Genomic DNA, 57,671 nt, shown 5'->3' on the forward strand with positions numbered 1-57,671 from the left:
CATTCTTTCTTTGGTAACAGAATCGTCAGAGGCAAGAATGCGGCCTAGGTTCAGTCGTGAACACACCTCCTGCCCGCTCGCCAGAGAACCATTGACACCTCACCTTTCCCTCCCTATCTTTGGATGTGAAGACGTCCATACGAATCGCCGCCATCACACTGATACTCTGTTCCGCCGCCTCGGCACAGTTTTACTTCGGCCGCAATAAGATCCAGTACCACCCCTTCGACTGGCACGTCCTTACCACACCCCATTTCGAGATCTACTACTATAAGGAAGAAGAGGAACTGGCATCTGCCGGCGCCTTCTTCGCCGAGGAAGCGTTCAGCGAAATGGAGAAGAAATTCAATTTTACCCTCATCAAAAAGGTACCCCTCATCTTTTACAGCTCGCACCTCCACTTCCAGCAGACTAATACTCTTCCGTATCTGATTCCCGAAGGGGTCGGCGGATTCTTCGAATTCATCAAGGGGCGTGTGGTGATCCCCTATATGGGGTCAACCTTCCAATTTAAACGGGTCATTCGTCACGAGCTGGTGCACGTATTTATGCATAACAAGATCGGCCAGATTCTCAGGATGCATAACATCCAGACCTACCGCGTACCCCCCCTCTGGTTCACCGAAGGGTTAGCCGAGTTCTGGGCCAACCAGTGGGATTCTAAGACAGAGATGGTCATCAGGGACGCCTTCATCAACGATTACCTTGTCCCCCTCGACCGGCTCGACTTATCCAGTTCCGGTTTCCTCCTCTACAAGGAAGGTCAGTCATTCTTGCGTTTTATCGACGAATCTTACGGCCCCGAAAAGATCCTTCATATCATGGAGAACATCTGGCGCGACGGCAATTTCTACACGGTCATGGAATCGGTACTTGAAAAGGACTTTCAGGAAATCAGCGATGAGTGGCGCTATTTCTACAAGAAAGAGATCTATCCTCTGCTTGAATCGAGCGACACGCCGGGGAAGCAGTCGCAGCAGATTACTGATGTCGGCATCAATTCCGCACCCGTTTACTACCACGGCGAGAGCGATAGGGTACTCTACCTCTCTAACCGCACCGGCTATTCGGAAATTGTGCTTCAGTCGCTCTATCCCCACGAATCAGACGCCGATGCAGAAGTGTTGATAGAAGGCGAACGGACAGCCGGTCTGGAATCCCTCCATCTGCTGCAGACCGATATGGATGTAAGCGGCATGGGTATCCTGATCTTCTCGTCCAAATCCGGAGCAACCGATGTGCTCAATTTCTTCCATATCGATTCCGCGAAGACTGTCGCCACCTTCCGCCACCCGGATCTCATTTCAATCATTTCACCCAAATGGTCACAGGATGAATCGAAGGTAGTCTTTACTGGTGTCGACTGGCGCGGTTACGAGGATCTTTACCTTCTCGACCGACAGACCATGGAGCTCACCCGCCTGACGGACGATTTCTACGGAGACCGGACGCCCTCTTTTTCGCCTGACGGCCGCACAGTCGCTTTTAGTTCAGATCGTGGACAACACGGCGCCGATGGGTTCTTCAACATATTTGCCTACGATCTGGAGAAAGGCAGCATCATCCGCCTCACCGACGGCCCGTACAACGATCTCTCTCCCGACTGGTCCCGCGCCGACCGCCCAAGCATCCTCTTCTCATCAGACCGTGACGGCGTTTACAATCTATGGCTTCTGCGAGACACCGGTACGGCGGAAAGCCCCTTTCCTCTTCAGCAATCGACTCTCGTTCCGCTGACACATTTCACCACCGGCGCCTTCGATCCGCGCTGGGCCGGCGAGAATGACCAGGATGTCGTCTTCAGCGCCTTCGAAAAATTCAGGTTCCAGATTCAGCTGCTGCAAAACGCCACTACCCTGGCTGAAGACGGGCAGGAGGCCGCTGCCATCCAGACACCGGTTTCGCCCCCCTGGCACAGAGAACAACTAACCGCCGAAACTAAACGGAGCGCGCTACCCTACAGGAAAAGATTCACCTTCGACATCGCCCAGACAGCTATTGCCTACGATCCCATTTTCGGTTTCATCGGCGGCGCCCAGGTGACTGTCTCCGATCTCCTCGGCAACGACTACTACCACTTCCTCCTCTTCAATTCCGCCCAGTCGTCCTCCGAGTTTTCCAACCGGTTTAACCTAGCCGTCACAAAAGTCGATATCTCGCGCCGGATCAACATCAGCTACGGACTGTTTCATTTCGCCAACGACTACTTCACCTATTCCAGCGGATTCTTTTTTGAACAGCGCTACGGGGGCCAGTTTGCCCTCAGCTATCCCTTCTCAGTCTTCAAGCGGATGGAGGTCACATCGAGCCTGTGGCAAACTTCACGTGACTACTACGGCGCCTCCGATACATTTGATGCACTCCTCGTCTCCAACTCAGCCTCATACGTTTTCGATAACTCCATCTGGGGACCGGTCGGCCCTATAGACGGCACCAGCCTTCGCTTCACCGTCGGTCAGACTATCGATTTCTCCCGCTCCCGCATCTACTACACCGGTCTCCTGGCAGACTACAGAAAATACTTCCGGACATCACTGCAGACGCTCTACGCCTTGCGCGTCATGACATGGCTCAACGAAGGAGAAGACCTGTTCCGCTTTTTCATCGGCGGCAGTTGGGGCATCCGGGGGTACGAGCGGACGGCGGTTTCTGGCAAGAGCTTTCTTATGATCAATAATGAATTCCGTTTTCCGTTTGCCAGTCAGTTGGTGCTCCGTTTCCCATCCGTCGATTTCGGTCTGGCGCCACTGCGAGGAGCCCTCTTCTTCGATCTGGGTAACGCCTGGAACGACAGCTTTGACGGTCTGCTGGGCAGCTTCGGCATCGGCCTTAGAGGCAACTTCCTACGCGTCATGGTGCTGCGTCTCGACGTCGGCAAGACAACCGATTTTCATTCCGTCTCAAAGGGACTCTTTACTCAATTCTTTTTCGGCTGGAACTACTGATGAAGACGTCGCACGGTCATATCCTGTCGAACATCGCTATTCTTTCTGTTACAGCGGCAGTCATCTCATGCGCCGGGCGGATTTCACTTGACACTGAGGCCAGCGAAGCAGTCGATTGGATGACAGAAGGAAAGGATTTCTCCCGTCTCTATCATGTTCCCGGTGCCAATCTCACACCGCCCCTCACTCTGGTCTGGAAGGAGAAGTTCATAGCGGGCATATCCAGCTCGCCTCTCCTGGCGGGCGACCGTCTCTTCCTGCCACTCCTGAACGGAGAGTTAGTGGTCCTCAGCGTGAAAACAGGCAAGAAGGTGGCTCGCAAGAAACTGTCCCGCGGCCCCATCTTCGGCCTCACCCTGGCGGACTCCACCATATACTTCGGCGTCGGTCAAAGGAAGACGACGTTCAAGGCATACGACATCCGCAAGGGGCACTACGACTGGCAGCTGGAATTGGGTCCTATCGAATCGGCACCAGTAGTGAACGGCCGGCATCTCTATGTCGTCAGCCGGTCGCGCCAGCTCTACTGTCTTAACCGAAAGGATGGATCTGTTCTGTGGCAGAGCACAGATGGATCCACCGTCCGCGATGCACCAATTGCCATAAGCGGTAACCTCGTATATCTCGATCAGGATGGTAATCTCATTGCGAGCCGGATGGAGACGGGTGCACTGAACTGGACTGTCACCCTGCCGCCCGATGGGCGCGGCTCGCCCCAGAAGAGTGACACCTCCCCAGCCGCCACAGCGAAGCAGATCTTTGTCACTACCCTTTCCGGACAGCTACTGGCTTACGACGCCGGCGGCGGTGCTCTCCAGTGGCGCTACGACTGCGGTTCACCCATTTATACACCACCTTCTTGTGACGGTTCACTGGTGTTCGCGGCGGCGTCATCAGGAACGGTCTTCTGCTTGAATGCTGAAACAGGCACACTGGTTTGGAGCTACGACGTGGGCAGTGTTATCAGCACCGCTCCGGTCATCGCCGGGACTCGCCTCGTAGTCACCGCCAACAGGGGTGATATCATTCTGCTGAACAGTCGCTCAGGCGTAGAGCTGTGGTCAGACAGACTCCAGGGACGCATTGCCGCGGCACCGGTCATCGGCGGATCTCACATGGTGGTGGCTGACGATAAGAAGACAATCTATCTCTATACCGCCACCGGCGAAGAAAGTAACCAATGAGTAAGAGAAAACATCTGACCCTGGTCACTCTCGCTTCGATATGTTGTTTACTGTGGCCGGCATCATTGACCGCATCTCAACCTGAACAATCAAATGGTAAAGCGTCTCTCAATGCCGCTCAACAGGATTCAGTTAGTGAGGCGGATGCCAGGCAACACAGATTGAGGGTCGTATCAGGAATTTCATTGGCGGTTGCCGTGGCAGCCAACCTTGCCGGGCAGGATTTTATTCAGCAGTCCGATAGTCAATATGAACGCTACCTCAATGCGGGAAACCCGGCCGATATGAATCGCTATTTCAATCGCAGTACCGCACTGGACAAAAACGCCGGCTACAGCTTCGTCCTCTTTGAAGCAGCTCTTACGACATCTATCTTCACCTTCTTCTTCTCCCTTGCCCAGCCGTGAGATCGTCACCACTTCTTCTGGTAGTTTCTTCGCTGCTTATCACCTCCTGCTCGGAAAGGGAACGCCTTAATCCCCTCGATCCGCTCAATCCGGCGACGGAAGGTAAACCTCCCGCCATCACACTGTCGTCCGATGAGCATTCCATTTTCCTCAGCTGGAGCGGCATCGATCTTGACGGAATTAAGCAGTTCAATATTTGGCGCAAAGACGGTTCTGATCCCACTGACTCCGTCTTGATTAAGGTGGCGCCGAAAATGGCGGAGTTTATCGACACAGCACCAGACTACGATGTTGAATTGAACTACCGCCTATCTGTGGAAACGGACGGTTGGGAGAGTCCCCTCTCTGATCCAGAGTCCATCACGCCCGGCCCCTTCAACTACTGGATCTCCGATTACTGGGGTACTTCTGTCACCCGCCTCTCTTATGATGGCGGCCACCAGCTATACCAGAGCTTCGACTACTTTCCCGTGGCGCTGCAGTACGACCCAGTCCGTTCCCGTGTCTGGGTGGCCAGTCACTATCCTCACCGCTTGGTAAGGCTCAATGACACAGGCGAGGCAGAGTTTGAAATCGAACTAGATGCGCCACCGCTGGATATGACAATCAACTCGACCACAGGTGATATTTATCTGATCCTGGCCAACACGTCCGCACTTCAACATTTCGAATCCAATGGAACCGCAAACGAACCTGTAATTATTCCTTTCGTACTCGGTAACGGAGCACAGATCGCTATGATCAGGCAGACAGGAACCCTCTGGATCACTGAACCCGATTCTTCCGCTGTGCTGAAAATCGATGTAACCGATCCCGACAATTTTACGCTGTTCAACGATCTTCAGAATCCTCGTGTGATTGCAGCCCTGCAGGAAAAACGGACGGTATGGATAGCAACGGATTCCGGCCTTATTTCAGTTGTTGATGATGACACTTTCATGACGTACCTCTCTGGCTACTATATCGTTGACCTGGATATCAATGAAGCTGAGGAGTCGGTCTGGGTAGTGGCGTACCATTCAGACTCTCACAGTTGGACGGTAATCAAGATGTACGAAAGTACAGGTGAATGGAAATCAGAGACCGTCACAACGCCGTTCACTGACTACATTTCAAAGATAGCGGTCAATCCTGGGCTGGAGCACCCAGGTCTTTTGCTCTATGACGAATTGAATCGGGAAGTTGTGAGGGTTAGTCCCGCAGGCGACGAGCTTGGCCGCTACGGCAGTTTCACATTCCGGCTCAATATAGCTGTAGAACAGTGATTATTGGTACCACGGCAGTCACCGTTAATTATCAACATTATTTCCACATTTAAAGAACCAATCATTAGTACGCTTGAACTCTGAAACCGTTAAACTAATTTATCAAACACTGTAAAGTGGTTTACAGAGTTACTTTAAAACATCTAAACTTATACTTTAATTAACTACCGTATTCTCAATTTTTCTTCTGTGATTGATGGTTCTAAAAGTATAACTTAAGGCATGAAAAGATTATACATTAAATAACTTGACACGTATTTAATTAAAGCAGTATTTTAAGGAGAGGCCCTAAAAAGCCTCTCCCGCGAGGTAGGGGTAGATCTTCAAAATGCTCCGAGGTCATTTACGAAGTCTACCCCTATTTTATTTACCGATCCCAAGTACACTGTCACTCAACAGATACCGCGCCATTTCCTTAGCCTCCATCTCAGGGCTGTTGGAAAGCGTCTCACTCTCCATTGCCGTCTTGAGTGATGTCAGATAGTCTATGGTAACGCTGGAAACGAGGTGTTCATCTTCCTCGTCGTGCGCCAGATTGTTCACCGCTTTTCTTATCAGATAGTTCGCGCTGCCCGGCTGATTTGCCTTCAGCTTGAGCAAGGCACCTGTCAGTTGAATAAATCCTCTGACCCATTCCCTGTTTCTGCCTCTCCCTTTTTTCCAGATGTCTTCCCAGGCCGTGTGCGCCTTCAGTAATTCCCCCTTCCTGAGAAATTTGACCCCTTTTCTGAACTTCTTCAGCTCCGTTGACGTCATGGTGTTCTGGGGTGTTTGTAAACCCCATCCTTGCGGTAGTAATCGAATAGCTCACCATCGAACGGCTCAAAGCGCAAATGTTGCCTCCCCTCAACAGGAAAAGCTGCCTTAAAAGATTCCTTTTCGTTTTTCTTCAGAAAGAAAATAATCGAAATTTCGCGCCTCTTACCGGGCCCATCCTCAGCCTCATAAACGGTCTCAGACCACTCCCATAAGAAATGATCCTCATGAGCCCATTCTAGAATAAGGTTGATCAATACGGTTTGACTCTCCCATAGTGTAATTTTGGCCGCGAAGGTATATCCGCGTCTGGCCAGTTCTGTTCCTGTTACTGATCGCAAAATCATACTTTCCAGCAATAAAAAAGGGGATCGTGAAATCCCCCTCCCATCAAACTCAGCGCATCGACCGCGAATCTTAGTCTTTTTCCTTCTTCTTAGGCACCCGCTCATTAAGATCAGCGACATCGGTCTCAGCTGTTGTCAGCCTCTGATCTATATCACCGATCTGTCTGTTTGCGAGTCGCTTAAATGAGTTAAACTTATTTTCTACTTCCTCAATGTTTTTATCTACTTCTGTGAATTTACCTTCAGTGTCACGGCTGAAATTTTCCAAGTTTAGTTGAACTGTCTCAATTTTGCGCGACAGCGAATCGGTAACATGGTGAATAAGCTGAGTGTTGGCGATAATGTCTTTCTGTGCTTTTCTCAGGTGCTTCCCACGCCCGATGAATTGTAAATTGAGAGTCTTCAAGTCTTCGCGGAATTCCTGATTGACTTCATCCACATGCTTCAGTTGTTGCTGTCCCATCTCATCCATTCGGGCGAACATGGAATCAGAGGTAGTCTTGAAATAGACCCCTGCCGCTATCCACGCAATGATTATCAGAATCAGTAACTTATCTCTGTTTTCCATCTGTACTCCCTCTATTTTTTCTCCATTTCTTCCAGACGCTTTTCCCATGCACTCATCTCATGCTGATCCTCATCCTTGGCCTCGCTGACTTCCTCTTCTTCTTTTTCTTCTTCATCTTCGCCCGATTTTATCTTCTCCAACAACTCCTCCCGCTTTACTCCGATCTCTTTGAGCTGCTCCATCAATGAATTAACCTCATCATTGAATTCATTGACTGTCGCCTCAAGGCGCGAAATCAACTCTTCCATAAGAGTTACACCATAAGATTCGTTAATTCCATCGAGAAGATCATCAAGCTTCTCAGCGAGGTAGTTCTTCCTTTTGTCTGAATCAGTCAGGTCGACTGCCATATCTTTGTCCTTAATTGATTCTTTGCTTTAGAATATCTCGTGTCTGATTCTTTAGTAAAGACGAGCATTAATTTAATCTGCTTGCACTATTTTCAGAAATAAAATGCATTCTCTTGTTCAACGCTAAATTATACGTATAGGTTAGGGACATACAGTTACAAGATCAACCCTAAACTTACTCCATCCGATTCTGAGAAGATGACGGATCTGAAAAGAGAGTATCGCGCATCAATTCTTCATGAATAACAGGAAATTGATCTGTCATCTGGACAAACCTCGGCCGGGTTAAGGATATCATGATATTATGCCTGTTACCCTTGAAGGTTACCTCGCGTGTCAGGTGTACATAATTCTCTTGCCGTGCTGATGGAGGAAAAAACCACAGACGAACCTGATTTTCCATCGTCCTCTGCAATTCATCTTCCGGGGTGTTGAACGAAGTAGTTAGATATACTCGTGAATCTATGACGCGACCCGTGGGCGCCACAATCCAATCCATGCGTCCCTCTGCCCTGTAATCCTGGTACCTCTCCATAACATCAAGAATTGCACGTTCCATCAACTCGTCTTGCGCCAGCACAACTTTACTCATCTCGATTAGCGACCAGTCACGTACATCCCTGTCCCTGTAAAACACCACTTGGTGTTCAGCATCAAGGACAGCATCGTGCCGGGCATCATCCCGCTCCAGACTGTAGTCAGTCAGCAACTCTCGTCGCTCCTTTTTTTCTCCGGTCACCCTCTTCTTTCTGATAGATGCTAACCGCTTCAGCCTTTTCTCTTCATAGGCCCGGATCTCATTGTCATCGGCCGGATTCTGTCGGGCAGGATTCCACAGCTTGATACCTCCGCGGGCGAACTCGCTGCTGATGGGATTGAAAATGGCACGCTGAAAACGGAGACTCAGATCATTACTGGCATCCTGAGCAACCAGCTCTCCGGCGCTGAGACCCATCTGTGACGCGCGGCGAAAAGTCCGCACTTCCGAATAAACAATCACATCGATTCGGTCTTCAATGGTGACAAAAACGACGTACTCTATCGGCTGGAAAAGACGCTTTATGGTTCTCACTTTTGTCAGAAAATGACCATCTACCGGATCAATATTATCTATTTCGTAGCCAAGACCGGTGATGGCTCGCTGGCACTGGGTTAGCGCCTCCTCACGGGGGATATCGTAGTTGTAGGTTCTCACCATGGCCGGAGGGCGATAACATGCAGAAATCCGCAAACTGTTGGCGAGAATAAGAACTACACAGGAGAATCGTACCGAGGAGGATTGACTGAGTTTCTTGTCAGTACTCCTCAAGTAGATTCTCTTCAGGGATTTCTGGCGTTTCGGGTTCAACTGTCCCATAAAAAGTTGGGTGATAATAGTAGAGTCTCAGTACGGACGGGACATCATCGAAAACAGGAACATCCTCAGGATCGTATGGCGCCACCGCATCCAGAAGCAGCTCGATGTGAACGGTATCGACTTTCCAAGATGTTCGAAAATAGGCACGCGAAATTTTTGGAAAATCTGAGAAGAGATACTCCTGTCCGATCCCCATATCGTTCTGACTTGTCCTTTTTGGATGACCATAACGCTTTGTTAATAAACCTTCCACACGATGAAAATCTTCAATGTAATCATCTGTCAATTTCGCTTCTGTGTCATAGTCAATCCGGACTTTCCAGAATCCCTTGTCTGAAAATGAATAGACATAGGTCACAGTATCCTGCCCGAGAGTTCCCGAAACTGTAACAGAGTTGTCGTCGCTGGTAGCAGCGGTGTCGCCGTCGGTACTCCCCTCAAACTGATCTTTGGCCATACCCCATAGGTAGTTCTTGTATCCGGCGGTAAGAGCCGTTTCTGATTCGACAGGTACGGCGGCTTCTGGCGCTAAAGTGTCTTCATCAGCTTCTTCAAATTCCAGGTCTTCTTCCGTCTCTTCTTCCGCCAGTGTGTCAGCTTCCACCGCTTCATCAGGTTCACCGACTGTTTGATCTACATCCGCTTCCTGCGCCAGAACGGCACCGCAAAACAGTAAAATGAAAAGTATCACTGACTGTTTCATGATAAAAACTCCTTTTTCATTTAATAGAAGAGATTGTACTGGAACATGTTAATTGTCTCAAAACTATATTCATTTTACCGAGACTTCTTCTTCATCGCCGCCGCCCATAAGCGTCGGAAGATAATTCATCAGATAATAGACAACCGCTGTCACGATTACGGCCTGAAGTAACATCCCTGCACCGACACACATGCCGATGACCGCTACCATCCATACAGGCGCTAGCGACTGGAGAAGATCATTCCAGTTTCCAACTTTCTGAAACTGACTGTATGATATCATGGCAATTGCCACAAAAAGGGAGCCTACAATCAGACCGGAATCAAGTTTATCGGAAATAATGGTCATGGTAGCTGCAATAATCGATATCAGGGAGTAGATGCCGATTCTCTCTTTGGCAACGACCGACTTTGGGCCGAAGAACAGCAGCACGACGATGGCCGCCGCGATGAGGATTTTTATGGCGAAACCGATTGCGCTAAACACGTGAAACAGATACCTCGGCTATTGTGGGTGATAACTTCCTTTAATCCCGAAAATAATACACATTGCCTGATGGATTGTCAATGGAATTCTCTCTGCACTGTATTTTAGAGAAAAACGGCGATTCAGCGTATGATTGTACCGACACGGCTGAATCTGGGACCCCCTCCTTTGAAGTCCCAGGACATATAGACGAAGAGAGCTTCCCCAAGAATCAGATCATGCGGGACGAATCCCCAATAGCGGGAATCGGCACTGTCGTCGCGGTTATCTCCCATCATCCAGTAGTAGTTCTGCTTCACGGTGTAGCTGCCGAGCTCACTCAGCGGTCTACCGTCGATAGTAAGATACTTGCTAGCTTCATTAGTAAAGTGAAAGTTCCACACATTGAGGAATTCCCCATTCTGATTGACATTTGAATAGTATCTTCCGTAAAGCCGTTCCACCTTACGTGATCCGTACGGTTTGCGCGAAAACATGCTGAAAATCTTGCTACCCAATCCGGACATGTAGCGTCGTGCCACATCGTTAGGATCGCGCATCGTAAACCTGTAGCGCCTGTCCAGACCTTCACCCTCAACCGTCACTTCGTGTCCATCCATGATCATAATAGGCAGGAGATAGTCCCAGTTGGTCTCTTCATCAATGTTTATTATGTCGCCACCTTTCGGCATAGTGATGGGACCGAGATTGTCCCGGTTTGATTCACCGCGCATAAAGATCCCCGGCTGTCTGAAATCTGGTGACAGAACATTTCTATCTACAAACTTGCCGTTTTGCGGAAGTTCAAATTCTTCTCCATCAATCCAGACACTCTTCTCACGTACCTCGATAGTCTGTCCCGGCTCGGCAATGCACCGCTTGACGTATTTCTGGAAATCGTCACGGGGATACTTGAAAATGACAACATCACCTCGCCTCGGCTGTCTGAACTCCGGGAACCGTGTCCACGGCACATAAGCACCAATTTCTGTGTAAGGAATTCCGATCCAGTCCGGCGTCCTCATACCGTAGACAAATTTATTGCCGATAAGGAAATCACCCGTCATGATGGTATTCTCCATAGAGCCGGTAGGAACGATATAGGCTTCGATGACGGTGGCTCGCAGAGAAAGGGCAATCAGAATAATTATGAAGAGAGACTTGATCTCCCTCACTATCTTTGTAACCGTTGATTCCTTCATTATCATTTTAACAATTTAAGGGTATCGCTGCTAAGGCGCCAAGAAGCAAAGCGGAAGATTATCCTCGTTTGAAATGGCAGGGGCAGATACTCTAGCGGTCCCTCTATTCCGGCAGAAACCTTCCGCCTAAGCAACAGCACAGGCAGGCGACTTCATCACTTGAGACTCAACAGAACAGATTGCTTCGCTCCCCTCCCCGGCGATTTCTCATCACATCTAGTTGAGACAATCCTCATAATGCCGCACGGATGGACGCCCCTTGCCGAATCGTACGGTCATCATATCAAAACGGCTCTCTTCAATGTTATCATTTTCAGAGATGAATACCTCCATGGCGTTGGCCAGTTTCTCAATCTTGGTTTCATCTACCTGATCTTCGGGTCGGCCCAGCTTCTCCTGAGATGCTGTCTTCACTTCTACGAATACAATCATTTCTCTGTTCCGGGCAACGATATCGATTTCTCCATGCGGTGCTGCGTTAAAATTCATCTCAATAATGTCATACCCCTTGCGCACCAGATGCTGGGCAGCCAAACGCTCTCCCCACTGACCCAGTCTGCGATTCTTCTTCAAATCACTCAACCTCGGCATGTGATCCTTCACGGGGCGGAACGATTTTCTGTGAACTGAACACGCGAGGTACTCTCTCAATTGCTGCAGATGTTGTCTGGTGCCGTACCCTTTGTGCTGGGCAAAGCCATACTCGGGAAAGATGATATCATAGTTCCGCATCATTCGGTCTCTCGTCACCTTCGCGATAATGGATGCCGCACTTATAATATGAACTTTTTCATCCCCATCAATGATCCCCCGATTCTTCACCACTTGATCCGGAAGAGCATAGCCGTCGATGAGTGCTTCATGAGGCGCTGGCGAAAGTTGTCCCAAAGCGATGCGCATGGCCCGTCGTGTTGAATCCAGTATATTCTCACGGTCAATCTCATCCTCATGGATGATCCCGATACCGACGGCAACAGACTTATCCATTATTTCATTGTGTAGCCTTTCCCTCTTCTTCTCGGCGACCTTCTTGGAATCCCGTACGCCATCGATGGTGAGTCCATTTGGAAGGATGACCGCTGCCGCCACCACGGGGCCGGCGAGAGGCCCGCGACCGGCTTCGTCAACACCTGCTATCAATTTGGATCCAATCACGTCAGCTCAATTAAATTGAGGCGCTTCTATAAAGTTACGAATCTGGCAGATTTGGTAGAATCTGTCAGGTCTGAACCGGGGGAATATTAATTGCAGCAGCAATCATCTACGATCGTGATCGATTCGGCCGTCAGGCCGGAGGCAACCTCCCACCGCATACAGGCGTCAACCTCGATGCCTTCAACTGTGGCAAAACTGGCAAAGTCCTCCTCGGTTACCAGCCGAAAATAGTATTTCAGTTTGCTGCCGCAGTCCGCACACTCAGCATCTTCATCGCAACCGAGAATAAAGAAACCGAGGACGAGACAAATCACACTTACTGTCTTATGAAACTTCTTCATATCTCAACCCTGCTCCTCTTTTTGTTTTTTGGGGTAGTGTCAGTTTAATTCCGTGATGAATGAAAATCAATGAAAACGGCGATTATAGGTATTCAGGTTTTCAGAGGTACAATTTGCAACGGCCCAAATAGAGGTTAGAAGGAAATCTGGAAGGCGCTCTCAAGAAGAACTAAAACGCCATCTCCAGTGAGAACAACTGCACAAAACCGAGCCTGTCGTTATCAACCAGGGCAAAGTCAAGGTTAAGGCGCCGCTTATCCACATTGAAGGCAACTCCCAGTCCATAGGAGAGTTTTGGTGCATCGTATTTGTTGAAATAGCCGAGCCGGGCTGAGAGGATATTATTCCACTCATATTCCATGCCAAAATTACTTTGCGCTCCCACATCGTTGAACTCATTGTACTGTCCTAGCACCGTAAGACGATGTGTTTCGTGCTGTGCGATCTGGCTGGTACCTCCTATCACATCCACAGCCACGCCCACCTGGAAGCGCCACGGAAGGGGCCAAGGTTCCGTCTTCAATTCAGCTCCCCGTTCAATAGTGAAAGCTTCTGTTTCCAGCGGAAATTTCAGATCGTCACCTCCCAGTTTCATATCTGTACCGAAGTTCGAAATACTCATACCGAGTTTCATTCCCAGTACACCCGTTTCCAGAACGGACCCGATATCGAACGCTACCGCCTGTGCACTTTCATTCCAGACATCTTCCCGCACATACTTGATCGTTCCGCCCAGCATAAGCCATCCTGTCATGTAGCGTGCAAAGCTGAAACCGAATGCATAGTTGCGCACGTGGAACAGGGCACCCGTCCCTTCAGGCTGAGAGACGGTAGTCTGTTCAATCTCGCCCGAATCGAGTATGATGGCACTTACCCCTACAGCACCATTCCGCGGCAGCGGCATGACTATACCAAAAAAGGAATGTCTGATCCCGAAATAAAGGTCAGAATAAGTCAGCGCCATGGAAGTCTGTTTCAGAGCGGCGATGCCGGCGGGATTCCAGTGTAGTGAAGCAACATCACCATAGAGACCGGCGTGACTGCCCGCGAGGGCCGCGGTGCGGGCGTCAACCGGAAACTTGAGGAACTGGGCGGCAGATGTTCCCGCTTTGGAAAACTCCTGTCCCCACATAACAGTACCCAGCATTAGGATCATTACTGTTATTCTCTTAAGTATGTTCCGAATTGTCATATGGCTACGGCGGTGTGATAGTGAACTTCCTCTGAGTAACGATTCTGCCGAAATAGGCGGAATCGACAACAGCCACCATGTTCAGTGTGATTGGATCGCCTCCGGCCGGAAAAAGGTCCGTATAGTAATAATCGGTCGCTTCGCCGTCAGAGTCGGTAACCAGATATGCGTGTGATTCGGCGGTGGGTTCAGGCCCCGTTTTGAAAGTACCGGCAAGTCCCCCACCAATAGGCGGTTCGCCGTTGCTCAGATCGACATTGATACCCGCAAGGGGCTGTTGATTTTTATCATAAACCCGTGCCCTTACCAGCGTACTGTCCGGGTGCGTTCCGTGATCACCTGACGACAACGTGTCGCCTGTCTTCCAGCTACCTTCTTCCGGATCGGAAAAATCGAGTAATAGATAGTAGGCGTGACCTACTATGACCGCGACAGTGACAGTGTCGAGCCCGAAACCGTCGCCCCAGACCAGCGTTGTGGAAAGACCGGGCTCCCTTGCACCGTAAAACAACACCGTTCCCTGTCCGTTTGAATTCGTCTCGAACGAAATCTGCGTCATTTTTTCACCGCTCTCGAGGAAGTAGCCGTGTATGTCGGTCATCATATGAACTGTAGTGACAGAAGCAAAATCGGTGGTGAGACCGTCCTCCTCCTGTATCAGTTGAACACTCCACGTTGACACTTCCCTGCCGCCAGAGAGGATGGTCGATTTATCTACACTGATTGCAGCGTTCGTCGGCACATCCCCGCGCCCATCCGGGCCTATTACATCCTCTTCCGATTCACACTGCATCAAGAGAGAAGTCAGGAATAGCAGAACTATGGGAATTACATAATGTTTCATACCTGCCATCATTCTACCTGATCACCACAAACTTACCCGCCGTTTTCGTACCATCCTCCATCTCCACCACGTAGAGATACAAGCCGTATGCTACCATCTTATTGCTCTCGTTAAGCAAATTCCAGTATTCCCACCCTTCTGATGCCGCGCGACGCTTAATCTTCTTGATCAGCTCACCTGTCATTGAATAGATATAAATATCGCACGATGGCGGGAGGTTGGTGAATGCCAGCTTCCTGTAGTTTACGTTCAGCTCCCATTCAGCCGTCACAATGTATGGATTGGGCACCACCTTAACAGCTTTGAGTTCGTCAGACGTAACGGCTTCACTTACCTCATACCCCTCGACGCTGAACTCAAAGATATCATCAGAGGTAAAAGGTTTCTGCGTCCTGATGTAAATCTCATCGCCGACTGACGGCGGATTCGGTGGTATGTACTGATACTGAACGGTGGTATCGTTGCCGAAGATTACAGTATCCACCGGGATGGACGTGGTTTCCCACAAGAGCGAATAGAACCATGTCGTCACGGATGTTCCGTCAACCACTTCGATGAATTTAAAAGTCTCCTCCCCCGACTCTTCAGAAATATCTACTGTCTCGTGCAGAATAGCGGATGACTTCCCCGGATCGTTAGTAACGTTGTAGACGGAAAAACTGAATTCTGAAGATGAGGCGGAAGTGAACGCCATTACATAGTCCCACGGTTGTGGTATATCACCATCAGTAAGGGTGCCAAACTGGATAGTACTCGTATCGTCTTCCACGTTGATCCATTCATTCTCCAGAAAAACGAGTGATTCATAGTCTTTTATGATCAGACGGATACCGTCAAAAACGGGTCCTCCATCGCTACCGGTTGTACCACTACTCCGATCGACAAGGAGAGAATCATTTTCATCCCAGACTGAATAGATAGTTGCAACTGTGTCAGACGTATCTTCGAAAGCAACCGTGTAAGTGTGGCTTGTGCCTGCCTGATTAGGATCTATCAGGACTGCCTCGATGGAACCTTTACCCAGAAATGCCGGGTCAGGAGTAAGTTCAAACAAGACCGGTTCACTGTACCCCAGCGGTTTACGCCCGGGGACGACTTCTACCAAGTTGGACACTGCATCGGGGTTATTGCCCTTGGCGTTTTCCAGGTAGTTGAGATCTGCCCAGTTGTCTGGATTGAGCGTCGAATCATTTTCAGCGCTGATACCGCGGTCGTATGCCGTCACAGTGTACCAGTATGTGACGCCGTTCTTTACATCATCATCCGTCCACGAATGAGCCAGTCCCGTGTTGGATCCCCTGTCGAGATAGGGGTAAATCGGATCAGCCCCGCTTATGGAGTTCACCAGGTCATACTGTGCCACGGGCTGGAAGCCCACCTCGTTGCCGAGACCGTCGGTGATCACCTCTCCCCATTTGTCATTGGAGGGATGAACCTCTGATCGGTATATCTTATAACCCTCATAATCATCATAACGGGAAAGGATATCCACGGATGATTCGGCAGCATCGTCCCAGTACAGCGTCACCGTTTCGTCTCCAGGCACTGCTGTCACTGTCGGCGCTTTGGGCGGATCGGCTCCCAGATAGTTGAGGTTGTACATAAGCTGCGCGGCGCGTGCATTCAGTTTCAGGTCGTTCAGGTTATCCCCCATAAGGAGCGCAAAAGAGAATGTGGTGGAATCCCCCGGCGCAAGTGTGAACGGTCCCGAACTCATGATGAAAACGCAATCGAGGTCAATCCACTGTTCCCGCGCAAAGATAGAATAGTCGTCGAAATGTGGGTTGAGTTTCCCTGTCTCATCGGGGTGGAACCAGGCGTCTTCGGCAATATGCAAGCCGGTCAACTCATAAACGGTGCCGTCGGACATGGTATCCGCCATGAACAGATCACCCTGGCTCACCTTGAAATCTCCCCAGTCGTTCTTAGAATTATCCCAGAGGGTCGCCTTACTACCGCCGCTCAGGAGTTTGTACTGCTCCCACTCTGCCCATTCACTCTTGATGACGCCAGGGCGATTCTCCCAGCGGAACCAGTGCCAGTCGGTAATGCCGAGCTGATCACCGTTGATGATATCGACTTCGCCGTTCCCGTCAAGATCGATGTCTTCTGTAGCCAGTGGCGTTTCCAGCAGCTTGATGGATGTATAGGCGACAGGCCCCGCACCACCATACGGCTCCGATTCCTGATCGTAAATGAATGCCATATCATAGCGGTATGTGGTATCGAGAGAAGCGTCGTACTCTTCCCTCAGGACCGCCATCCAGTCTTCGCGGTGATTGATGGTACCGCCCTCGTTGTATTCAGGTGCATCCACATCGATGTAGAATCCAAGATAAACGCCTTTGAGGGTATCCTTGCCAGTGTAAACGATTTTCATGGGGAAAAAAATGAAATCTTCCGCAAAAGAACGGCCGTAACCGATGGCTTGGATGTTCATCTGCACGCCGAGAGAATATCCCTGCCTTGAATCGCCATCGCCTTCAGCATATCTGAAACCACGATCGTCAAGATCGAAGTCGTTCATGGCGAAAAAGAGTTCCTTGTCGCCAGCGAACTCACCTGTTTTAACGAAGTCGTCTTCTGTACGAGCGATACCATCTTTACCGGGATCTATGGCCCACGAGCCAGGCCAGCCGCTTTCGGGCCACGTCTGCGGTATGCCGCTGGTCGCCATGACAGGAAATGGAGGCGGCGCACCCTTTGCCGATATTTCATCAATAAAGACTTCTCCGGAATGATAGGTACCCATATGGCTCGCTGCCGGCCCCCAGTCTTCACCGACATTTTGATCAGTAACGGAGGGGCCCATTGAAAGGGAGTCGCCGCTGGCGCCGTCGTAGAACTTTGGCGTCCACGGGCCTTCGGGCACACCAATCATCATGGAGAGGTCCGGAATGTATCCGTACCCTTTATACCATCCGCCGGGAAGGGCGAGATAAATCTCGCTGTTCCATCCCCAAATCGATGCTAAGCTTCCACTGTTATCGATACCGTGCTGAAGTTTTCCCGCATCGATGAGCCCCACGGCATAGTCCGTCGACTTGGCCGCCTTCTGCAGACGGCGGACCCGTTGCTCCATCTTGAGCTTGCGGTTGTCCTTAGCCTCAGCGTTGCTGAATAAAAAGAAGAGCAGTACGGCGGAAATTAGCGTAATTACAGTTCGTGTAATACCAGTCTCAGTATGTCTGTGAATCATAACCATCGCTGATATAAGTGGTCGATCGGAAGCTCTCTGTTCTCAGAAGCTTACCCTGATCCCAAGATCGATTTCCCGTCGCAAATTAAAGTAGTCGGGACGGTCAAAGTATGTACTATACCCCGAAGCACCGGGACCTGGATCATTCGGACTGCCTGTCTGATCATAGACGGTCAACGGATTCTTGCGATCGAAAAGATTGGTTATCCTTGTAAACAGTTCGAATCGTCCGCCAAGGATTTCAAAGCCGCGAAACATATTCATATCTACCGATTTACGTGACGGCATCCTGGCGGACATAGGTTCGCCCGCTCGTGCACTACCGGTGACAGGGGTGTAGGGATAACCGGTCAAATAGGTCAGAACGAAGCTGATCCGCCATAGGCTCAACGGCTTGATGCCAAAGAGAGTGGGACCGAATCCGGATGGTGAGCGGAAAGAGATCCAAGCGTCCAGCGAGTGCGTCTGATCATACGGCTGCAAGATTTCGCGCTTAGGCTCTGTCTCCGCCGTTTCACTGTTCCAGTAGCCGCTCCAGGAATAGTAGCGGTTGGCCGTCGCCCGCGAAAAGGTGTAATTGACCTGCGCTTCAAACAGATGTCCGAATCGCTTATCTATGGTGATATCAATACCTCGTGCCGTTCCGTGATCGTAATTATCGAACAGATAATAGCTGTAAAGACCGAGAGAATCGGGATCGAAACCTATGATATTAATGGTGCCTGACTGACCTTCCAGCGATTTCGTCCAAACCTCTGTCTCTACCGCCCACAAGGGACCTACCTGCTGCCGGATGCCAAATTCGTACTGCGTCGTCTGCTGCGCCTGAAGATAGGGATTGCCGATGAGAGGACGACCTGTAGTGAGATCGCGCGTGGCAGTTCCAACGTAAAGATTTCTATATTCCGGTATCTGAAAAAAATGTCCGTAATTGAAGTGAAAGGTTGTCCTATCCGTAATCCGGTATCCGAATCCCAGGCGGGGACTGAACTGCCACTTGTCTTTACCGCGCTGAAGAGCCGTTGTGGGATCCTTGGGATCGCTCCACAGTTCTCCCCGCGAATCGGAGAAGTCCGCCCGCCAGCCCAGATTGAGTATCACGCGGTCCAAGTCCAATTTGTCCTGAATGTAAAATGCCGCTTCCTCGGGATATTCGTGGTAGTTATCGGCGTAAGGACTCTCCAGATAGGGAAGCTGAATCTCCCTGAAATAGATGTCCAACTTCTGAATCTCAAGACCGCTCTTCATTTCATGTCGTTTGCCAAATTGCCCTGTGAGAGCGATTTTTGCACTTTTGGATTCATAATAGTCCCGATGCCAGTAGCGCATGAGACCACCTTTGTAAAGGTAAACGCCTCGGGAAGAATCAAATCCTACCGTTGAGAGTGGATAGTAGAATGAGCCCAGCGAGCTGGGCGTCGGATGATCGGGATCTTCCGGTTCATAGTGCCACAGTTCATCAGGATCGTCAGGAGCACCCAAATCATCATGGTCGTAATCGCTCGTGTTGAGACCGGGACCAAACTCATCGTCGTGAAGGCCGGGGGTGTGGTATCTTCGGTCTTTACGTAAACGACTTAGGTTGACTGTATAATAAACTCTTGTATTGATCTGGTGATGGAAAGTCAGTCCCTGTTGCAACGACTCGTCTTTCGTGATGTGACGTACGTTCATGGCGTAGCGCCAGCTGTGGGCATAGTTGCGGAATTGTCTGTAAGTGTCCCTATGGAGGAAATTGAACTTTATAACCGGAGAAAGGTAGTAGGTCAGTTTCAGGTTCCAATCCCAATTGTCCCGAAAACCGAAAGCTTTCCAACCGGTGAACGAATCGAAGGGATGGGCACGCCTCTCCTGGCCGTAGATATCGGTATAGGTGGTGTCTCCCACTCGGCTGCCGAAGTAGGTATCTGTCGGATCAGTTATGAGAGTCGAATCGTAGGTGATATCATCAAATTCATACACCCTATCTTTGTGATCGCTCTTTTCTCCCGAGAGGAAGAAACTGAGTCCTTTGATCAGAGGCACAGGCCCGGAAAAGGATGCCAGAAGATCGGAGTAGTCACGAAGGGCGTCAGGAGTAGAAAGGGGTGCGAGACCGCCGGATCCGTCAAGATCACTCCAATTGCTGGTACTGGCTTCAAAGCTGGCGTGGTACGAATCAGTCCCCTCCTTGGTAACGATGTTCACCACGGCCGATTGGGCGTTGCCGTATTCAGCATTAAAGCCGCCGATTTCAACCTTCATCTCCTCGATAGCGGCGCGATTGATGACCGTTCCCATGCCGGCGTAGATGGCGTCTTCCACATACATGCCGTCCACCATGTAGGAGATTTCGCCGTTTCTTCCGCCGCGTACATGCGTCTGATCAATTCCCCGATCCTGAAAACCTGCGATCTGATTGAATCTACCCTGAACTTGAACCACACCCGTCTGCATCCTTAGAATGTCTTGTGAGGATTTCACCGGCAGAGACATGATGGTTTCTGAATCGAAAGAGAGCGATTTGTTGGTGACTTCCGCTTCAATGAGCGGACGTTTCGCCGTTACCACCACTGTTTCGAGCTCAAGGGTCACGAGGTCGAGCTCAACGTCCACTTCAGATGTCACATCAATCCGGACGCGTAGGTTCTTCACAACCACAGTATTGTAGCCGATCATAGAAAATACAACTGTATACCGGCCGGGCGGCACATTGGTGATGAAGAAGAATCCTTCTTTGTCGCTTGCAGCTCCACGGGAAGTACCTTCAATAATTACATTAACTCCGATGAGAGGATCGCCAGTCTCCTTATCCTTAACTGTTCCACGTATTTTCCCCGTAGTACCGGCTTGTAAGACTGCCCCGTTAAAGGCAAGTACGATTAGAAAAGCGAGTATAAATGAGCGAATCAGATAATGACCAACACGACGCTGACCATTCATCATATTATTGATGCAGGAGTGCATAGATTTTCTCCTCTCTACCATTGCTTCGAAAAGCATGAGATCTATAACATTAAGAATATATTACATTGTAGAATGATTTTCAATGTCATTATCGTGTCGCCACCCAATAGTGAATGTGTACTCAGCAGGTATATGTCATAGGGTATTGCGAGTCTCTATTTGAGGAGAATGAGCTTCATCGTCTGGTGTAGATTTCCTGCAATGAGTTGAGCGAAGTAAAGTCCACTCGGGAATCCCGACGCATCCCACGCTACTTCATGTCTACCAGTTATCACTCCACCACTCACCAGTACTGCCACTTCCCGGCCGCTTAAATCGTAGATCGCGATGCGCAACTCAGATGCTTCAGGAACGTCGAAGCCGATGGCAGTCGTTGCATTGAACGGATTAGGGTAGTTCTGGTACAGAGAATAGTACTGCGGCAAGGTTGGTTCCGTGTCGACACTTACGGTCAGTTCGCCGAAGAGCATATCCTTGAATTCCCAGTCGCGATGAAGCTGCCACTGGTCATCAAAATGAGGGCTCCTGACGCCCATCCAACTGATAAAGCCGCTCTGGCCCGGAGGCACAATATTTTCGTCGATCCAGCCGTCACCAGTGAGTTCAAATACCTGTTGATAAGAACCGTGGCTGTTGAGATTCTGCGGCACCGCTTTTACATCATCATAAGCGATCGATGAGATGGGATCAACATATTCATACATTAACCTGACACGATGATCACCAACCCAGGGGACGTTGTCGCCATTGTCCCACCAACTCACCGGTTTGTTGTTCCAGTTGACAAAGTATTCCTGATCTGTGCTATCAGCTTGCGGCAGATCTTCGAACGGAATAAAGCCACCCCACTCCTCCGAACCGTCGCCCTTGTGCGGCAGACGCGGATCGACACCATCACTCCTGTCCTGGAACTTACCCGCATGCCAGTACTTCACGTTCTGATCCTGATCGGCATAGTGGAGGTTGAAATTCATAACGAAGTGATCTCTCACCAGATTCTCAAACTGTTCAAGGGTCGTCGCCTTATAGCTGTTATAGAAAAATTTCATCATCGTTACCTCTTCTTTCCAGAATGCCATTTTTTCAGCGAAAACCTGTTGTTTCTCAAGGTCTTCAGCGATGATGGGGCCGTGTACCGTCCTGTAGTGCGTAAATATTTCGCTGGCTCCCAGTCTGACATGGATTGTATCGGTGATGACCTCAAAATCGTGCCACTCGCCATTGTAGTAGTACTGACTAAAGGAGGCGTCTTTAGTAGAATCGATATAGATATCTGTATTATCGGAGACCCCGCTGGTCATGCTCCACGCATGATGATCCGTATGTCCGATAATAACACCAGGGATGCCCGCCACGGACATACCGCCGACGTGAAACTGGGGACAATCCAATTCTACTTCATTGGCAATCTGAACTTCATTATACCGTGGTTCTCCCATTTGTGGACAGCCGAGCAAAATCACATTCCCACTGCTGGATCTTTCCGGCGTTACTAGAACCGCAAAGCTACCGAACTTCGTGGGCAGATTATATTGATCCGCAATGACCTTTATCCCGGTTTGACGGCGCTCCAGTTTGTCCACAACTTCCGGTCTGACGGTCATTCCTGAATAATGCCATTCTCGCTGTGCCGCCGCGCCGCCATCCTGGATTGTGGTGGGAGCTTCAGGATCGTTGATGGGACGGTTATCATCGAACCAGTCTTGACCCTGATTCTGAAGTTCCACCAGGCGGCTGAGTTCGCTCCCGCCGAACTGTCCGAAATTGCGCCCCAGGTATTGACTGACAGCAAGGCTGTTAGAGGTCGTCCACGGTTCCATCTTTATATTAAGAAGGACGATCTCCTGCGGTTTGTATTTATTCGGATTGAGCGCCATGGTATCAAGAAATGTATTAACTCCCATAGCGTAGGCAGAGACGAAACTCTGAATCTGAAGCGGAAGATCGTCATACTGTTGCCGCCTCTCCTCTTCCGTATAGCCTACCGTTCTCGCTAACTTATCCCAGCCGAGAAGATCACCGCCGAGGACTTCCGCCATCCGCCCTTCCGCCGCGCGGCGATGGAACTCCATTTGGTTGAGACGGTCTTCCGCCACTGCAAATCCCTGACCAAAAAAGACGCCCACTTCATTTTCCCCTATAATGTGCGGGACACCGTACTCATCACGCAGGATAGATACTGTTGAGCCGTCGGGGGCGGTTAGGGTACGATCGGCAGCCAGCGAAGCTGTAATCAATGCCGCTGTGAGGACAACAACCGTAATAAGTCTATTCATAAACGTTCAAAAATAGAGTCTATCAGCAACAATACCAACAGTCCTGTTAAATGTTCGCCCCTCTTGTCTAATCCCTGGTGGCTAAATATGACGGGATCTATCTCCGTTTTTATGCAAAAACCTACTTGATAAATACTATTTTGGTGTTTACCTTATTATTTACGTATTGCTTTTGAATACATAACGCTGAGGAATTATATATGGGTAAATGCAGGTTCACTTTGCTACATATTTCAGCACTCTTACTTCTTTCGTGCTCAAGTCAGCCCATTGAAGAGCTGACTATTACTGCATCTTCATCTAAGGCTAAGGAACTATTCCTGGAGGCTCGATATGCCTCTCAGGAAAACAATGGTGGCGACGCCCGCGAAAAGTACAGAGCAGCGCTTGCCGAAGATACCGACTTTGTGCTGGCCAAACTATACATTAATGAACAGGACCCCATCAAGAACCGGCAGTACAGGCAAGAAGCTTTTGCCGCCAAAGATCGTGTCTCAGACATGGAACGGTCATTCATCCAAATTGAAGAGAATATATTTGAAGGCAATTCGGACGGTAGGCTCGAAGCCGCACAGAAGTTGGTCGCCGATCATCCCAATCTCCCGGAGGCGCATCTAGAACTGGGTTGGGCCTACAATGTGAGGAGAGAGCTCGATCAAGCAGCGGCGTCTTTCAAACAGTCCGTGGAGATTGACCGCGATTTCTATCCTGGTTGGTTCTCTCTCACATCACAACATGTGGGGGTCGGAAACAACATTGAGCTACCCGATGAAGAGAAGGACATGGACCTTGCGCTGGGCTACGCGGACGAGATGATACGAATCCGCCCCGACGCCGGTTACTCCTATCAGTTGAAGGGAAACATTTACCGGCATGCCAGCGATTTCGAAGCGGCCAAGAAAGTCTATGAGAAAGGGATCGAAGTCGATGAAGAGAGCGGCTCATCTCATATCAATACCGCCATACTGGTCTCCGCCCACAATCTTATGTTTAACGGTGAGTTTGAAGAAGCGCACGAACGCTACAGCCGTTCTATCTCTCTTGCTTCCAACCCTAACGGCAAGCTTAACTTGACCATTTACAAAATGTTCTCATACTTGCATCAGAACAGGTTTGATGAGGCAATTGACCTCCTCGCCGAAACGGAGTCAGGAATCGACGATATGGATCTGTCTGAAACGGCGGCCCTCGGCTGGAAAGCAGGACTTAATTTTCAGAAGTTCCTTGTCTATGGACACAGCCAGAGAAAGAAAGAAGCGTTCGAGGCTGTCGAAACGAATATCGCTCTCAGAGAGAAGATGATGGTTAAACTGGATGATGAAATTACGAAACGGGACAACACAGCCGGCTTTGCATCACTGCGCGCCTGGTGCAATGTCCTGTTTGGCAATTATGATACCGCTGAAAATCATCTTAACGAGGCAAAAGCTATACTTGAGAACATCAAAGATCCGACAATACTTGAAGGGTATTACGGTCTCAAAGGTATGATCGCCCTCAACCGCGGAAAGACCGATGAGGCGGTGAAGTTTTTCGAGAAGGTGGATGAAGCGAATAATCTGTACTACGGCTACTTCAAGGCGCTTGCGCTGAAGGGGGCTGGTGAGGATGAGCGGTCAAACAAAATTATTGAGGGGATCACCCGCTGGAATTTCTCCAGCTGGCACAGCGCCATTGTCCGCAACCTGGCTAAAAAACAGCTTGGCTTATCCTAATTACAATTTCAATTGAATTGAGGACTAAAAATAATGCCATTAAAACGAGGATTTAATATGATAGCCGTAAGAACATTCTTTCTCCTGGTGCTCCTGATAACATCATCGGTCGCGGTCGCGCAACAAAAAGACGAACAGGGCATCTACCTTGTCGCTGAGAAGATGCCTGAGATTAAGGGAGGTGTACAGACTGTCGCCAAGAAACTAAAATATCCGAAACAAGCGAAAGTTATGCAGGTTCAAGGTGTCGTCTATGTCGGTTTTATTGTCACTGAAGAAGGTAAAGTTAAAGAACCGAAAATCTTAAGACCGCTGGGTGCAGGTTGCGATGAAGAAGCTTTAAGGGTTGTTGAGGAATTGGAGTTTGTTCCCGGCTACCATCAAGGCAAGGCTGTTCCCGTGAGATTTGTCCTCCCTATCAGGTTCAGGCTCAAGAGGAGTTAGAGTTCGATGAACGTAAGGCGGCGAATGCGGCTAGTAGTACCATCTATCATTCTGTCCAGCTTCTTGTTGGCGGCGAACGGACAAATGGTCTTCCAGAGGATTACTAATGAAAATGGCCTGTCGGATAACGTCATCGGTTCAATTTCTGATGATAACAACGGTTTTGTCTGGCTTGGGACAACGGAAGGTCTCAACAGGTACGATGGTTATGACGTAACTGTTTTCTCCTCTAACCCGTTCGACAGCACGGCACTGTCAGGAAATAGAATCTGGAACCTCTACAAAGATTCCGCAGGTGATCTCTGGGCAATAACCGATAAGGGGCTGGACTTGTACCGTTATGGTAAGGACTCGTTCACACGATATACGACCGCGAGTAGACCTGTTTACGTCTTGGAGGACCGTGACGGCGTGCTCTGGGCAGCGACAAAACAGAGCGGCGTCTACAGAATTGATAAGTCGACGGGTGAAGTGAAGAGTTTTCAGTTCAGTCCATTAGACCCATATACGATTTCCAGTGACGATTTTGATGAAACACAGTTTACTCCAATTGTGGAGGACACCCTGGGCAATCTCTGGTTCGGCACCACCAACGGGCTTAATTACTATCGTAAGGATAAAGATATATTCATCCGTTTTTTCCACTCAGAGTCAGACACAAACACCGTATCAGACAACAGAATAAATACACTACTCATACTGGATAACAGCCTATGGGTAGGTACCCCGAGCGGACTGGATAGAATCCGGATTGGCGATCTGAAGGTAGAGCGCTACGCCCGTACTCGCTGGTTCTCTATGGCTCAATCGTATGCGGTATCTCAATTAATACCGTTTAAGACAGGCGCACAAATGTCAGGATTCTGGATGGCCACTTACAGCGGACTTGTCTATTACGACGCGAATATGGACATGTTTGATGATGTGATTTACGAAAACCTCTTTGGCAAGTTCGTCAGAGCCGTTTATGAAGGGATTGATGGTGATCTATGGATATATGTGGCTGGGTTCAAAGGCATTATCCATTTTAAGACTTCAAACTTCTACAGTATGTATGGTCTGATTGATGAAGATGTAGATTTCGAAACGGCTGTACACGATCCTGAAGATGCCGGATCAATCTCTGGAAATGAGATAACAAGTTTATTTATTGATGAAATGAAGAATGTCTGGATCGGTACTACAAAAGGGCTGAATAGACTCATCAAGACACCCAAGTACTTCCAGACACTCAATCCAAATACAACGAAGGATATCGTAAGGGGTCACAATATTGAATCAGTGAGAATTGATTCTGATAACTCTGTCTGGATTGGACACGAAAAAGGAGTTGACCATTTAACCAGTTCCCATGAACTGATCCGTAGCTACATCTCCGATCCAATGGATGAAAACTCATTGCTCACGGCGGAGACGGGTATTCTCGAGATTTCACCTGAAGGAGGGATCTGGATTGCAAGTCAGTACGCCGGCTTAACCCTAATAGATCCAGACAGTAATAAGTTTACGAGATTCCCCAATATTGAAGACGTTGACAGAGGTGATCAATTAGCAGGGAAAATACGTACCATCTACAGGGATCGAGAAGGGATTATGTGGTTCGCGACGTACGACGGAATTGCCAAACACAAGCTGGACAGATTCGTTATTTATAAGTACAACCCCAGTATGCAGAATGCGCATGTTGCCGGTGTCACAGCCTTTTTGGAGGACTCTGGAAACCACTTCTGGATTGGAACGGAATCGAACGGTCTGTTCCGTACCGATAAGAAGACAATGGAACCAACAAAACACTACATTCTCGATCCAGACGACCCAAACAGTTTCTCCTCGAATGTAGTGGCATCCTTGTATGAGGACGGAGATGGTACCCTGTGGATCGGATCGGCGGGAGAAGGACTATACAGGTACAACAGGGACGCGGACAACTTTGCGAGATATTCAGTTGGCGACGGCTTGCCCAGCAACACTATTTCGTCAATTACCGCTGATAATGAAGGATTCTTATGGATGGGCACTCGACGCGGCGTAGCGAGGATGAATCCCCAGGAAGAGTCATTCCAATCATTTACTGAATCAGACGGACTACCGGGGGATATCTTGAATCCGGCATCCATTGCCGTCAGTTCTCTTGGCAGGCTGTATTTTGGTGGTGTAGCTGGGCTTACAACAGTAAATCCTGGCAATATAACCACTAACCTTGACAAGCCTGCTCTGGCCATTGAAACGGTCGAAACGATCGATTTCAGAGGTAACAAGCAGTTAGTCGATTTTTCAGAGGGTGCGATTGAGATTGATCACAGAATACAGTCAATTATCGTAAACTTCGTCGGCCTGAGCTACAATAAGTCAGTGAAGAATCAGTACGCCTACAGCCTAGAGAATTACTTGACCAACTGGGTTGACAACAGCACCAACAGATCGGTCTCACTGCAGGGGCTCGATCCTGACTCTTATACCTTCAAGTTCAAAGCAAGCAACAATGACGGCTTGTGGAACGAACAGCCGTACACTCTTCAAATAAAGGTGAATCCACCTTTCTGGAAGACTTGGTGGGCATATTCATCTTACGCCTTGGTGGTGCTGGTTGCAGGAGCATTTGTCGTCCATCAGGTAGACCGGGCTCAGCGCAGAAAGATCGAAGAGAAACGAAAGACGGATGAACTCGCTGAGGCCAGAGATCTCCAGTTGAGCATGATTGCACAGGAAATGCCTAATATTTCCGGGGTAGAAGTTGAAGCCTACATGCGTACCAGCACAGAAGTAGGCGGCGACTATTACGATTTCTTTGAATTGCCGGACGGTAATATTTATGCTGTCTGTGGTGACGCAACAGGACACGGCACAAAATCGGGCATGATGGTCTCGATCACAAAAGCCGGGCTTTCCGGAATAGAATCGGAATCACCGGATGATATACTGAACTTGCTCGATCGCGTAGTAAAGCGGGTAGAGACTGGCAGACTGAGGATGTGCCTCAACATATGTGTGTTCAAGAACGGCGAAATTCATCTCGGTTCTGCAGCAATGCCACCCATTTACCACTACTCGGCGTCATCGCGGCAAGTGGAAGAGATAGCGATATCTAATCTGCCTTTGGGAGGTGGTGTTCAAGAACAGTTTGAGAAAGTAGAAAGGTCTTTTAACGATGGGGATGTTCTGGTAATGCTCTCAGACGGACTGCCTGAAGCACCCAATAATGAAGGTCACTTGCTTGACTATCCCGCAGTGAGGGACTGTATCGAGAACACCGCCAGCGGTGGTGCAAGAAAGGTCAAGGAGGCGCTGATAAGCCTTGGCGACGAATGGATGGCCGGTGTCCAAAACCCTGATGATATCACTTTCATCGTCTTTGAGAAGAAAGAGTCCGCTCAAACCGCCACGGCGTAGGTACGAAGGGGAAACATAAAATGCATGCAAAACCAAAAACGACAGTAGAATTATCGATACCCGTAATTCACGACATGGAACTTGCCGCTACAAACACTGCGGAAGTAGTGGCAAAACATATGGATCTTAATGAAGAGGCCACCGCTGAAATCAGTATGGCGCTCATCGAAGCGTGCCTGAATGCATTTGAGCACTCCAGATCGGATGGAGCAAACGTGTTCATACATTTTATCATAGAAGAAGATACTCTGATCATAAAAGTTGAAGATAAAGGCGTCGGTTTCGAAAGTGAGAAGGTTGAAATACCGGATATTGATGATAAACTGAAAGGCCAGAGAAAACGCGGGTGGGGACTTCAGATCATCAAAGAACTTATGGATTCAGTTGAATTTGAGTCTTCTGAATCGGGGACAACTGTAACAATGGTCAAGAATAAGTAGAAGACTCTTAGGAGAGCAAAAGCATGACAGATTTTGGCTTAGATGTTCGCGAAGCAAACGGTATCGTAATACTTGAGACCGATGGTTACCTGAATAACATCGCCGGGGAAAAGATTGCTGAAGTGTGTTCAGAGAAACTCGAAGAAGACAAGAAGATGTTTTTGATCAATCTGGAGAGAACTAAAGTAGTAAATAGTATTGGTGTATCGATACTGATCGAGATAATTGAAAAGCTTCAAGGTGTAAATGGTAAACTTGGCTACTACAATTTGGTCCCAATTGTTGAAAAGACGTTCAATATCATGGGTCTGACCAAGTATTCCACTATCTTCCCCTCCGAAGAAGACGGCTTGGAAGCGTTTGCCGACTGATCCTTCCCTTTGAACTCTGATTCCGATTACAAGGATCAAGTTGAATTCTACCTGAACGCCCTCGATGAATTGGGCGCTGTCCTGATAGATGAGGACAAGTCTTCCGGGATCAGCCGAGGCATACTGAGGATTATCCTTGGAACGATGATGGCGCCGAGAGGCGCCATTTTCATTCACAGCTCAGAAGGTCTGAAAGTAATGGCCGTCCAGGGAAACAAGAAGCTGAAATCACCACTGCCGTGGTCAGAAGAAGTCAGTAGTCAGTTGAGGGAGTTCAAACATTCGTCTCTCAGCGGCGGAGAAATCGACAGTCTCCTCAGCGATCTGCCCGAAAAGACAAGGCGCTATTTCTCTGAGCTGGGCTGTGAACTGTATGTACCTCTCTACCACAAGAATTCTTTCATTGGGCTGCTTGCCCTGGGAAGGAAGTTCACTAACGAAGATTTCACCGAAACAGAGATGAAAATCCTTGAGATTATCTGCAATCATCTCACTGACGCGCTCTATAATCAGGAACTTATTGAAGACATCCAGGAGAAAAGAACCGACTTACGCCTCAAACTGCTCGAATTGCAGACACTCTTTGACGTAAGTCTCGCCATAAGTTCTGTCCTCGATATGGACTCCCTCACGGAAGAAGTGCTCATTCGAGCCGCGGCAACGTTGAATGCTTCCACGGGATTCGTACTGATGGCTCAGGAGAACAGCCCAATCTTGAAACTGAAAGCCAGTTTCAACGCCGATGAAGACCATCTGAACAAGATCATGTTTTCAACTACAAAGGGGGTACTCGCCGAGATCTGGAAAGGTCAAGAACCGAAAATGCTTTCGGTTGACGATAATACTGAACTCCAGTCCAAGATCATGCACGATAATCTCTTGTTAGCACCACTCATCGGAAAAGACGGTGTGCTTGGATGTCTAGTGTTATGTGATAAGGAATCTCGAACTGGGATTGGTCCTTTTGCTTCTGAAGATCTAGAAATGTTGATGTCTCTGGCGGCGCAGGCGGGTGTAGCGATGGACAATGCTCGGCTGTTCAGAAACATCACTGATGCAAAACGTTTTAGTGAAAGCATCATGGGAAGTATTGCCACCGCTGTCATAACCACCAATCTATTAGGAGAAATAGACTCTGTCAACGACGCCGGCCTGAGGATTCTACAGATGCCGTCAGAGGAAATCATAGGAAATCACTATCAATATCTGTTCGAAAATGATTCCGCTGTGTGTGATGTCATATTAGCCGCCGAAACTAACCGGAAGATCGCTTCAGAGATGCATATCTCTTTTACCATAGGTTCAGATGAAACAATGATTAACATATCCGCCGCCCCGCTGACCGACTACCAGAACCAGCACCTGGGGATGGTTATTGCTATTGAAGATATTTCAATTGAAAACAAGATAAAGAACACTTTTAAACGTTATGTTTCCAAACAAGTAGTAGATCAATTACTCGATGATGAACGGGCACTGAATCTGGGTGGAGAAGAACGAGAGGTCACAATTCTTTTCAGCGACATCCGGGGTTTCACAACCATGAGCGAAAACATGACGCCCGAGAAAGTGGTATCGACCCTGAATGAATATTTCAGTGAAATGATTGACATTGTTTTCAAACATAATGGTACTTTAGACAAGATCGTGGGTGATGAGCTGATGGTAATTTATGGGGCTCCCATTTCGTCTGAAGACGACTCTACTAACGCGATTGAAACAGCCATCACAATGACTGAATCGTTGAACAAATTGAACAATAAACGGATTGCCCGAAATGACGTGCCAATTAATATTGGAATCGGAATTAATCGTGGAAAAGTTATCTCTGGTAATATCGGTTCAAAAGATCAGATGGATTATACCGTCATCGGGGACACCGTCAATTTGGGATCACGCCTTTGTTCAGTTGCTCAGGCGGGCCAAATACTCATATCCAAGGCTGCGAAAGAACACGCCCGAGGCTCCTTCAATTTTCATGAATTGGATCCGATTGAATTAAAAGGAAAAGCTAAACCGATACAAATCTACGAGGTGATGTGATCACCCTTATGAGCGAGTCCCATGTACAACTGATTCATGAGGCGTTCACTCCTCAGATGATAGGTTCTCGATCTTCTGGGCAATATCGTCCAGTTTATATTCTATAACGGTATAGTGCGTCTCGATCCTGTGTAACCGTTCCTCAATCTCCTCATCCAGGATAAAATAATCTGTCACCATGGAAATAAAGGTGCCGAATAGAACCAATCCGGAAAAGATCAGTGCAACCGAAATAACCTTCCCTTCTACTGTTGCAGGCTCAACATCGCTGACGAATCCTAGCGTCGTGATGGTGATAAGATTCCACCAGACACTATCTCCCAGTGTATTGATGTATTCGTTAGCAATTTTCTCGAATTGATAAAAACTTATTGAGGAAAGAAGCAATATTAGAACTGTGAGGAACACTATATTTTGAAATGAGGATAAAGCGTCATTTTTATTAAAAATAAAATGCACATGCCTCAATGAACGGACCAGTCTAAGAATTCTGATAATTCTAAATACTCGACCGTACCGAAGGAATCCGACTGCAGGGATTGATGATACCGCATCAATCCAACGAGACTTCAGGTATTTCGTTTTGTTGTCTGACTTCACGAGGCCAACCGTAAAATCTCCGAGGAAAACGAAGCAGATGAGAGTGTCTATGATCAAGAGAATGTCCAGCGTTCTATCTGAAAAGGTTACGACCGTTTCGAGATAGACCTCAGCAATCACATAAACGGATAAGACAAATATGAACTTATCAAAGCCGCTTAATCCTTTTAAGAACTTCATTTGACCCCCTAGTCTCTCTTTTTGATCTCTATTATTGAATTATGAAAAAACTGTCATGCATTGCTAATAACAACTTTATCTCTATTTCATTTTGTCGCATTTGTAAGGCTCACCTCACATTTAGCGATCATTGGTCTCAGGTCATCTTGCATCGATTGATTGATATCGAATCATGCTGAGTCCTCACCCCCCTAAGTACACAGTTATGGAAATGTTAGCGAACTTTTATATGACAAGTCAAGTTATTTTGAAAACAGGTGGGTGCGCATCTGTTAATGAAAGCGGATGAATAAGGGATGATCACGATCTGGCCATCCCATTTGATTTTCACAACTCCAAGCGCTGCCCGGAATAACCAGTCCATGTATAATTGCGGCTACCTGGCTATATCTGTTTTACTAGCGCCACTCATGACGCCAGATGCGTCGTCCGTCGCTTTTAAACCAGACAGCTCCTTCCAGATCAGTTCTCAGCACCTGCGCGCCGGAATCCCGGACTCTTTCCATAACCAGCGCAGACGGGTGATTGAACTTGTTCCTGTCTCCTACCGAAACGACAGCAAAGTTAGGCGTAATAAGATCCAGAAGTGGTTGCGTTGAACTGGTGATGGAACCGTGGTGCCCTACTTTCAGCACGTCTGTATCGAGCTGATCCGTGAAAGCAATTGTCTCTCTGTCACCTTCCCTCTCAAGATCACCCACGAACAGGTATGACGACTCGCCGTACGTGATCTTCATAACGATGGAGATATTGTTAACGTTCCTCTCATGAATGGCCCACAGACTGTCGGGATGGAGCAGATATAGCTGGGCAGGATCAAACCGCGATTCCAGCTCCCCTGCTCCAACCCGCCTGTAAATGATTTGACCTTCTTCGATCCGATTGCGAATCGCCTGGTACAGCCGTGAGTCATAATCTGAGAAGGTGTCCCATATTTCCTTAACCGGGACCGCATCAAGCAGTGCCTCCACACCGCCGATGTGATCGCTGTGAGGGTGTGACATGACAAGCAGATCAACCGTGTCCACGCGCAGATATTTCAGCACGGGTACCACCACCTTCTCACCAGCATCGCGAGTGAATGTCTTCGGTCCGACGTCTACCAGGATTGTCTTCACACCGTCTTCCGTGGGAACATGCAAGACAGCGGCATCGCCCTGCCCCACATCGAGGAAAATGACGTCCATGACGTCATGATGGAGCGCCCACGGCCAGATGAACAGATTCGCCGCAAGTGTCAGTGCAATGGCACCCTTCCAGAGAAGACGGCGCAGCATTAGAAACAGAGCTGCGATGAAGAGCCCGTACTGAATCAAATTGACGGTGGATGGCGTACCGGCGTCCAGATAAGCAAACGGAAGATCAGAAAAGAATCGTGTCAGAGCAAAAGTCACTTCACTCAAAAACCATGCTGAATTGCCGAACGCATCGCCCACAAACGGCAGCCACGATCCTATAAGCAGGATGGCAAAACCGATGGAGACGATGAGCCCGATGACCGGCACGATGAGCACATTGGCAACCATGGAAATGATGGGAATGCGATGAAAGAACGACCACGTGAACGGGATGGTGCCCATTTGCGCCGACGCCGTTACAATGACGAGAGCGAAAGTCCCTCTCACAAGCGGATTCCTTATGTTCGAGGGTCGAGCCTTTTCCGGCAGAACAGAGTCAATCTGGCTATAGAAAAAGACGATAGAAATAACGGCCGAGTATGAGAGGAGAAAGCCGACGTCGAAAAGGTAGTTCGGACTGACCAGCAGAAGCGTAAGAGCAGATGCGGCAAGTATGTTCCACAGACTGACATTTCGCTGAAACAGCGGCGCCGCTACGTAGAGTGATGCCATTAGTACCGCTCGCCAGACGCTGGCCCGCCCGCCGGTAATGATCGCATAGAACATCAGCGCTGCGATGACGGCAACTTTGTCCCATCGGTATGGAATCCTGATCAGCTTCGCCAGCGCCATGATGATGATCAGCACATAGCCTACATGTAGTCCGGAGACAGCCAATACATGAATGACACCGGTATCAGCAAAGTCCTGCCTGATTTCGCTGGGAATCTCTTCGCGCAAGCCGATGATAAGGGCCGTCATCAGTCTAGCGGCGTCCCCTCCCACCGTGCCGTGGAACAGCCTTCTGGCCCACTGGCGGAATGCCTCTATCCAAGCAATGACTGTTGCTGTATTATTCTCTGCCGTTTCAACGGATACTCCCTTCGCCAGGTAAACATTGGCCCAGATATTTTTTCTCTCGTAGAAGGTCTTAAAATTAAAATCACCGGGATTGCGAGGACCGCGGATTGTCATCATTTCGCCGCGCAACATTACACCACCGCCAACAACGACTTCACCTCCCTTTTCGCTGTATACTTGAATTCGGAAGTTATCGGGTCGCCACTTGAGAGAGTCACTCGTTATTCCGTCAACCTCCACAAGGTATCGGTATCCCCGCTCCATCTGCCTGATCTCCCGTACCTCTCCCGAGACTTCCACTTCGCGTTGGTGGACGCCTGATACGAACTCTCTTTTTTCACGCTCATCGTATTGTACGATGGACAGCCTCAGTCCACCGCAAACAACCGTCATGACGATCAAGAGGGTGATCAGTCTGTTATCATGGCTGACCCTCCACAGCGGGATCAGCGCTACAGCGGCGATTACGAGGAGTATTAGTGCTGGAAAGTGAAAGAACTGTTGAAGGAGTATACCGGCGACGAAAGCGAGACAGAAGGATACCAGAGGGGACTTCTGGAAGAAGATCGGTATATTCACATTACTGTCCTACCCGCCACGGTTCCCACTCAAAACTGGTATTCGCTTCTGAGCTACCTGCCGGGCAAGCAGCCCAACAGACATTCAGAATACTATCAAAGACTCTATCGTCCCTTGAGGAGTTCTTTCTGCTTCATGAGAAGCAGTTCGTTCGCCCGCTGAATCTTCCCGTTCTGATGCAGCATGACGATGTGCAGTGCGTCTAGGAACTCGATGTGGAGGTTATCGGGATTCGAGTAGAATGCGTCTAGAAATGCGGCGATGACCTCATAAGCCGGCATTTCGTCCGCGTAATACTCTTTCAGCCGCTTGGCGGAGTTTTCGTGGGAGAACGGCGGCGACCAGTAAGCATCCTCCCTCTTCTGCCTGAGTGCTTCCTGCTGCAGAATGTTGAGACTTTCTGTGAATCCCGTATAGAGTCCCTGAAGGAACAATACTTTGCCGCTGTCGCTGAGAGATTGCCAGAAATCGCTCTCGGATCGGTCCTGTCCACCCAAGACAGTTATCATCAGTAGAATAAAGAGAGTCTTTCTCATTGATCAATCATTATCGAAGTGATTCACGATGGGATAGCGCCGTCCCATTCCGAAAGCTTTGCCTGTCACTCTCAGACCGGGAGCCGCCTGTCGGCGCTTGAATTCAGCGCGACGAATGAGAGAAGATATTCTTTCCACAAGGGCATCGTCGTACCCCATCTGCACCAGTTCCTTCTTTCCCCGGTGGTTCTCAACAATCTCGTCCACAAGTGGACTGACCACATCGTAATCGAACGGATCTACCTGTCTTTCCGCAAGCTCGGCAGATGGCTCTTTCAGTAAGATGTTTTGCGGGATCATCTCTTTACCGCGGGATCGGTTGTACCATTCAGCCAGCGCATAAACATCAGTCTTACTGAGATCGCTGATGGCGGCAAGTCCCCCGCTCATGTCGCCATAGAGCGTGCAGTAACCCAGGGCAAGTTCGGTCTTGTTTCCCGTGGAGAGAACCAGATAACCAAGTTTGTTGGAAAAGGCCATGATGATGTTGCCGCGGATTCTTGCCTGAATATTCTCTTCCGTGATATCGTGTCCCATACCGTCGAAGTGAGGAGAGAGAACTGAATCATAATCGTCCATGAGGTCTTCGATGCTGATATTCAGTAGTTCGATTCCCAGATTCTTCGCCAGCTGGGTAGAATCATTCACACTATGCCCGGAACTGAAATGGGAAGGCATAGTGATGCAAGTAACGTTTTGACTCTCCAGCGCCTCTTTGGCTAAACACGCTGTCAGCGCCGAATCGATACCACCGCTTAGAGCTATCACAGAGTGAGCGTGACCCGTCTTACCGAAATAGTCCCGGATTCCAAGAACCAGTCCGTTGAACAACTCCGCTTCCCTGTCGTAGGGACGGGCGTCAATTACTACTGGATTGTCGAGATCAATTAAGATAAACTCTTCCTCGAATTGGGCCCCCTCGCGAATCAGTTTTCCGCCGGAATTGTAGACAAGAGAGTGGCCGTCAAAAATCAGTTCGTCCTGCGCCCCTACCTGATTGCAATAAACAAACGGTACGTTGAGACTGGCGCTTTTGTTCTCAATAAGATTAATCCGCTCGAAACGTTTGCCTTCACTGAAAGGAGATGCTGATATGTTGATAATCAACTCTGCCCCGTTGTTTACCATTTCATCTGTCACCTTGCAGTTGTACCCTTCATCCCAGAGATCCTCGCATATCTGTAGACCAACTTTCACATCCTTGCCTGCAATTGGTATTGTGACAGGTTGCAGGTTCTTCCCCGGAGAAAAATAGCGATGTTCATCAAAGACATCATAGGTTGGAAGAAGCACTTTATCATAGGCGGCAATCATCTTCCCTTCTCTGGCCACAACAGCCGAATTGAAAATGCGGTCGTTCTCTTTTCTGACAGCGCCGAAAATGGCAGGAATTTGATTAATCTTCTTAATGACAGACGCCACAGCCTCTTCTGTTCGGACAATGAAGCGGTTTTCGGTGAGCAGATCCTGGGGCGGATAACCGGTGATGACCATCTCAGGAAAGATAACCAGTTCAGCTCCATTTGACGTGGCCTCATTATAATATCTGAGTACCAAATCGGTGTTGTAACTGAGATCTCCAACAGTTGGATTTACCTGGCAAAGTACAAGTTGCATTGTCTTAGTTAAAGTATCGCTCTAATATTTGATGCGGAATCCGCGAAATCTTTTTTTGAAAGGGCCCCACTTGACGTCCACTTCATCAACCGAAGCGATTCTCGGACCCTGCTTGAGTTCGGTAATGAGTTTCTCAATGGTCGTTTTCTTTCCCTCAACCTCCGCCGAGACTGAACCGTCGGGATTGTTGCGTACCCACCCGTCAAGGTAGAAATCCTCAGCCCACTGCTGAGTAAAGAATCGGTAACCAACCATCTGTACACGGCCGGTTATCCTGATAAAAGCGGACGCTTTTTCACTCATATAAGGCCGAGGATTTTTGCTACAGCTTCTTTGGGAGTTTCTGCATCTTGCATCCCCTTGATTTCCCAACTCCCCAGACCGACAACCGGTTTCCCCTGTCCCAGTGTGTGAGCGATCTCAGAGAGTGTTCCGTATTCGCCGTCGATGGCAATGGCTCCATGGACCGAATTGGCGATCATGACATTGCGGGCCTGGCCGGAACCAGTAGCCACCGGTATTGACACGTGACCATTAGCGTTATCGCAGTGATCATCGGGGAGAACCCCCACAGCGGTTCCACCTGCTTCCGCAACGCCGCGGCAAACGGCTTCCATCACACCTGTCCTGCCTCCGCAGTAAACAATGACATCCTCTTGCGCCAATAGACGACCCACCTCCATAGCTTTCTTGCTCGTCTCAGCATCACACACTGATCCTCCAAACACAGCAATCCTTGCCTTTCTTGCCACTTCTATCTCCCACTCATCAATCGAGAATAATCAATCATCATTCGAAAATAGATAACCTCGCAACCGCCATAAGTTTTGGTCTCCTTAATCATCCATCTTCAATCGACAATCATCAATCAACAATCAACAATTCTACGGCTCCAGCCTGTAAATCATCCTCGGAAATGGTATAGTTTCCCGCAAGTGTGACAGTCCGCATATCCAGGTGACCGTACGTTCAAGTCCAAGACCAAATCCGGCGTGCGGTACAGTACCATATTTCCTCAAATCGAGGTACCACTGAAAAGCTTCTTCAGGAAGTTCATGATGTTTCAGATTGCGCAGTAGTGCATCGTAATCAGGTTCACGTTCACCACCACCGATAATCTCTCCATATCCCTCAGGCGCAAGAAAGTCCATCCCGAGCGCCAGCCGATCATCTTCAGGATCACGCTTCATGTAGAACGCCTTTATGGCCGCCGGAAAACGGTGTACAATGACGGGACCTTCGAACTGATCCGAGATGATCGTTTCGTGTCCCCCGCCGAAGTCACCGCCCCATCCGAACTCTTCGCCACTTTTATGAAGAATTCCCACTGCGTCACTATACGAAATGCGAGCAAATGGTTTCTTTATTTTTTCGAGCTGCGACGTGTCTCGCTCCAAGACATCAAGCTGCTCTTTGCATCGATTGAGCGCCCAGTCTACAACGTGACAGATAAGTCCTTCAGCCCACTCCATATTTTCATCGAGGTCGCAGTAAGCCATCTCCGGCTCCAGCATCCAGAATTCTGTAAGGTGGCGGCGCGTCTTTGATTTTTCAGCCCTGAATGTGGGGCCAAAACAGTACACCTTTCCGAAAGACATGATGTTCGCTTCATTATAGAGTTGACCACTCTGAGCCAAGAATGCCTGCTGGCCGAAGTAATCTGTTTCAAAAAGAGTGGTGGTACCTTCGCACGCGTTACTGGTGAAGATCGGTGTATCGAGGTTGACGAAGCCGTTGCTGTCCAGAAAATCACGGCACGCTCTGATTATCTCCGCCCGCACCTTCAAGACAGCATTCTGACGCTTCGAGCGAATCCAGAGATGGCGATTGTCCATCAGGAAAGCCGTTCCGTGGTCCTTCTTTGAGATGGGGTAGTTCTGTGCAACCTGATGGACTGTGATATCGCTCACCTCAAGCTCATATCCTCCCACAGCACGCTTGTCTTCCTTAATGTACCCCGTCACCGAAACGGATGATTCCTGAGTCAGAACCGTGTCAAGATTGGACAGCTCATCCTTCACCTGATCCTTAAGGACAACGCACTGCGTATATCCGGTTCCGTCCCGCAGGATAAGAAACCAGATCTTGCCGCTGGATCTCTTATTGTAGACCCAGCCGTGAAGAGTAACTTCCTCTCCCACCTTATCCTTCAGATCTGCGATGTACGTATGTTTCACAATCACCATTCCTCACCAAGTTGATACGATATCATTAATAATGTCGGCACTTATTTTCCCTACCGCGACCTTTGTTGCCAATACTCTTGGATCCCCCGTTTCATCCGGATCTTCTGCATCGATCTCACCGTCGCCGTCATTGTCAATTCCATCGGAAGCTATGTCCTGTGTCAAACTGTAAGCACCCCAGCTGGAGTAGTTTTTTTTCAGCAGAGTTTCTTCACGCGAAACGTCAAACCATTCTACCTGGATTGTAACAGAAAACCGATATTCCAGCACTTCTTCAGTTTCGGAGTAGGTGTAGGGTGAATCGTTAACCTTCTTAATTGTCCCCTTCAATTGAGAATCCGACAGATCACCTTGTACAACTTTAAGTATGTTTTCCTCCAGAAAGGTATTCGTCACCTCATCAGTAATTGACTCAGCGACTCCAAACTCGGCAGTTTCGTTCACAAAAAGAGGGATGCTGATACTTTTGATGTGTGGCGGAATCGAACCGGTGAAGGAGTAGATGCCGCACGCCAGCCAGAGCATCGTGATTATAGTTATAATAGAAGCCTTAATTCCCCGTTCCATAATCCCTGTTCCACGCTCATCAAACCGCAATCCACATTCACTCCTTAATCTTCTGTTTCCTTTCGAGGCCGTATTCGTTGATCTTGCGGTAGAGTGTCCGTTCACTGATGCCCAGCACCTTGGCAGCCTTGCGTCTGTTCTTGTTAAATTTCTTGAGCGTCCGCGTAATTATTTCTCGCTCAAAATCATTCATACTCATTTCCCCGATCGCCGATGACCTGATGCTTTTCATCGATTCAGGATCAAGTGGCGCCAGCGGCAGATTGGAGACAGTTCCTTCCGGATTTAGATAACCGACCTCTCCACTGCGATCTAGGGCATCCTCCCCAATCATCGATTTCAGATCGCGCATATCCTGCCTCAGGAAAAGTAGCTGTTGCAGGATCAGCTCTCGCTCCGCCTGATCGGTTGACTTGTTCACGGGGACAGGAAGGTTGCCTGACACAGTCTCCACCATGGGACTCAAATGTTTAATCACCATATCACTGGAGATACGATTTCCCCGTTCGAAAATGATGATACTTTCAACAAAATTCTTTAATTCGCGCACATTCCCGGGCCAGTCATACTGCTTCATAACGCTCAGGGCATCGGAAGTAAAACCGCGAAAAACGATGTCATTACTGCGGGAGAATTCCAGAGCAAACCGGTCCGCCAGCAGATCGAGATCATCCAGCCTGTGGCGCAGCGGAGGAACGTCGATGGTGACGGTTCGCAGACGGTAATAGAGGTCTTTTCTGAAAGCTTCCTTCTCAGTCTCTTTCATCAGGTCTTTGTTAGTGGCCGCAATGACGCGCACGTCCACACGGCGTGTCTTGGCATCCCCAACCCGCATGAATTCACCCGATTCGATAACTCGCAGCAGTTTTACCTGCGTCTCAACTGGCGTCTCTCCGATCTCATCTAGAAAGATCGTCCCCCTGTCGGCCTCCTCAAAATAGCCCTTCCTGTCATCAGATGCGCCGGTAAAGGCCCCCTTTCTATGTCCGAACAGTTCACTCTCGATGATCCCTTCCGGTATGGCACCGCAGTTGACGGTCACAAGTGGCTGACTCGAACGGCGGCTCGCCTTGTGAATCGCCTTGGCGATAATCTCCTTGCCGGTACCTGATTCACCTGTGATCAGCACGGAGATATCTACAGGTGCCACTTCTGTTACCATCTCCAGCACCTGCTCGATGCCGTCTGAATTACCAATAATGCCGGAAGTACGGCGTATACAATCTATATCACTCATGAAACTAATTTCTCCTCAGGCTTGTAGACTTGCCACATGGTATTAAGAATCGTATCAAGATCGGAGCGTTTTGGCCTCCATCCCAGTAGGTCCGCCGCTCTCTTTGATGTGGCGATTAGTTCGGCAGGATCGCCAAGCCTACGATCCATAACACAGAAGGCAATCTCTTCACCGGTAATCTCTCTCGCCTTGTTGATCACATCCAGTACCGAAAAGCTTTCTCCGGCGGCGAGATTTACAGTCAGTGAACTATTCTCATCCAAATGTTCAAGAGCGCGGACGTGGGCCTCCGCCAAATCTGTCACATGAATGTAGTCACGGACGCCCGTGCCGTCAGAAGTTTCATAATCGTTTCCGAAGACTGCCATCTCTTGCCGGATTCCAGCGGCCGTCTCCATGACAACAGGCAGCAGATTTGCGGGATTCTTTTCAAGTCCGCGCACACGCCCTTCTGGATCATATCCCGCAGCATTGAAGTAGCGCAGAGCGGCGAAACGGAGTCCTCTCAGCTTGCCATACCAATCCAGGCACTCCTCGATCATCAGTTTCGTGAAACCGTAGTAATTGGCCGGTTTCACGGGATGTTCTTCATCCATAGGTAGATACTGGGGATCGCCGTACACCGCCGCCGTCGATGAAAACACGAACTTATTCACCCCGCAGTCGAGCATGGCATTGAGGAGATTTAGAGTGCCGTCAATGTTATTGTGCGTATACTTCTCTGGCTTTTTCATCGATTCGCCCGCGGCTTTGAAGGCTGCCAGATGGATGACAGCTTCGACACCATCGCTGAGTGCTTCTTGGAGAAGATCGCTTTCGTGAGTTGATCCCTTTATGAAGCTTGCCCTGCTGTCCACATTCTCCGCCCAACCTGATGAGAGATCATCCAGGACAGCCACCTCATATCCGGCATCAATCAGGTCCAGAACCACATGAGAACCGATATAACCCGCTCCTCCTGTAACTAAAATCTTCATCTGTAGTACATCATGAGCGACAAAACAGACGTGTAACCTAACCGAGGTACCGCATTCCAAATTCCGCAATCCAAAATCATGCGATTTCCTCCCTCAACCGTTCGATCTCGTCACGAAGCTTAGCAGCCTTTTCGAACTCCAGTTTCTCGGCAGCCTCCAGCATCTCATTCTTAAGCATATCGAGAACCGCCGCTTTATCCAGATTATCAAACAGATCGCCCCTGGACGCATATTCTCCCACGGAACTGTCCCGGCATGCGTCTGCCACTGATGTGGAAGCCAGCACATCTTCTACAGACTTGTAAATGGTGGTCGGTATGATGCCGTGCTTTTCATTGTATTCCCTCTGGATTTGCCGCCGCCGATTAGATTCGTCAATAACACCCTTCATGGAATCGGTGATTCTGTCAGCGAAGAAGATCACTTTGCCGTTAATGTTCCTGGATGCGCGCCCGGCAACCTGCATCAGCGATCGTTCTGATCTTAAAAATCCCTCTTTGTCGGCATCCAGCACAGCCACCAGTGAAACTTCTGGAAGATCCAATCCCTCTCGCAGCAGGTTTATTCCTACAAGCACGTCGAATTCCCCCAGTCTCAGATCACGCAGAATCTTCACTCTCTCGAGCGAATCGATTTCAGAATGGAGGTATCTGACCCGTAAATTCATCCCCGAAAGGTAATCTGTCAGGTCCTCCGCCATCCGTTTGGTAAGAGTCGTCACGAGGATTCGTTCCTTATCCTTGATACGCGACTTGATTTCGCCAATCAAAACATCGATTTGGCCTTCTGTAGGTCTCACTTCAACCTCCGGATCGATGAGTCCCGTTGGTCGTATGATCTGTTCAACGACCACACCATTGCAATACTTTAGTTCCCTCTCCGCCGGTGTCGCCGAAACAAAGATAGCTTGATTGATGGCGGCTTCAAATTCATCGTACATCATCGGGCGGTTGTCCAGCGCCGACGGGAGACGAAAACCGTACTCCACCAGAACTTTTTTCCGGCTCCGGTCCCCGTGATACATCCCTTGAACTTGCGGCAATGTCACATGGGATTCATCGATGACTATGAGATAGTCTTCGGGGAAGAAATCTAGGAGCGTCCACGGCCGCTGTCCGGCGGCTCTCCCCGAGAAATATCTCGAATAATTCTCGATACCGGAGCAATACCCCACCTCAAGCATCATCTCGAGATCGAAGTTCGTTCGCTGTTCCAGCCGCTGAGCCTCTAACAGTTTTCCCTCGCCCCGCAAGAATTCTAACCTGTCCGCCAGCTCAAGTCTGATTTCATCCATGACACCTTCGATGGTCGCCTCATCGGTAACAAAGTGTTTCGCCGGATAGATATAGAGGGAATCCACCGTCCTGATAACCTCGCCTGTCATAGGATCAAATGAGCTTATCTGCTCAATTTCTTCGCCAAACATCTCGATCCGCACAGCCACATCCTCGTAAGCGGGAAACAGCTCAATAACATCGCCGCGGACGCGGAAACGGCCCCGCTCCAATACAGCATCGTTCCGTGCATAGTGAATTGCTATCAGTGATAAAAAGAATTCGCGTCTGTTAAGTTTCTGTGTCCTCTCAATATGAACGACCTTTTCCTGGTACTCTTTCGGGGAACCGATGCCGTAAATGCACGAAACACTGCTGACGACGATGACATCCCGCCGCGATAGTAATGAACTGGTAGCCTTCAGCCGGAGTTTGTCGATCTCCTCGTTAATGGAGGAGTCCTTTTCAATGAAGGTGTCTGTCACCGGCAGATACGCTTCCGGCTGATAGTAGTCGTAGTAGCTGATGAAATACTCAACAGCGTTCTCTGGGAAGAAGGCCTTGAATTCACCGTAGAGTTGAGCCGCCAGCGTCTTGTTATGAGAAATCACAATCGTCGGCCGCTTGACTTCCTGAATAATATTGGCCATGGTAAAAGTCTTGCCGCTGCCAGTTACACCTAACAGCGTCTGATACTTCTCACTGTTGCGCAGGCCGCTGGACAATTCGGCAATGGCACTGCCCTGATCGCCCGTCGGCTTGAAGTCCGTATGTATACGAAAATCTGCCATTATGTCTCCAAATTTACCCTCTTCCGAGGAGCATGTCAAGGAATTGAGTCGGAATAATTTGCAGGGAGCGTTGAGATGTTACGGTGCGAATACGCGATACACTCGATCGGTGGCGATGGCACAGAAGACACCGATTCCACCTTCGATGCCGACCGATCTGGAGGATGATCCTTGACCCAGAGCAAAAGAACTGAAATCGTCTCCCGAACCGTAGCGGATAAAGTGGTCGTAGTAGTTCTCATCCATTGCCCGAACCTCGATCAGAATCGAATCCGGTTCGTCGCTCTCCCAATACCAGTTTGTAGGGGAATCATCCTCATCGGATTCAAGCATTAGCTGATACGCATCAAGGATGTTATGTCGAAGTTCGTCCAGGGTTTTCCTCTGACTAAAGATTCCAGGCACTTCCTTCAACTTGCCCACATACCACCCTTCATCTTGCCAATACTCCAGTGAGTAGAAACGCTTCATCCCTTAAGCTCCCAATGCTGGTTTTTCAGTTTACACTTTCCCTTGTTCAGTTTCCAACTGATTCAGGTCTTCAGAGTGATGCTGATATGTGATCGTCCCACGTTTATCGGTAACGATTCCTCATTCAACACCAAGTCCCAGTAAAGACGCCACATAGTCTTCCGCATTAAACTCAACAAGATCGTCCAATGTTTCGCCCACACCGATGTATCTCACAGGAATTCCGAGTTCGCGATAGATTGGAAAGACAATTCCACCCTTTGCCGTCCCATCCATCTTGGTCAGAATCACTCCGTCCAGTGGAATGTGTTCGTTGAAGGTCCGGGCCTGTGTGAGTGAATTCTGACCGAGGTTTGCATCGAGAGTAATATAACTGATAACGCTGAAATGGGGGAATTTCGTAGAGGCGATACGGTACATTTTTTCCACTTCGCTCATGAGGTTTCTGCAAGTGTGTAACCTTCCCGCCGTATCGATAATGACCGTAGCGGCATCTCTTGCTGATGCCGCCTCCAATCCATCATATATGACGGACGACGGATCTCTCGCACTCTCGTTGCAGACGAGCGGGACATCTGTTACTGAGCACCACTGTTTAAGCTGTTCCACCGCCGCCGCGCGATAGGTATCTGCTCCCACAAGCATCACTGAGATTCCACTTGATTGCAGCAAATGAGCAAGTTTGGCGGTCGATGTCGTCTTCCCTGTGCCGTTTACCCCCACAATGAATACGACCGCCGGCTCCGATTCAGCCGAGAAACTTTCATCTGTTTCCGCATTGAGAAGATCTTGCAGATAGCTTCTGAGATCGTTTCCCACTGAGGCGGAGGCGGCATCTGATTCGAGCCACTGAACGATCTCGTCAGTCGTCTCCACACCAACGTCGGCACTCAACAGTAGCGCTTCTATCTCCTGCAGACTGTCGGAAGATACCTTGGCTGCGGCAATCTTGCGAACAGCGTTTGACATCTTTTCACGTGTTCGTGACAACGACTGAAACAGCCGACCGAGAGAAGAGACAACCATAGGACGTGTAACGCTATTCTCTGACTTGAGAGAAATGTCTTAGAATGTATTGCACCCAGCTGATGAGTGCCAGAAGAGTAGCCAAAAGTACAATGTAGAACCCAACGGTCTCGATCCTGAGAACATAAAGGAGAATGGCGAGAGCGGTCATACTAACGGTCCATTTCCCGATATAATTCGATGACAGTACCACGGCATAATGGTTCATCAGGTAGACGCCGCCGAGAGCTATAGTCAACTGCCTCGTCATATAGAGAACGAAGAACCAGAAAGGAAAACTTCGCGATGTGTCGAGAGAAAGGAAAAGAACAACGGCTGCCACTGCGATGGAATCAGCTACGGGATCGAGGATCTTGCCCAGATTAGTTACTTCGTGAGCCTTGCGTGCGAAATAGCCGTCGAGAAAATCGGTCGCCACCGCAATCAAGATCAATATCACCACGGAAACTATGTAGTCGTGCTCAAGGCAGTAAACGATGGGCAGGGAAAGGAATCCACGCAACACGCTCAGACCGTTGGAAAGTGTAATCACTCTCGTCGGATCGGTAATTCGTATTGGCTTCTCCTCATGCATGAGATATCCTTGTGAATTGATCTTGCCTCAGTTCTCCGTCACGGATAACGACGCTTCTGTCACATACTGCTTCGGCAAGCCGATCGGAGTGTGTAATGAGTATGAGATGTTTTTCTTTCAAGTATTGCTCAAGAATCTCCAGAAACAATCTCCGCTGAAAAACGCCGAGACTGAACAGCGGCTCGTCCAGAATCACAACATCATACGATGCGCAGCACATTAACACTGTCAGCGCTATCCGGACAACGGAAATTCTCAGATTATAAACAGGCCGATCGTGTATGAGATCCCATGAGATCTGGTACTTTCTGAGTGATTCAGTCAATTCCCTGAATTGACGTTTGGACAGCAAACCGTGCTCCATGAGCTCTTCAACAATCTGGCCCGCGGTCCATCCTCCGAAAAATCGCTCAGGAGACTGGGGTAAAAAGCCGATCCTCACCTTTCGCCTGTGATTCAAAGCAAGAATACTCTCTCCATGTTGCGGCGCAAGAGAACCAACAATGATTGATCCCAAGGTCGACTTTCCCGCTCCGTTATCTCCCAGCAGAGCGAGTGAACGAAAAGAATCGACCACGATTGTCTGATCTGAGAAAAGATTTTCTTCCCGGCCATATCCAAAAGTGATTTTCCTAAACTCCAGACGGGCCCTCCCCGGTGGAACATCGATCGCTCTGAATCGCTTGTGATCCTGTAATTCAGCCGGCTTCAGACCGTCCAGGGTAAGCTCCAATGCCTGAGTACCATACTGTAGATCCCAAGGTGCCGGCGTCAGCCAGATTACACTGGCTTTGTCTTCCTGACAGTAATCGCCCAAGATTGACAGCATCCTCAATTTATTCTCATTGCTGAGAAAAGCGAGGGCATCATCCAGTACAACCAGAGAAGGTTTCACCGACAGGGTAGTTGCCAGATTAAGGATTTCTCTCTCTCCTCCCGAAAGTGTGGCGGGATGACGATGGAGGTCCCATTCCAGTTCAAACAGAGCTACAGTTTCTTCGATCCTCTCCCTGATCTTTTCGCTCTCCCAGCCGAGATTTTCAAGGTTAAAGGCGAGTTCAGAATAAATCGTTGGCGCCACAATCTGATCATCAGGATCCTGCATCACCAGCATTGCATCATCAATACCTCGTATGCGCGAGAGGGTAAAGTTCACTGCTGTTTCAGGCTCCTTACCCGAAGAAAGCCAGCGGCAGATAACGCTCTTCCCTACTCCACTTTCTCCGTAAATAACAGTGATGCCGGTCTCTATTTCAACCTTTCTGGGAGATGTGTCGAAGCGCGGAAACTGGATGGTGAAAGATACGTCAGTCACGGATGATTCCCCTTACTACTCTGGTGGCCGACCCAAGGTTCTGGTGAATAACGTCCGTGGCCGCAAGACTCGCTTCCACCAAGAATCCTTTATCTTTTAGTAACTTCTCCAAGGCAATTTGGAACTCATCGGCAGTGGTGATAGAAAAACCGCCACCGTTTTTTATCAGCGCCTCAGCGGCATCCGAGTTATGGAATTTTGGACCGAAGATTGTCGGTAACCTGGCGATGGCTGGCTCCATCACATTGTGAACACCGGGCGAAAATCCACCGCCGACGTATGCAACCCTTCCCTGCCAGTAAAGATCAGAAAGGATACCGACCCGGTCCACAATGACACTCCTTCTTGTGCGGAAATTACCTTCCTCGCATTGCGACAACACAACTACATCAATGTTCGAATCATCAAAAGTTTTCTTCATCCTCGTTACGTATTTTTCAGAAGGTTCATGAGGCACCCAGTAAACAGACAAACCGTCCCATTCATTCATCATATCGATTGTCCGGTCGAGGATAATTTCGTCGTCCTCGGGCCAGACACTGCCAGCTATGAATCTGAACGGTCGGGTTGAAATGAACTTGGGGTGATTGTTGACCGATTTGTCAGCCATTTCTTTTACCCGGTCATAGCGTGGATTTCCGAGCACTCTGACAAAGGGACGATTATTTTGGGTGAGAAGTTTTCTAAGGGAGTGGTGATCCTGTTCAGACACCGTATAAACTGCAGCCAGGCTTGAATAGACCTGTCTGTAGAGACCGCGCAGGATGGGCCACACTTTAGCACTCTTCTTCTGAATCCTTGCTGAAAACAGTGTCGTCTGGATTCCCATTTTTTCCGCCACCCAGACGAGATTCGGCCAGAGGTCATATTCAGCGAAGATCAGTTTGTGAGGATGGACAATTCTGAGCGCACGGCGAACATTCCAATAAAAATCGGTAGGAAGATATATCTTGCAATCGATATTCGTATCTTCCACATTCTCGTACCCTGATGGCGAGAAAAAACTGACAACACACTGGCAGTCCGGATCAATCTCTTTCAGACCAGCCAAGACAGGACCGATCTGCTCAAATTCTCCATGCGAAGCAGAGTGGAACCAGTAGACCAACTGATCCACTGACATGCCGTCAAAGAAATCTTTCAGGATCGACAGAGTCTGTCTCCTGCCAGAAAGGCCCTTGCGTACTTTCTTATTGAAAATTGACAGTAGCCACGAAACCAGATAGACGGCAGGCAACAGGAAGAAGTTGTAAGTCAGTTTCCAGAATGATTTCACTTCACGCTTCCGCCAGGATTTGCATTGCTGCCTTTGCTACCATTTCAGCAGAGATCTCAGTCATACAGTACTGTCGGCTCCGGTAGCAAGACCGACTGCCGTCTTTCGAACACGGTCGACACCAGACATCTGCTGCCAGTTCACCTGAACTGGTATGTCTTACGTGAGCACCAGTCTGCCATGATGTTGGGCCAGTTATCATGACAACCGGTGTCCCCACAGCCTCTGATGCGTGGACAAGTCCAGTATCACCGCCAACAACCAGTCGAGCTCTGGAAAGAGTGGCGAATGCCTCCCGCAGGCCGGTGCGACCTTTCAGGTTAACAGTACCATGGTTCGCTTCATGAACCTGATCACATGCCGCACTGTCTTGCGTACCCAGAAGTACCACAGGCATCCCCGTCTTTTGTTTGAGTAGAGCGATCATTTCACCGTAAGCTTGAGGCGACCACTCTTTTGCCTTCCATGCTGCACTGGGGACCACCACCACAAAATCATCTCTGACGCCCTCATTTGCCAGTAAAATATCAACCCTGTTATGCTCCTCATCTGATAGATAAATTCTGGGCGGCGGAACGCGTTCTTCAATAGAGCCGTTCTGTATCAGATTCGCATATTCACGGGTCACTTCGTAATTCTGGTGAAAGCGGTCTATAGTAAGATAGAAAAGTAGAAAACGGCTCAACCTCGGTTTGCTGAAACGGTTCCAGCGGCAATCCTTCATACGCCACCTGAGATACTTCGATCTGAGTGAATTGTGCAGATCGAGGCAGACATCGTAGTCATAATTGGACAGTTGAGCAGCAAAGTTTCGCAAGGCCTTTGGCGCAGTGTCAGCTGGCAAGCTGATAATTTTAGTCAGATGAGGGTTTCCCTCCAGTATTGGACGATTCCGATCAAGGGTGATAAAATGGATTTCACACCGTGGCTGATTACCGGCCAGGAGTTCTATCAGCGAAGTGGTGAGAACAACGTCGCCGATAGAACTGAACCTCACAAGCAGATATCTCTTCAGCATGCTAAGATTTCGTTCTCCCGACCAAGATGATGTAAGTCATCTGGCCGAATTCAGACCAAGTCTAGCGAGTGCGCTGTGCGTTGTAGAGCGAGAGATCGATGAGCGATCTTTTGTAGGGACTGTCAGGGAATTGAGCCAGAGCTGCAACAGCTCTATCAGAGAATTCTTCAATTTTATTCATGGCGTATTCAAATCCCCCGTATTCTTTCACGATCTCTTTTAAATGTTTGATATTCTTCCTGGAAGCACCTTTGGACATGGTTCTGCGGATATGGTTTCGCTCAGCCGTCGTAAGCTGGGAACCGAGCGTATGGATGATGGGGAGCGTTACCATATTCCTGGTGACGTCTGAATTGGCGTCTTTACCGGTCGAATGCTCCGAACCAAGTATATCGAACAGATCATCCTTGATCTGGAATGCCATGCCGAAGTTTTCGCCATATGTGCCAAGTGCAACTTTGTGACCTTGTTTCTTGGATGCGGTCATGACGCCGAGTTCACAACAGGTAGAGATAAGGGAAGCTGTCTTGTCCCTGATCATCCTGTAATAGACGTCCTCGGTCATATTGTTTTTAAAACTTCGCTCAATCTGAAGCATCTCCCCGGAACTGAGTCTTTCGGCTGTGTGTGATATCAGCTCCAGCGCGTCAAAATCTTTGAGGCCGGTCAGATTCGTGAGAACCTTGCTCAGAATAAAGTCGCCCATGACAATAGACGTCTTATTCTTCCAGATTTTATTTACTGTGGGAAAACCACGCCGCTTATCGGCTTCATCAACCACGTCATCATGCATCAATGTTGCCATGTGCAGCAGTTCGACCATGGCCGCCGCCTTATAGCTGTGGAGACTCGGACCTCCACTCATTCGGGCCGACAGGATGGTCAAGATGGGGCGGACTCCCTTTCCCTTATGTCTCATGAGATAGCGGCCGATAATATTGATTAGCCGTACTTCCGATCGCAGCGCCGCCTCGAATTCCTGCTGGAAAAGTTTCATGTCTTCGAAGATCGGCTCAACGATCTGCCGCAATTCTTTCGTCTGTTTCATAGATTTAAATTTACTCCAGCAGTAACATCAGAAACAGGTAAAACTTTGTCTCGTCGTAACATCTCTCCGGACGGGTCGTCAAAAGTCCTCCAAGGAAAATGGACTACGTTTGTCAAACGGTAAGAGACAATTTCAGGCTTTTCATGGCACAGAGAACTTGAAGGACCAATCGAGGGTAATGACGCTTGATAGAGTTAGGGTAAGTCTGTAACTCTTATCATTCGATAACACCCACCTTGAATACTAAAGAAACTCCGTGATGAGTTCGTTATGCAGGCCGTCCTATCCCCTTTCTACTCAGATCGGTTTAGTAAAAATCCCTGATATACCGATACTCAGTTCATAGAGAACTATCAACGGAAGAGACATCATGAGCAGGCTGACGGGATCAGGCGGCGTAAAAAACGCGGATAGAAGGAGTATGGTCACGATGGCGTGACGGCGATAGTGCCGCATAAACGCGGGAGTTACAAGTCCGATAGCGGAAAGGATCATAACCAAGACCGGAAGTTCAAAGAGAAGTCCCGCTGCCACGAGCACCCATAGAATATAACTAAAGTAATAGTTTATGGAGAAGTTGTTTGCCACATCCACATAGCCCATTGAGGCGAAGAAATTCAGCGATATGGGGATGATAATAAAATAGGCAAACATGACACCACAAACGAAAGCAATAAACGAAAACAGGATCACTGGGAAAGAGTACCTGCGCTCGTTTTCCAGCAGTCCCGGTGCCACAAACTTCCAGATCTGATAGGAAACCAAAGGCAGCGCCACAACCAATCCCCCTACTAATGCAATGCCCCACTTAAGCAGGAACATACCGTGAATCTTCAGCACCTGAAGTTTAGGAGGCTCATCCAGGGAGAGGACAGGATCAAGCAGAATCTGAAACACCTGGTCCATGAATGCAAACACCACAATCGCTCCCACTACGATCCCAAGTAGAGACTTGATAATTCGCCATCTCAACTCCTCGAGATGCTCCAGAAATCCCATTTCCTTTTCTGTGGTCATATCGATCTACTCCAGTTCATCGACAAGCCGGCGGGCGGCTTCATACGGGGACATTTGTCTTTCGCGCAAACCGTCAATTTGCTTTATCAGTGTCAATTCGCGATCGCTGTTCCAGAATCGCCCAGCTAATTCATCGCGAACAGCATTTCTCACCCGTGTCAGATACTGATCATTGCGCCGCTTGCCGATGGTCCCGGACTGCTGAAGTTCGGCCATCAATAGGCGGCATTGCTCCCATAACTCTTCTATACCCTCCCCTGCGGTCGCTTCGGTCAGTATAATTTGAGGCATAAATTCACGTTCACCGGAAAAATCATTCATGTAATCCTGAAGCAGGTGCTGGATCCTGTCCGCACCTTCAAGATCGGCCTTATTAATAACGAAAATATCACCCACTTCCACCGGTCCCGCCTTCATAACCTGGATAGCATCTCCTGACTCAGGCATGAAAACGACAATGACGATGTCCACATTCTGGACGATTTCTGTCTCCGCCTGTCCTACGCCGACGGTTTCCAGCAGGATAAAGTCCTTGCCTGTGCACGCAATAACATCTGCCACCTGGTGAGTCATGCGAGCGAGCCCTCCCATCTGACCGCGGCTACCCATACTTCTCACATAGACGGCGGGATCGAGAGAATGCCGGTTCATGCGGACGCGGTCTCCCAGCAGGGCGCCGCCGGTAAAAGGGCTGGTAGGATCGACTGAGACAACGCCGACCGTCCGGTCTTCAGCCCGGATTTCAGCAATCAGTTTATCGATGAGTGTACTCTTGCCAGCCCCGGGCGGACCGGTAATTCCGATTCTAACCGAATCCCGGGAATGAGGAAAAAGATCGTTCAGGGTCGCACTGATGCTGTTATCGCCGTTCTCAACGGCTGAGATCAAGTTGGAAATAACACGTGTGTCGTTTTCCCTTAGACTATGTAGGAGGTCGGAGGTCATGGGTATTCCAATACAACGGGCCGAATTCAGGAAGGAAGGTTGAACAGAGTCTTAGCTGAATGTCCGCTTGAAGAGGGTATAGTCCTGTATGGAAAGAGTGTGCGCCTTTCGTTTGATCATCCCCTTTTCTTCCAACAGTTTGAGCATTCTCGAGACGGTCTCGCGAGATGTCCCAGCCATGTTGGCAAGATCCTGCTGATAAGGCATTTTGGTAATCTCAACCACCCCATGACGAATCGTACCCAGCTCTTCGGCGAGCCTCAGTACGGTCATCCCGATTCGATGTTCAGCATCGCTCAGAGAGAGGCTCTCAATCTGCTGATCGCTCTTGCGGATCCTGCCGGCCAACTCTGACAGGAGTGAGATGGCTATCTTGGGATATTTCTGCAGCAGGTCAATAAAATCGTGACGCTTTAGAATCAGAACTTCCGCATTATCAAACGCAATGGCGTTAGCCGATCTTGTCTCTCCATCGAGCAGAGACATTTCACCGAAAAAATCTCCCTCACCAAGCATGGCCAGGATAACTTCACGTCCCTCTTCACTTACACGGGTGATTTTTACGGTCCCCTTACTGATGATGAAGAATGTATCGCCGAACTCATCCTCCATGAGGATCATGTTATTCTTTTTGTACTTCTGTCTGGACATACGGGAGTGCAACTCGTCCAGTTCTAAAGAGGTTAGATCCGAAAAGATGGGGACAGATGCAAGAAGTTCGATGTCACTCATCACCGGAAACTAAATGCGTATTGTGAAAAAATCAATCTGTTTTGGGATTGTGAGTAACTTCATCTTTCAATCAAGATATGTACAAATCTTCATGGTTCAATAACCTTGACGGTATTAGAGTTGACAGGTTTCTAAGTATGGAATATCAATGTAAGATACGTTAATTTCAAGGGAGAAACAGGACTGATGGAGAGTATTCATCTGTCAACAGTATCGCAATTGTAAAATTACTTAATATTTCCTTTAAGTCGCTGATGCGTGTCATCCTCAGTAAAAAAGAATATGACAGATAAGATCAACAAACTGTTCCGTTTGACCTGGTTTCCCCTGGCGTTTCAACTGTTTACCCTTGTGGTATTCATCATGCTGATAATCGGTGGTTTACAGGCCAATACCGGTGACATAGAGTTTGCCAAGGAACTGCGCAATACCAACCTGTCAAACTTAATCGTCTGGTCCTACTGGTGGCCGCTCATTGTTCTTTCCGCGATATTCCTCGGGCGCGTCTGGTGTACTGTCTGTCCTATGGAGCTGGTCACTTCGCTTGCCGCCAAGGTAGGATATAAGCGTAGACCGCCAGACCTACTGTAACTGTGGCGATTAAAACAGTTCACTGTATAGCTACAAATCTGCCTCGGCGCGGCTTCTCAATCTTTATCTCTATCCTGATAATAACTTAAGCTGTGCCGCGGAAAGGCAATGTTTGCTTATTCTTATATCCACCCATAAATTTGCCGCCGTTCTGACACTATATTAAGTAAAACTATTAATTGAATAAAAAGGTGACAAATGGCAGAAAGATCGCAATCGGTAATTAAACGTCAACGGCAACTAGCTCGCCGGACAGAGAGAACTCAACGTTTGAAGTCTAAGATGAGGACGGCGGTTAAGAAGGTGATGAATGCCAGCAAGAAAGATGAGGCTGAACCGCTCTACCGAGAGGCAGTATCTATTATCGACAGTCTTGTGTCGAAGAAGGCCTTAAAGAAAAACACTGCTGCGCGGCGGAAATCCTCCATCACGCGGCACTTCAATTCCCTCGCCTGAAATCCCCAGAGTAAGCGCAAATCTCCCGGACTGACTACGAACGATCTTTTGCCTGGTAGTTGGGTGCTTCCTTTACGATTTTGACGTCGTGGGGATGACTTTCGCTGTAACCTGCTGAACTGATGCGGACAAAATCTGTCTCTTTCTGCATAGCTTTGGTGTCCTTCGCCCCGCAGTAGCCCATGCTCGCTCTCAGTCCTCCGATCATCTGGTAAACGGTACTGCGCAGGTTTCCGCGGTAAGGAACCAGCCCCTCCACACCTTCGGGAACTAGCTTGATATTTTCCTCGCCTTCTTGAAAATAGCGATCGGCGCTGCCCTCCTTCATAGGTCCCAGCGATCCCATTCCTCTGAACGCCTTGTACTGGCGACCTTCGTGGAGAATTATCTCCCCGGGACTTTCATCGAGACCGGCAAGTATACTCCCCAGCATGACACAATCAGCGCCGGCGGCCATAGCCTTGGCGAGGTCACCCGAAAAACGGATGCCGCCGTCAGATATGACGGGGATATCACTCTTGGAAGCTTCCTCTACACAATCGAGTACGGCGGTAAGCTGGGGGACTCCGATGCCGGCAATAATCCGCGTAGTACAGCTTGCACCAGCACCCTGACCCACCTTTACCGCATCGGCACCGTGATCAATAAGAGCGCGTGTACCTTCAGCAGTGGCCACATTACCGGCAATCAACGGCAGATGGGAGAAATCCTTTTTCACAGAAGATATACCATCAAGCACACCTTGGGCGTGACCGTGCGCTGAATCGAGAACGAGGACGTCTACACCCGAATCCACAAGGGCACTCACTCTCTGGAGAAGATCATCGGTAGCACCCACAGCCGCCGCCACCATGAGCCGATAATGGGTATCGAGAGAAGCATTGGGGTGCTTTTCCTTCATGAGGATGTCCTTCACCGTTACCATACCTGCCAGAAGATTCCCTTCCTCTACGATTAGAAGTTTCTCGATGCGGTGTTCCTGCAAAATCTGACGCGCCTCGTTGAGGGTCGTCCCCTTGGGTGCTGTCACAAGATTTTCCTTTGTCATACATTCGGTTATAAGGCGGTCGAGATTAGACTCAAAACGAATATCCCTCCCGGTAATAATACCGAGTAGTGCACCTTTATCATCAACGATGGGCAGACCGGAAATGTTGTGACGCTTCATGACAGCAATTGCGTCCCGCACTGTCTTATCCGGCGAGAAGGTGACGGGATCGATAATCACGCCGCTCTCAGCCCGCTTTACACGTATCACCTCTTTGGCCTGCCTCTCAACGGACATGTTCTTATGAATGACGCCCAGTCCACCTTCACGTGCAAGGGCGACGGCCATACCATTCTCCGTCACCGTATCCATAGCTGCACTGATAATAGGAATCTTAAGCGAAATGTCCTTTGTCAGCCGGGTGGAAACATCCACGTCCCGCGGCAACACTCTTGAGTGTCGCGGCACAAGTAAAACGTCATCAAATGTCAATGCATTCCTGAAGTTTTCACTCTTTACCATACCTTACTCCAGCCTAATCTTTGACTCAACCACGGCTATCAATCTGCCGCCGGCTACCAATTCCGCTGCCTTCTCCATATCGTGCGAAAGAACCCTGTCGCCCCGGGCAAACTTGATGTGCCGCCTTACCAACGCTTTCACAAGAGCCGTCACGGTAGCCGGTTTAAGCGGCTTATGCAGATCCAGCATCTGAACGGCTACCATAAGCTCTATGCCTAGAATATGGGTAACATTTTTCAAGATGCGCAACAATTTTCTTCCGGCCCACGGCGACATGGCCACAAAATCTTCCTGATTACTTTCGGTTGGGATTGAGTCCACGGACGCTGGAAATGCCTGTGTCTTGTTCTCAGAGGCGAGAGCGGCGGCGGAGACCTGCGCCATCATGAATCCAGATTCGAGACCGGGATTATGGGCAAGAAATTTAGGTACCTTTCCCTCAACTCCTTCCATCATACGAAAAATGCGCCTCTCAGAGATGCCACCCAGTTCTACCGCCGCAATGGCGAGTGAATCCACCGCCTGCCCAATCACTTCACCGTGGAAATGCCCGGAATAAACGATGCCGTCCCTCGCGGACAATACAAGTGGATTATCACTGACACTGTTGATCTCATTTTCAACGATCTTCTTCATCGATGCAAACAGTTCGCGGCTGGCGCCGTGAACGTGCGGCATACACCGCAGACTGTAAGGATCCTGAACTATGCCACACTCCTTGTGCGATCCGACAATCTGGCTTCGGGTAAGGATACGCCAGATGTTGCCCGCGCTCTTACGCTGCCCGGGATGTTTCTTTAAATTATGAATCTTCGGGTTGAAAACCTTTCGTGACGACAGTGTCGCCTCCACCGTCATGGCGCCGATAATGTCGGCTGTCTTGAGGATCTTCTCCATCCGATGGAGTCCAAGAACAGCAAAAGCCGTGGAAACCTGAGTGCCGTTCACCAGCCCGAGACCTTCTTTCGGTCCCAGTTCAAGCGGTTCAATTCCTGTTTCACGCAGCGCCAGCATGGTGGGAATCACGCGGTCGTTGAAATGAACT

49 protein-coding genes and 1 pseudogene (1 of these 50 running past the window's edge) are annotated in these 57,671 nt (G+C 49.1%); 12 read left to right on the forward strand and 38 right to left on the reverse strand.

Translation table 11 applies throughout. The annotated features are described in order from the left end of the window. Positions 1-125 precede the first annotated feature (125 nt). From QF669_07250 to QF669_07265, 4 genes are read left to right on the forward strand one after another with little or no spacing between them, the layout of a single operon-like run. Positions 126-2,945: a hypothetical protein gene (locus tag QF669_07250; protein MDP6457227.1), complete on the forward strand. Its 2,820-nt coding sequence runs from the start codon at positions 126-128 to the stop codon at positions 2,943-2,945. Continuing rightward, a complete protein-coding gene (locus QF669_07255; protein MDP6457228.1) occupies positions 2,945-4,129 on the forward strand; it encodes a PQQ-binding-like beta-propeller repeat protein in 1,185 nt (394 codons plus the stop codon). Before QF669_07250 ends, QF669_07255 begins: the two co-directional genes overlap by 1 nt. After that, positions 4,126-4,536: a hypothetical protein gene (locus QF669_07260; protein ID MDP6457229.1), complete on the forward strand. Its 411-nt coding sequence runs from the start codon at positions 4,126-4,128 to the stop codon at positions 4,534-4,536. The genes QF669_07255 and QF669_07260 overlap by 4 nt, the downstream gene beginning before the upstream one ends. Next, positions 4,533-5,801 carry a hypothetical protein gene (locus QF669_07265; protein MDP6457230.1) on the forward strand — a complete coding sequence of 423 codons (1,269 nt, stop codon included), beginning with the start codon at positions 4,533-4,535 and terminating at the stop codon, positions 5,799-5,801. The genes QF669_07260 and QF669_07265 overlap by 4 nt, the downstream gene beginning before the upstream one ends. 363 nt (positions 5,802-6,164) lie before the next feature. On the opposite strand, the gene QF669_07270 is transcribed toward QF669_07265, so the two are convergent. The 15 genes from QF669_07270 to QF669_07340 form a co-directional block, all read right to left on the reverse strand. Next, positions 6,165-6,557 (reverse strand): DUF309 domain-containing protein, encoded by a 393-nt coding sequence (locus tag QF669_07270; GenBank protein MDP6457231.1) that lies wholly within the window; start codon positions 6,555-6,557, stop codon positions 6,165-6,167. Further along, positions 6,554-6,904 carry a hypothetical protein gene (locus QF669_07275; GenBank protein MDP6457232.1) on the reverse strand — a complete coding sequence of 117 codons (351 nt, stop codon included), beginning with the start codon at positions 6,902-6,904 and terminating at the stop codon, positions 6,554-6,556. The genes QF669_07270 and QF669_07275 overlap by 4 nt, the downstream gene beginning before the upstream one ends. A 70-nt stretch (positions 6,905-6,974) precedes the next feature. Further along, positions 6,975-7,472 (reverse strand): hypothetical protein, encoded by a 498-nt coding sequence (locus tag QF669_07280; GenBank protein ID MDP6457233.1) that lies wholly within the window; start codon positions 7,470-7,472, stop codon positions 6,975-6,977. Positions 7,473-7,483: 11 nt separating this feature from the next. Then, positions 7,484-7,822, reverse strand: coding sequence for a hypothetical protein (locus QF669_07285; protein ID MDP6457234.1), 339 nt, complete (start codon positions 7,820-7,822; stop codon positions 7,484-7,486). 175 nt (positions 7,823-7,997) lie between these two features. Continuing rightward, complete coding sequence (locus QF669_07290; GenBank protein ID MDP6457235.1) at positions 7,998-9,020, reverse strand: hypothetical protein; 1,023 nt, start codon at positions 9,018-9,020, stop codon at positions 7,998-8,000. Between the two features lie 97 nt (positions 9,021-9,117). Further along, complete coding sequence (locus tag QF669_07295) at positions 9,118-9,882, reverse strand: hypothetical protein (GenBank protein ID MDP6457236.1); 765 nt, start codon at positions 9,880-9,882, stop codon at positions 9,118-9,120. 69 nt (positions 9,883-9,951) lie between these two features. Further along, positions 9,952-10,368 carry an MgtC/SapB family protein gene (locus QF669_07300; protein MDP6457237.1) on the reverse strand — a complete coding sequence of 139 codons (417 nt, stop codon included), beginning with the start codon at positions 10,366-10,368 and terminating at the stop codon, positions 9,952-9,954. A gap of 122 nt (positions 10,369-10,490) precedes the next feature. After that, on the reverse strand, positions 10,491-11,549 hold the full coding sequence (lepB, locus tag QF669_07305) for a signal peptidase I (protein ID MDP6457238.1): 1,059 nt from the start codon (positions 11,547-11,549) through the stop codon (positions 10,491-10,493). Between the two features lie 216 nt (positions 11,550-11,765). Next, positions 11,766-12,704: a ribonuclease HII gene (locus QF669_07310; GenBank protein MDP6457239.1), complete on the reverse strand. Its 939-nt coding sequence runs from the start codon at positions 12,702-12,704 to the stop codon at positions 11,766-11,768. Positions 12,705-12,790: 86 nt separating this feature from the next. Then, on the reverse strand, positions 12,791-13,045 hold the full coding sequence (locus tag QF669_07315; protein MDP6457240.1) for a hypothetical protein: 255 nt from the start codon (positions 13,043-13,045) through the stop codon (positions 12,791-12,793). Positions 13,046-13,214: 169 nt separating this feature from the next. Continuing rightward, positions 13,215-14,201, reverse strand: coding sequence for a PorV/PorQ family protein (locus tag QF669_07320; GenBank protein ID MDP6457241.1), 987 nt, complete (start codon positions 14,199-14,201; stop codon positions 13,215-13,217). Positions 14,202-14,241: 40 nt separating this feature from the next. Further along, positions 14,242-15,081 carry a hypothetical protein gene (locus QF669_07325; protein ID MDP6457242.1) on the reverse strand — a complete coding sequence of 280 codons (840 nt, stop codon included), beginning with the start codon at positions 15,079-15,081 and terminating at the stop codon, positions 14,242-14,244. A gap of 13 nt (positions 15,082-15,094) precedes the next feature. Then, positions 15,095-18,280: a hypothetical protein gene (locus tag QF669_07330; GenBank protein MDP6457243.1), complete on the reverse strand. Its 3,186-nt coding sequence runs from the start codon at positions 18,278-18,280 to the stop codon at positions 15,095-15,097. 42 nt (positions 18,281-18,322) lie between these two features. Next, positions 18,323-21,226 carry a TonB-dependent receptor gene (locus tag QF669_07335; GenBank protein ID MDP6457244.1) on the reverse strand — a complete coding sequence of 968 codons (2,904 nt, stop codon included), beginning with the start codon at positions 21,224-21,226 and terminating at the stop codon, positions 18,323-18,325. Between the two features lie 155 nt (positions 21,227-21,381). After that, positions 21,382-23,502 (reverse strand): penicillin acylase family protein, encoded by a 2,121-nt coding sequence (locus QF669_07340; GenBank protein MDP6457245.1) that lies wholly within the window; start codon positions 23,500-23,502, stop codon positions 21,382-21,384. Positions 23,503-23,702: 200 nt separating this feature from the next. Between QF669_07340 and QF669_07345 the strand changes: the two genes are divergently transcribed. The 6 genes from QF669_07345 to QF669_07370 are packed head-to-tail and all read left to right on the forward strand — an operon-like array spanning position 23,703 to position 31,905. Continuing rightward, positions 23,703-25,217 (forward strand): tetratricopeptide repeat protein, encoded by a 1,515-nt coding sequence (locus tag QF669_07345; GenBank protein ID MDP6457246.1) that lies wholly within the window; start codon positions 23,703-23,705, stop codon positions 25,215-25,217. A gap of 57 nt (positions 25,218-25,274) precedes the next feature. After that, positions 25,275-25,661: an energy transducer TonB gene (locus QF669_07350; protein ID MDP6457247.1), complete on the forward strand. Its 387-nt coding sequence runs from the start codon at positions 25,275-25,277 to the stop codon at positions 25,659-25,661. Between the two features lie 6 nt (positions 25,662-25,667). Continuing rightward, the gene (locus tag QF669_07355; GenBank protein ID MDP6457248.1) at positions 25,668-29,051 is read left to right on the forward strand and encodes a two-component regulator propeller domain-containing protein; all 3,384 of its coding nucleotides are present in this window, start codon (positions 25,668-25,670) and stop codon (positions 29,049-29,051) included. 20 nt (positions 29,052-29,071) lie between these two features. Then, positions 29,072-29,491: an ATP-binding protein gene (locus QF669_07360; GenBank protein ID MDP6457249.1), complete on the forward strand. Its 420-nt coding sequence runs from the start codon at positions 29,072-29,074 to the stop codon at positions 29,489-29,491. Positions 29,492-29,514: 23 nt separating this feature from the next. Further along, complete coding sequence (locus QF669_07365) at positions 29,515-29,862, forward strand: STAS domain-containing protein (GenBank protein MDP6457250.1); 348 nt, start codon at positions 29,515-29,517, stop codon at positions 29,860-29,862. A 9-nt stretch (positions 29,863-29,871) separates the two neighbouring features. After that, complete coding sequence (locus tag QF669_07370; protein ID MDP6457251.1) at positions 29,872-31,905, forward strand: adenylate/guanylate cyclase domain-containing protein; 2,034 nt, start codon at positions 29,872-29,874, stop codon at positions 31,903-31,905. Between the two features lie 45 nt (positions 31,906-31,950). Here QF669_07370 and QF669_07375 read toward each other — a convergent pair whose 3' ends face one another. The 21 genes and pseudogenes from QF669_07375 to QF669_07475 all read right to left on the reverse strand — a co-directional run bounded on the left by QF669_07375 (position 31,951) and on the right by QF669_07475 (position 54,069). Next, the gene (locus QF669_07375) at positions 31,951-32,685 is read right to left on the reverse strand and encodes an ion transporter (GenBank protein MDP6457252.1); all 735 of its coding nucleotides are present in this window, start codon (positions 32,683-32,685) and stop codon (positions 31,951-31,953) included. Positions 32,686-33,083: 398 nt separating this feature from the next. Next, complete coding sequence (locus QF669_07380; GenBank protein MDP6457253.1) at positions 33,084-35,462, reverse strand: DNA internalization-related competence protein ComEC/Rec2; 2,379 nt, start codon at positions 35,460-35,462, stop codon at positions 33,084-33,086. A gap of 104 nt (positions 35,463-35,566) precedes the next feature. Beyond that, positions 35,567-35,998, reverse strand: a complete 432-nt coding sequence (locus QF669_07385; protein MDP6457254.1) for a hypothetical protein — start codon at positions 35,996-35,998, stop codon at positions 35,567-35,569. Between the two features lie 3 nt (positions 35,999-36,001). Further along, complete coding sequence (locus QF669_07390; GenBank protein MDP6457255.1) at positions 36,002-37,615, reverse strand: NAD+ synthase; 1,614 nt, start codon at positions 37,613-37,615, stop codon at positions 36,002-36,004. A gap of 21 nt (positions 37,616-37,636) precedes the next feature. Further along, positions 37,637-37,918 (reverse strand): acylphosphatase, encoded by a 282-nt coding sequence (locus QF669_07395; GenBank protein ID MDP6457256.1) that lies wholly within the window; start codon positions 37,916-37,918, stop codon positions 37,637-37,639. Next, the gene (locus tag QF669_07400) at positions 37,915-38,367 is read right to left on the reverse strand and encodes a TIGR00725 family protein (GenBank protein ID MDP6457257.1); all 453 of its coding nucleotides are present in this window, start codon (positions 38,365-38,367) and stop codon (positions 37,915-37,917) included. Before QF669_07400 ends, QF669_07395 begins: the two co-directional genes overlap by 4 nt. A gap of 132 nt (positions 38,368-38,499) precedes the next feature. After that, complete coding sequence (asnS, locus tag QF669_07405; GenBank protein ID MDP6457258.1) at positions 38,500-39,801, reverse strand: asparagine--tRNA ligase; 1,302 nt, start codon at positions 39,799-39,801, stop codon at positions 38,500-38,502. 3 nt (positions 39,802-39,804) lie between these two features. Continuing rightward, the gene (locus QF669_07410; GenBank protein MDP6457259.1) at positions 39,805-40,398 is read right to left on the reverse strand and encodes an LptE family protein; all 594 of its coding nucleotides are present in this window, start codon (positions 40,396-40,398) and stop codon (positions 39,805-39,807) included. 7 nt (positions 40,399-40,405) lie between these two features. Continuing rightward, complete coding sequence (locus QF669_07415; protein ID MDP6457260.1) at positions 40,406-41,605, reverse strand: sigma-54 dependent transcriptional regulator; 1,200 nt, start codon at positions 41,603-41,605, stop codon at positions 40,406-40,408. Then, positions 41,602-42,582: a UDP-glucose 4-epimerase GalE gene (galE, locus tag QF669_07420; GenBank protein MDP6457261.1), complete on the reverse strand. Its 981-nt coding sequence runs from the start codon at positions 42,580-42,582 to the stop codon at positions 41,602-41,604. The genes QF669_07415 and galE overlap by 4 nt, the downstream gene beginning before the upstream one ends. Positions 42,583-42,658: 76 nt before the next feature. Further along, positions 42,659-44,647 (reverse strand): excinuclease ABC subunit UvrB, encoded by a 1,989-nt coding sequence (gene uvrB, locus QF669_07425; GenBank protein ID MDP6457262.1) that lies wholly within the window; start codon positions 44,645-44,647, stop codon positions 42,659-42,661. Positions 44,648-44,965: 318 nt separating this feature from the next. Beyond that, a pseudogene (locus QF669_07430) lies at positions 44,966-45,118 on the reverse strand (type II toxin-antitoxin system HicB family antitoxin). A gap of 120 nt (positions 45,119-45,238) precedes the next feature. Then, on the reverse strand, positions 45,239-46,087 hold the full coding sequence (gene ftsY, locus QF669_07435; GenBank protein MDP6457263.1) for a signal recognition particle-docking protein FtsY: 849 nt from the start codon (positions 46,085-46,087) through the stop codon (positions 45,239-45,241). Positions 46,088-46,157: 70 nt separating this feature from the next. Continuing rightward, on the reverse strand, positions 46,158-46,718 hold the full coding sequence (locus tag QF669_07440) for a CDP-alcohol phosphatidyltransferase family protein (GenBank protein MDP6457264.1): 561 nt from the start codon (positions 46,716-46,718) through the stop codon (positions 46,158-46,160). Beyond that, complete coding sequence (locus QF669_07445; GenBank protein ID MDP6457265.1) at positions 46,711-48,033, reverse strand: ATP-binding cassette domain-containing protein; 1,323 nt, start codon at positions 48,031-48,033, stop codon at positions 46,711-46,713. Before QF669_07445 ends, QF669_07440 begins: the two co-directional genes overlap by 8 nt. Continuing rightward, the gene (locus tag QF669_07450; GenBank protein ID MDP6457266.1) at positions 48,026-49,309 is read right to left on the reverse strand and encodes a glycosyltransferase N-terminal domain-containing protein; all 1,284 of its coding nucleotides are present in this window, start codon (positions 49,307-49,309) and stop codon (positions 48,026-48,028) included. The genes QF669_07445 and QF669_07450 overlap by 8 nt, the downstream gene beginning before the upstream one ends. 1 nt (position 49,310) lies before the next feature. Next, positions 49,311-50,327, reverse strand: a complete 1,017-nt coding sequence (locus QF669_07455) for a glycosyltransferase family 9 protein (protein MDP6457267.1) — start codon at positions 50,325-50,327, stop codon at positions 49,311-49,313. Between the two features lie 61 nt (positions 50,328-50,388). Then, a complete protein-coding gene (locus QF669_07460; protein MDP6457268.1) occupies positions 50,389-51,375 on the reverse strand; it encodes a polyprenyl synthetase family protein in 987 nt (328 codons plus the stop codon). A gap of 297 nt (positions 51,376-51,672) precedes the next feature. Further along, positions 51,673-52,392, reverse strand: coding sequence for a twin-arginine translocase subunit TatC (gene tatC / locus QF669_07465; GenBank protein ID MDP6457269.1), 720 nt, complete (start codon positions 52,390-52,392; stop codon positions 51,673-51,675). Between the two features lie 6 nt (positions 52,393-52,398). After that, a complete protein-coding gene (meaB, locus tag QF669_07470; protein ID MDP6457270.1) occupies positions 52,399-53,337 on the reverse strand; it encodes a methylmalonyl Co-A mutase-associated GTPase MeaB in 939 nt (312 codons plus the stop codon). A gap of 51 nt (positions 53,338-53,388) precedes the next feature. Continuing rightward, entirely contained in the window at positions 53,389-54,069 is a 681-nt protein-coding gene (locus tag QF669_07475) for a Crp/Fnr family transcriptional regulator (protein ID MDP6457271.1), read from the reverse strand. Between the two features lie 282 nt (positions 54,070-54,351). On the opposite strand from QF669_07475, the gene QF669_07480 reads away from it, so the two are divergent. Together QF669_07480 and rpsT are read left to right on the forward strand one after the other, a co-directional pair. After that, positions 54,352-54,660: a 4Fe-4S binding protein gene (locus QF669_07480; GenBank protein MDP6457272.1), complete on the forward strand. Its 309-nt coding sequence runs from the start codon at positions 54,352-54,354 to the stop codon at positions 54,658-54,660. A 198-nt stretch (positions 54,661-54,858) separates the two neighbouring features. Further along, on the forward strand, positions 54,859-55,116 hold the full coding sequence (rpsT, locus tag QF669_07485; protein ID MDP6457273.1) for a 30S ribosomal protein S20: 258 nt from the start codon (positions 54,859-54,861) through the stop codon (positions 55,114-55,116). A 34-nt stretch (positions 55,117-55,150) separates the two neighbouring features. On the opposite strand, the gene guaB is transcribed toward rpsT, so the two are convergent. Next, positions 55,151-56,626: an IMP dehydrogenase gene (gene guaB, locus QF669_07490; GenBank protein MDP6457274.1), complete on the reverse strand. Its 1,476-nt coding sequence runs from the start codon at positions 56,624-56,626 to the stop codon at positions 55,151-55,153. A 3-nt stretch (positions 56,627-56,629) separates the two neighbouring features. Further along, positions 56,630-57,671 carry the 3' portion of a histidine ammonia-lyase gene (gene hutH, locus QF669_07495; protein ID MDP6457275.1) on the reverse strand. It continues 479 nt past the right edge of the window, so only the last 1,042 of its 1,521 coding nucleotides appear in the window; its start codon lies beyond the right edge, outside the window — the gene reads right to left on this strand; it ends in the stop codon at positions 56,630-56,632.

Source organism: Candidatus Neomarinimicrobiota bacterium (assembly GCA_030743815.1).
Classification (GTDB): Bacteria; Fidelibacterota; Marinisomatia; order Marinisomatales; family S15-B10; genus UBA2146.

Bases quoted from the DNA above. Each gene is read 5' to 3' on its own strand.
- QF669_07255 (MDP6457228.1), top strand. From the start codon at position 2,945: ATGAAGACGTCGCACGGTCATATCCTGTCGAACATCGCTATTCTTTCT.
- QF669_07260 (MDP6457229.1), top strand. From the start codon at position 4,126: ATGAGTAAGAGAAAACATCTGACCCTGGTCACTCTCGCTTCGATATGT.
- QF669_07270 (MDP6457231.1), bottom strand. From the start codon at position 6,557: ATGACGTCAACGGAGCTGAAGAAGTTCAGAAAAGGGGTCAAATTTCTC.
- QF669_07275 (MDP6457232.1), bottom strand. From the start codon at position 6,904: ATGATTTTGCGATCAGTAACAGGAACAGAACTGGCCAGACGCGGATAT.
- QF669_07280 (MDP6457233.1), bottom strand. From the start codon at position 7,472: ATGGAAAACAGAGATAAGTTACTGATTCTGATAATCATTGCGTGGATA.
- QF669_07285 (MDP6457234.1), bottom strand. From the start codon at position 7,822: ATGGCAGTCGACCTGACTGATTCAGACAAAAGGAAGAACTACCTCGCT.
- QF669_07290 (MDP6457235.1), bottom strand. From the start codon at position 9,020: ATGGTGAGAACCTACAACTACGATATCCCCCGTGAGGAGGCGCTAACC.
- QF669_07295 (MDP6457236.1), bottom strand. From the start codon at position 9,882: ATGAAACAGTCAGTGATACTTTTCATTTTACTGTTTTGCGGTGCCGTT.
- lepB (MDP6457238.1), bottom strand. From the start codon at position 11,549: ATGAAGGAATCAACGGTTACAAAGATAGTGAGGGAGATCAAGTCTCTC.
- QF669_07315 (MDP6457240.1), bottom strand. From the start codon at position 13,045: ATGAAGAAGTTTCATAAGACAGTAAGTGTGATTTGTCTCGTCCTCGGT.
- QF669_07320 (MDP6457241.1), bottom strand. From the start codon at position 14,201: ATGATCCTAATGCTGGGTACTGTTATGTGGGGACAGGAGTTTTCCAAA.
- QF669_07325 (MDP6457242.1), bottom strand. From the start codon at position 15,081: ATGAAACATTATGTAATTCCCATAGTTCTGCTATTCCTGACTTCTCTC.
- QF669_07330 (MDP6457243.1), bottom strand. From the start codon at position 18,280: ATGATTCACAGACATACTGAGACTGGTATTACACGAACTGTAATTACG.
- QF669_07335 (MDP6457244.1), bottom strand. From the start codon at position 21,226: ATGCACTCCTGCATCAATAATATGATGAATGGTCAGCGTCGTGTTGGT.
- QF669_07340 (MDP6457245.1), bottom strand. From the start codon at position 23,502: ATGAATAGACTTATTACGGTTGTTGTCCTCACAGCGGCATTGATTACA.
- QF669_07345 (MDP6457246.1), top strand. From the start codon at position 23,703: ATGGGTAAATGCAGGTTCACTTTGCTACATATTTCAGCACTCTTACTT.
- QF669_07350 (MDP6457247.1), top strand. From the start codon at position 25,275: ATGATAGCCGTAAGAACATTCTTTCTCCTGGTGCTCCTGATAACATCA.
- QF669_07355 (MDP6457248.1), top strand. From the start codon at position 25,668: ATGAACGTAAGGCGGCGAATGCGGCTAGTAGTACCATCTATCATTCTG.
- QF669_07360 (MDP6457249.1), top strand. From the start codon at position 29,072: ATGCATGCAAAACCAAAAACGACAGTAGAATTATCGATACCCGTAATT.
- QF669_07365 (MDP6457250.1), top strand. From the start codon at position 29,515: ATGACAGATTTTGGCTTAGATGTTCGCGAAGCAAACGGTATCGTAATA.
- QF669_07375 (MDP6457252.1), bottom strand. From the start codon at position 32,685: ATGAAGTTCTTAAAAGGATTAAGCGGCTTTGATAAGTTCATATTTGTC.
- QF669_07385 (MDP6457254.1), bottom strand. From the start codon at position 35,998: ATGAGAAAGACTCTCTTTATTCTACTGATGATAACTGTCTTGGGTGGA.
- QF669_07390 (MDP6457255.1), bottom strand. From the start codon at position 37,615: ATGCAACTTGTACTTTGCCAGGTAAATCCAACTGTTGGAGATCTCAGT.
- QF669_07395 (MDP6457256.1), bottom strand. From the start codon at position 37,918: ATGAGTGAAAAAGCGTCCGCTTTTATCAGGATAACCGGCCGTGTACAG.
- asnS (MDP6457258.1), bottom strand. From the start codon at position 39,801: ATGGTGATTGTGAAACATACGTACATCGCAGATCTGAAGGATAAGGTG.
- QF669_07415 (MDP6457260.1), bottom strand. From the start codon at position 41,605: ATGAGTGATATAGATTGTATACGCCGTACTTCCGGCATTATTGGTAAT.
- galE (MDP6457261.1), bottom strand. From the start codon at position 42,582: ATGAAGATTTTAGTTACAGGAGGAGCGGGTTATATCGGTTCTCATGTG.
- uvrB (MDP6457262.1), bottom strand. From the start codon at position 44,647: ATGGCAGATTTTCGTATACATACGGACTTCAAGCCGACGGGCGATCAG.
- ftsY (MDP6457263.1), bottom strand. From the start codon at position 46,087: ATGTCAAACGCTGTTCGCAAGATTGCCGCAGCCAAGGTATCTTCCGAC.
- QF669_07440 (MDP6457264.1), bottom strand. From the start codon at position 46,718: ATGCATGAGGAGAAGCCAATACGAATTACCGATCCGACGAGAGTGATT.
- QF669_07455 (MDP6457267.1), bottom strand. From the start codon at position 50,327: ATGCTGAAGAGATATCTGCTTGTGAGGTTCAGTTCTATCGGCGACGTT.
- QF669_07460 (MDP6457268.1), bottom strand. From the start codon at position 51,375: ATGAAACAGACGAAAGAATTGCGGCAGATCGTTGAGCCGATCTTCGAA.
- tatC (MDP6457269.1), bottom strand. From the start codon at position 52,392: ATGACCACAGAAAAGGAAATGGGATTTCTGGAGCATCTCGAGGAGTTG.
- meaB (MDP6457270.1), bottom strand. From the start codon at position 53,337: ATGACCTCCGACCTCCTACATAGTCTAAGGGAAAACGACACACGTGTT.
- QF669_07475 (MDP6457271.1), bottom strand. From the start codon at position 54,069: ATGAGTGACATCGAACTTCTTGCATCTGTCCCCATCTTTTCGGATCTA.
- QF669_07480 (MDP6457272.1), top strand. From the start codon at position 54,352: ATGACAGATAAGATCAACAAACTGTTCCGTTTGACCTGGTTTCCCCTG.
- rpsT (MDP6457273.1), top strand. From the start codon at position 54,859: ATGGCAGAAAGATCGCAATCGGTAATTAAACGTCAACGGCAACTAGCT.
- guaB (MDP6457274.1), bottom strand. From the start codon at position 56,626: ATGGTAAAGAGTGAAAACTTCAGGAATGCATTGACATTTGATGACGTT.